The organism is Vibrio pomeroyi (assembly GCA_041879425.1).
Taxonomy (GTDB): Bacteria; Pseudomonadota; Gammaproteobacteria; order Enterobacterales; family Vibrionaceae; genus Vibrio; species Vibrio pomeroyi_A.
Genome location: CP090854.1, coordinates 3,517,957 through 3,575,627, shown reverse-complemented (window position 1 = coordinate 3,575,627; position 57,671 = coordinate 3,517,957). Strand labels below are relative to the sequence as shown.

Sequence of the window (57,671 nt, the reverse complement as noted above, 5' to 3'; positions counted from 1 at the left end):
AATGGCCTGATTTACCATGAGGTCCGCCTCAATTTCTTGAAGAGTCGCTCGTCTGGCTTTCGCCAATCCGAATAATAAATCAGGATAATGATATGCATGCATATCAAGGCTTAGATTATCACTATCTAACTTATCGATCGACGCCTGAGTGATAAATAGACGATATTAGAGCTAAAATAGTGTGAGCAGTATATTTGAGTTTGAACCTCTTTCAGGCTTAAGATGATGCTTTAAAGGAGGTGCATATGTCGTTCTTAAAGAAAACGTTAGCAAGTTTTGGTATTGGGTCTGCCAAGGTGGATTCTGTATTGCAACAGGAAGTGCTTTATCCAGGGCAAAAGGCGAGCATTATTGTGCATGTGTATGGTGGCGCTCAGCCGCAGGAGATCGACAACATCGATCTCAATCTGTGCTGTCGTTATGTCAAAGAAGTCACCATGAATTCGCAGAGACAAGAGGGCGGTCAAAAACGTCGAATGCACCAGACATACTCGCTGGCCAAATGGAGCCTGCCGTATGCCTTTGTTATTCAGCCGGGTGAAACCCGTGATTTCGAGTGCGAATTTGATGTTCCGTTGAATACCCCAGTGACGATCGGCGATTCAAAAGTATGGCTTGAAACCGGATTAGACATTGCGATGGCGATTGACCCATCGGATAAGGATATTTTAACGGTTCGCCCAGACGCACTTCTCGATGGCATTTTTAATGAACTAGAAGCTCAAGGTCTACGCATTCGCCAAGTTGAGTGCGAAGCGGTAGAGGGCTTTGAACTGCCATTTGTTCAAGAGTTTGAGTTTGTTCCTACCACTGGTCCATATCATGGTCGCTGGCGTGAGCTGGAAGTGGTGGCTCATCGTGATGAAACCGAGCTCAAGTTGTGGTTTGAGATAGATCGCAATCGCGATGGTGCAAAAGGTATGTTGGCGAGCTTATTAGGCATTGGTCAGCTGCAGCGTCAATTGAGTGTGCCATTGGATACGTCACCACAAGATGCAGGCAAGATGGTGCTTGAGTATCTAGATAACGCTTCTTAGTAAGCTCTTTGGTTCTTTAGCTTTAGAGACCTTAGCTTCATCACACAGTTTAGACGTCATCGATGTCATAAAAATTTAAGCTTACACGTGTAAGCTTAATGTGCAATACTAGGCAAATCGAACATTTACTCTAGTAGGATAATCATGTCTGCATCATCGGCGAGCGAATACAGTGACATAGAAGAACGCGCCAATGCGATCACACATGGCTTGGGTGTTGTGCTTGGCGTGGTTGGTTTAATCCTGCTACTGATTCGTGCGTTTGACCATCAAGCCGATATGCTGACTATTGCGAGCATGGCGGTGTATGGCAGCAGTATTATCCTACTCTTTCTCGCTTCCACGCTTTATCACTCGATCACCACAGAAAAGACTAAGCGCCTACTGAAAACCCTCGATCACTGTGCGATCTACTTACTGATCGCGGGTAGCTACACGCCATTTTTATTGGTGAGTTTAAGAACACCATTAGCGATGGGCTTGATGGCGGTGATTTGGGGAATCGCGTTGGTGGGCATCATTATGAAGATTGCCTTCGTCTACCGATTTAAGCGGTTGTCACTGGTGACTTACTTGGCGATGGGGTGGTTGTCATTGATTGTGGTGTATCAACTGGCGATGAATATCGAGATGGGCGGTTTGGTGTTATTAGCTCTCGGTGGTGTGATTTACTCGCTGGGTGTGATTTTCTATGTGGCAAAACGCATCCCATACAATCATGCCATCTGGCACTTGTTTGTGTTGGCGGGCTGCGCTTGCCATTTCTTCGCTATCTATCTGTACGTGACTCCGGTTTAGCGAGTCAGTACTTCAACGATTTCAGCTTTGATTTGGTACTCAGGGTGCTGTTCAACCACTAGTTTGATGGAAGTACCTTCGGCATCTGTTTTTGGTCGAAGGTAGGTATCTGCCATACGCTTAATTGATTTCCAAACGGCTACGGTTTTCTCTTCTAACAATTCACCGCTCGCTGAATACAGACCGAGTTTTACCGACACTAAGATCACGGCTTGTGTGCTTTGGTTGGTAATCGCGGTTGGGATAATCAGCTCACCACCTTCATAGTGACTCGCGCCTAGCACTACATCTACCCCTGATTGAGATAGCTGTAAGCTCGGCTTCTTGCTATCAACGACAATCGTCGTACCACGCACGTTGGTCGCCACTGGGACTGCCACAACAGGTGCTGCTGCGACAGGCGCGGCGATCTCTGATGTTGTCACTACTTCTTCCGTTTGCTTCTGTGCTACGTACTGCCAAGTAAAGTCATCTTTCAGCAGTATTTGTTTTCCATCTTGAAGAGTGACCATTTGGTCGGCGAAGGCTGAACTGCTCAGCAGTGCGCTTGCGATAAGTAGGTATGATTTCATGTCAGTTTCCTTAAATATTCGTGCAATTAGCGTCGCCAGAAGGCTGGGAAGAATAGAACGATCAGCGTCAGTATCTCAAGCCTTCCCATCAACATACCAAGGCTTAATAACCACTTAGCGGCGTCTGGTAGTGGAGCAAAGTTACCCGTTGGGCCAATCACGCTGCCCATACCCGGGCCAACGTTAGCTACCGCAGTAATGGCACCTGAGATACTGGTGATTGGGTCTAACCCCATCGCACTTAAGCCACCAGCGATTAAGATGATCGTAATAAAGAACATTAAACCAAACGCCACCAATGAACGTACGATGTCGTCGCTGACAGGACGTTGGTTATATCGTTGAACAAACACGCCTGATGGGTGAATCAGCTTCATCATCTGTTTGTGAAGCATAGTCATCGCTATCTGGAAGCGGAAGATTTTGATACCACCAGAAGTTGAACCAGAACAAGCACCCGCCATCATCAGGAAGGCAAACAAGGTGGTTGGCAGTGCCCCCCACGCTGTGAAGTCTTCTAAGCCAAAACCAGTAGTTGTCACAACCGATACGATGTTGAACATCGAGACTCGTAATGCATCCAATACTGTGTAGCCATCTCTGACCACTAGCCATGTGGAGATCACAGCACTGGTGACTAAGAAAAGGTAAGCGAAGCCTCTCACTTGGGCATCTTTGTAGAGGATAGAGAGCTTTCTACCGCGCAGCGCACTGACAAAGAGTAGGAATGGTAGACCACCTAAGAACATGAACACGGTGCCCACCCAGTGAGCGCTGTTCGAGAAGTGGTTCATAGAGCCGTCTGAGGTTGAGTAACCGCCTGTAGAAAGCGTGGTGAATGAGTGGTTGATGGCATCAAACACACTCATGCCCGCAAACAGATAGCTCACCAAGCACAAGCCAGTTAATACCAGATAAACCGCTACGATGTTCTTGGCGACAGTTTTTGCTCTCGGGCTGCTTTTATCGGACCAATCAGAAGATTCAGTTTGGAACAGGCGCATACCACCGACGTTGAGCATTGGCAGTACCGCTACCGCCATTACGATGAAGCCAATACCACCAAGCCACTGCAGTATAGAGCGCCATAATAGAATACTTGGTGCCATGCTATCTAAGCCGCTCAGTACCGTTGAACCTGTTGTGGTAATACCTGACATGGTTTCAAAGTAGGCGTCAGTGAAGCTGATATGGTTGATGAACACAAACGGCAGCGCGGCGAAGGCACTGGCAATCGTCCACACTAGAGATGTAATAAGGAACATGTCCCGAACCCCAAGTCGGAACTTAGCTGAACGGCCTAAACTCAAGCATATGAACGCGACGATGTGCGTGATCACTACCGATTGACCAAACTCGAGGAAGCCACCGGTGCCAGTAAAGAAGGCAACCAATGTGGGGATGTACATGAAAAGGGCGAGTTTTGATAACACTAACCCTATCACTAATAATATCGGACGAAAGTTGACCATAGCTTAATAGACCATCGCTTTGTGCCGGAGCATCGTTCTCACAAGAAGGTTATGAGAAGAAGCTTACGAAACAAGGCTATAAGAAGAACGGGCTCGGTTGGAATAGAGACTCAACATCAGGTACGTATTTCTTGTCCACTAGGAACATCACTACGTGGTCATCTTGTTCGATTACGGTTCTATCGTGCGCGATAAGTACCTCTTCTCCGCGAACAATCGCACCAATAGTGGTGCCCGGTGGTAGCTTGATATCGCCAATCGCTCGACCAACGACTTTAGATGTGGTTTCGTCACCGTGAGCAATCGCTTCGATCGCCTCTGCAGCGCCGCGACGTAGTGAAGATACGTTTACAATATCAGCACGACGAACGTGAGTAAGCAGCGCAGAAATGGTCGCTTGTTGTGGAGAGATAGCAATATCAATCACACCACCCTGAACAAGGTCGACGTAAGCACCACGCTGAATCAGTACCATTACTTTCTTGGCACCCATTCGCTTGGCCAGCATTGCTGACATGATGTTGGTTTCATCTTCATTGGTTAGGGCAATGAACACATCAACTTGATCGATGTTCTCTTCAGTTAGCAGCTCTTGGTCTGCTGCGTCACCACAGAATACGATGGTGTTTTCTAACTCTTCAGACAGCTTCTCTGCACGAGTGTAGCTGCGCTCAATAAGCTTGATGCTGTAGCTCTGCTCAAGGCGTTTCGCCAAGCTTGCACCAATGTTACCACCACCGACAATCATGATGCGGCGGTATGGTTTCTCTAGACGTTGCAGCTCACTCATCACTGAGCGGATATGGTTACTTGCTGCGACGAAGAATACTTCATCATCGGCTTCAATGATGGTGGTGCCTTGTGGGCGAATAGGGCGACCTTGACGGAAGATAGCCGCAACACGAGTATCGATGTGTGGCATGTGCTCACGTAAAGCAGACAGTGCATTACCAACCAGTGGACCACCGTAGTAGGCTTTTACCGCTACTAGGCTCACTTTCTGTTCTGCAAAGCTCACCACTTGTAGTGCGCCTGGGTATTGGATCAAACGTTCGATGTAGCTGGTGACGAGTTCTTCCGGTGCGATCAGGTGATCAACAGGGATAGCCCCAGATTTGAACAGCGCTTCTTTCTCTTCCAGATATTCTGGAGAACGAATACGGGCAATTCGGTTTGGCGTGTTGAAAAGAGAGAAGGCAACCTGACATGCGGCCATGTTGGTTTCATCCATGTTGGTTACGGCAACCAACATGTCGGCATCTTGTGCACCCGCTTCACGTAGTGTGTTCGGGTGGCTGGCATAGCCGTTTACAACCCTAAGGTCGTATTTGTCTTGAAGTTCACGCAGTCGATCGGCATTACGGTCGACGATCGTGATGTCATTGTTTTCACCTACTAGGTTTTCAGCAAGGGTACCGCCTACTTGTCCAGCACCTAGGATAATGATCTTCATAGCCTTTCTCTTATTTTTGCCTTTGTAATTCTAGTGCGCGCATTTTGCTTCGATAATGCACTAGAAAGAAACAGCGGCTAAGAATTAAATTCTTAGCCGCTGTTAGTTGTTATGCCTGTTTTACTAGAACTGCGTAGTAGAAGCCATCCATATCTTCTTCACCAGGCAGTATTTGACGACCCGGATTTTCGATATCAGACCCAACCAGCGTTGCGTTCTCGGTACGCTCTAGGAAAGCTTTCACTTGCAGAACGTTCTCTTGCGGTGTGATTGAGCATGTCGCGTAAACCATGGTGCCGCCTTCTTTCAACTGACGCCACATTGCGTCCATGATCTCACTTTGTAGCTCAGCGAGTGCATCAATATCAGATGCACGGCGTAGCCACTTGATGTCAGGGTGACGGCGGATTACACCGGTCGCTGAACAAGGCGCGTCAAGTAGGATACGGTCGAACTTATCACTCATCCACCACTCTTCAGGGTAGCGAGCATCGCCACAAATTACATCGGCACGCAGTTGTAGACGTTCAAGGTTATCGTAAACACGGTCTAGGCGTTTAATATCACAGTCAATAGCAACCACTTCAGTGTCGTTAGTGTGCTCAAGAATGTGTGCGGTTTTACCGCCAGGGGCTGCACAACAGTCTAGGATTAGCTCACCATCTTTTGGTGTTAGGTAATCTACAGAAAGCTGAGCCGCTGCGTCTTGTACTGATACCCAACCTCTATCGAAGCCCGGTAGTAAAGTCACATCACAAGGTGCGGCCAATTTTATGGCATCCGCCGCTTCTGGGTGCAGTGTGTATTCAATGTTTTCGTTTTTAAGCAGTTCAACGTACTCGTCACGCGTGTGGTGTTGGCGGTTTACACGCAACCACATTGGTGCCTTGCTGTTGTTTGCCTCAACCAGTTGCTCCCATTGATCTGGGTAGCTCTCTTGAAGCATTTTTAGAATCCAGCTTGGGTGGCCGTATTTGCCCGCATTGTGGCTAACCGCTTTTTCATCCAGCTCTTCTTGGTCACGTAGGTAGCTACGTAATACCGCGTTGATCAAACCACTTAGGCTTGGACCACGCAGTGTTTTGGTGCCCTCAACGGTTTCCGCAACGGCAGCGTGCGAAGGGATACGCATGAAGCTCAATTGGTAAATGCCCACCAAAATCAGGTGGTGGAATACACGCTTTTTACCTTTAAGCGGGTTTTCCATCAGTTCGTTAGCGATTGACTCTAAACGAGGCAGGTAACGAAGTGCGCCGTAGCAAATCTCTTGCAGTAGAGCGTGGTCTCGCGGGCGGATCGTTTTTTGAGCCGCAGGGAGAGCGTGTGAAAGAGAGTGGCCTTTATCGACAACTTGGAATAGGACATTTGCAGCAGCAGCGCGAACATTCATGAGGGGTACCGAATATTTATTTGAATACATGAGGGCATCTCTGCCCTCGTAAAGGTTTTCTAAGCTGCGCTTCTGGCAGCTTTAAAAGCGGTTAAGAAAGTTGAGTTCCAACTTCAAACCAGCTTGCACGAGAGTTCAAGATATCCTGAACTGACATGGCTTTTTTACCAGGCACTTGCAGCTGTTCAAGAACAAGTACACCTTGTCCTGTTGCTACGTAGATACCCGTTTTATCAGCTTGCAGAATAGTACCTGCAGGCTTATCAGAGGTTTGCTCTGCCACACGGCTTTGCCATACTTTGATGCTGTTTTGCGCAGCTTCAAAGTGGCTCATTGGCCATGGGTTGAAAGCACGAACGCAGCGCTCAATATGAGCCGCGTCATCACTCCAGTTGATACGTGCTTCTTCTTTACTTAGCTTCTTCGCGTAGTTAGCAAGCTCGTCGTCTTGCTTTTCAGCCACCGCTTTACCAGAAGCGATGTCAGACAAACACTCAACAAGCGCATCAGGGCCTAGGCCAGCAAGCTTTTCATACATTGAAGCACTGGTATCTGTCGCTTCAATTGGTAGCGTTGCAATGCTTAGCATGTCACCCGTATCTAGGCCGATATCCATTTGCATGATCGTTACGCCTGTCTCTTTATCACCCGCCCAAATAGAACGTTGGATAGGAGCAGCACCACGCCAGCGCGGCAGGATAGAGCCATGCACGTTGATACAACCTAAGCGAGGTGTATCTAAAACCACTTGTGGAAGCAATAAGCCGTAAGCTACAACAACCATGATGTCAGCATTCAAATCCGCTAGCTCTTGCTTAGCTTCATCTGACTTGAAGTTTTCTGGTTGGTAAACCGGAATATTATTTTCAAGTGCGATGTTTTTTACTGGGCTCGCAGTCAGTTTTTTACCGCGGCCTGCTGGACGATCTGGCTGTGTGTAAACAGCGATAACTTCATGCTCCGAAGACAACAACGCCGCCAAGTGACGGGCGGCGAAATCCGGAGTACCTGCGAAGACAATTCTTAAAGACTGACTCAAGGTAGGCTTCCTTCTAATTTAGTAATAGCAGCGGTGATTAACCCTGTTTCTCGTTGAAACGTTTAATTTTCGCTAGCTTATCTTGGATACGTTTACGCTTTAGTGGCGATAGGTAATCAACAAACAACTTGCCTTCTAGGTGGTCAAGTTCGTGCTGAACACAGATAGCCAGAAGGTCATCAGCGTCGAATGTAAATTCGTTGCCGTCACGGTCTAATGCTTTAACCGTTACTTCTGCAGCGCGAGGTACTAGAGCTCGAGCGCCTGGTACAGATAGGCAGCCTTCTTCGATACCATCTTCGCCGCGTTTTTCGGTGATTTCAGGGTTGATCAGAACCATAGGCTCATCACGCGTCTCTGAAATATCGATAACAACGATGCGTTGGTGGAAATCTACTTGCGTTGCCGCAAGGCCGATACCTTCTTCGTCGTACATGGTTTCAATCATGTCATCAACGAACTTTTGAATCTCCGGGGTAACTTCTTTTACCGGTTTCGCCACGGTACGTAGACGATCATCTGGTAATGTTAATACTTGTAATACAGACATATACACTCGAAATATTGAACTGTGCCGAAACAGCTTAAACCTTGTTGGCTCAATTCTAGACATTTTAGAGGTCAAATGACAGCATCCTGAAGGTAATTCTCCAATCAGATGTCATATATTCAGACCAAGGAACCTAGGTCATGCGTCATTTATTCCCTGCTTTAACTCTTATTTGTGCTTCGATTTCGTTCGCCGTTACGGCTGAAAATAGTGAGCAACCTTTAACCATTAAACAGGGTGCACCCGACGCGTATGTGGTGGTTAAGGGCGATACCTTGTGGGATATATCTGCGATGTATCTCGATAGCCCATGGTTGTGGCCAAGGTTATGGCAGGTGAATCCAGAGATAGAAAATCCTCACCTCATTTATCCCGGAGATAAACTGTCTTTGGTTTGGATTAATGGCGAGCCTGTATTGAGCCTCAAGCCTGTTATCAAGCTTAGCCCTAAGATTCGTGTCTCTGAGAAGAAAGCAGTACCTACCGTCAACGAGGGGCTGGTTCTGCCTTATTTACAGTCTGATCGCTTGGTAGATCAGCAAGATATCGAATCGGCACAACGAGTATTAGGAACCAGTGATGGTAAACGTTTCTTATCGGGTGCAGACCGATTATTCATATCAGGTAACCAACAGCATCAAAAGTGGGGGATCTACCGCGCCGTTGAAACCTACCAACGGCAGCAACCTCAAGCGAGTATTACCTCTTTGCGACTGGTCGCCACTGCGCGCTTAAAAGAGGTGGATGCTAAGTTCAGTAGTTTACAGATAGACACTCAACTGCAAGAGGTACTGCTGAACGACCTTGTGTTACCAGAACTTGGTGTTGATCAGGTGAAGCTCTCTACCACGTTTTATCCTGCACCTAGTGCGGCGGGTCAGTTTGCTAACATCTTGGGTTCATTAGATGGCAGCCAATACAGCGCGAAGAATCAAGTGGTAGTGATAAACAAAGGTTCACAGGATAACCTTCGTCAGGGGTCTATGTTTACCCTCAGCGAAAGCGGTGCGGTGGTGTTTGGTAAGCAAGGTGAATACAGTTATAAAGAGTCGGCGGCGAGCGATAAGGTGCAATTGCCAAGTACCTCACTGGGTAGCTTGATGGTCATTCGCCCTTATGAGTATTTTAGCCTCGCGTTGATTACTCAGAGCTCTAAACCTGTTAGCAATGATATTCTGGCTGTATCGCCTTTGGATCTGGCTTTGACTGAAGAGGTTAAGGATACCGAGTGAATGAGCAACAACTGAGTGCTTGGCTAACTCTAAGTTTTGTTCCGCAATTGGGTGGCAAACGCCTTTCTCGCCTGCTGAGTATCGATTCCCCTTCGAACATTGTTGGCTACTCAAGTCAGCAACTGCAAGCGTTCGGTTTGTCATCCAAGCAAATATCCTATCTAAGAGAGCAAGCCCCAAGAGAAGTGGAGGCTTGCTTATCATGGCAAGCGAAACAGCCTAACCATCACATCATTACTCCTAATTGCCCACATTATCCCAAACTGCTCAATGAGATTGCCTCTGCGCCCAGTGTTCTTTTCGTTAAAGGACACGTTGAGAAGCTGATTGAACCTCAAATCGCGATGGTCGGCAGCCGTAATGCCAGTCTCGAAGGGCTGCAAACCGCGAAGTCCTTCGCCAAAGAGTTCGTCCAAAACGGTTTGATTGTCACCAGTGGCTTAGCGCTCGGTATTGATGGCTATGCTCATGATGGTGCTCTGGATAAAGGAGGAGAAACTTTTGCAGTGTTAGGTTCTGGTTTGGACTCCATTTACCCTGCGCGGCACCGAAACCTAGCCGATAGAATCTGTGAAAATGGCGCGCTGATTTCAGAGTTTCGCCCAAGTGCTAAACCGAGACCTGAACATTTCCCCCGTCGTAACCGTATTATAAGTGGCTTGTCTTTGGGAACTCTCGTTGTTGAAGCGGCAGAAAAGAGTGGTTCTTTGATTACGGCTCGTTATGCGATGGAGCAAGGTCGAGAAGTGTTTGCGCTGCCCGGTTCTATTCATAGCCCAACCAGCCGCGGAGGTAACAGTCTGATCAAAGCTGGAGCATGTTTAGTGCAAAATGCTCAAGATGTTCTGATTGAAATAAAGAGTCTGTTAAACTGGTCTATAGATCAGCAGCCCAGCTTATTCGAACCTACGCAGAATGAGGGTGAAAATGAACAATTGCCATTTCCACTGCTGTTAGCTAACGTAGGATTAGAGGCGACACCCGTTGATATTTTGGCACAGAGAACCCATATACCTGTGCATGAAGTCATGATGCAGCTTTTAGAGCTTGAGCTCTCAGGGCATGTTGTTGCAGTTTCCGGTGGCTATATTCGAAAGGGGAGAGGCTAAGCTATGATGATGGACATACTGATGTACTTGTTTGAAACCTACATCCATAGCGATTCTGAATTGCAGGTGGATCAAGACGAACTTGAAGATGAGCTTCTTCGAGCAGGGTTTCACCAAGACGATATTTATAAGGCCCTCCATTGGTTAGAAGATCTTGCTGCACTGCAAGATACTGACAACCAAGCGGCGATTACTATGTGCTCCAATACCTCGATGCGTGTTTACACCAGTCGAGAGGTATCGCGTATTAATATGGAGTGTCGAGGTTTCTTACTGTTCCTAGAGCAGATCAACGTGCTCACGACAGAGATTCGTGAAATGGTGATCGATCGTGTGATGGGGCTTGAGACCAACGAATTTGAATTGGATGATCTGAAATGGATTATCTTAATGGTGCTATTTAATGTGCCGGGTAATGAAAGTGCTTACACGCAAATGGAAGAGCTGTTGTACACCAAAGAGCAAGGTATCTTGCATTAATACAGGCTTGTCATGAGTAGTAAGATTGATAATCAGCTTTTTTCAGCACATGAACATGCGTTAGAGCATGAACCATGTCCACAGTGTGGCGGGGAGCTTCAGCTTCGCCATGGTAAGCACGGCCCATTTTTAGGCTGTAAGCAGTATCCGAGCTGTGATTACATCAAGCCTTTGCATCAAAACGATGGCCATGTAGTGAAAGAACTGGGTGTACCGTGTCCTAAATGCCAAAACGAATTGGTATTAAGGCAAGGTCGCTTCGGGATGTTCATTGGTTGTAGCAACTATCCAGAATGTAATCACATCGAATCTTTGGACCAACCAAAAGAACAACCTGAAGAGCAGCCGCTGGTTGCATGCCCAGAGTGTGGTAGAGGCCATTTGGTTGAGCGCAAATCTCGCTATGGCAAAACCTTCTATGCGTGTGATAACTACCCTAAGTGTAAGTTTGCCGTTAATCAGCCACCTGTTATTGGTCGCTGTGAAGAGTGCCAGTTCCCGTTGTTACTTGAGAAGAAAACAGCCAGTGGTACCAAGAAGCAATGTGCTGATCGCAAGTGTCATCACATTCAATCTCAGTAGCTTTAGATTATAGAAATAAAAACGGCGCTCACTGAGCGCCGTTTTTGTATTTAAAACTAACATAAGCCCATGCTGGCTTATTTCATCTGCTCAGCAAACTCATGCACAGCCGGGTAGGCTTGCTTATCAAGAATATCAGCCAATGAGCACAACGCTCTTTGCAGCTCTGCGTTGTAGTCAGCGCTCACGTTAATGTGGCCCATCTTACGACCTGCACGCTTTTCTTTGCCATACCAATGAACATGACAGCCGCCTTGAGCCAGAATAGCCTCAGGTAGAGTATCTTCACCAAGAATGTTGATCATTGCGGTTGGACGAATCAGCTTAGTGCTGCCTAGTGGCATGCCACATACAGCACGCAGATGGTTCTCAAACTGACAAGTTTCAGCGCCTTGTTGCGTCCAGTGGCCAGAGTTATGAACACGTGGTGCAATCTCGTTAACCAGCAGTGAACCTTGAACATCAAAGAATTCAAGTGCTAGTACGCCAACGTAATCCAAGCGTTCTGCAATTGCGGTGAACATGGTTTTTGCTTGATCTTGCAGTTCCATGTCGTCAATTGCGGTTGATAAGCTCAACACGCCATCGGTGTGAACATTCTCAGCCAGTGGGTACACTTGAATCTCGCCATTGGTACCGCGAGCACCAACCAGTGATACTTCTCGGTCGAATGGAACGAACTCTTCAGCCACAATGGCTTGATTGTCTGTCGCTGCAATGCACTCGGCCATTTCTGTCCAAGTCGCGTCAACATTGTCTAATGTCTTTAAGCGCCACTGGCCCTTACCATCGTAGCCACCAAGTGTGCTCTTCAGTACCATTGGTAAGCCAACGTGAGCGATCGCAGCATCAAAGTCTTCGCGAGAGTTAATCACATAGTACTTAGCGTTTTTCACGTTCGCTTCGTCTAACAGCGCTTTTTCAAGGCGACGGTCACCGCCGGCTTTGATTGCTTCTGTGGTCGGTAAGAACTTACCGCTGCGCTCACATACCTCAAGTACATCGTGAGGGATATGTTCAAACTCAGCAGTAATGACGTCCGCGCGCTCTATCGCATTTTCTAAGCCGTTGCCTAGAATCGCTTGCGTTAATGGATGAACAATATTTTTGCTGCCAACATCAAAAGCAGAAATTTCAATATTCAGCGGTGCCCCAGCTAGGGACATCATGCGAGCAAGTTGGCCCGCGCCTAACACAAGAACATGCATGGGAATTAGTCCTCTGCAGGGTTTGGATTAGCAAGTACCGTTTCTGTTTGCTCAGAGCGGAACGCTTCTACTTTTGCCATCACATCTTCATTGTGTGTACCAATGATTTGTGCCGCTAGGATGCCAGCGTTCGCTGCACCAGCTTCACCGATAGCTAGAGTACCTACCGCGATGCCTTTTGGCATTTGCACGATAGAAAGTAGAGAGTCCATGCCTTTCAGTGCTTTAGATTGAACTGGAACACCAAGAACAGGTACGCTTGTGAAGGCAGCCGCCATACCTGGTAGGTGAGCTGCGCCGCCAGCGCCAGCAATAATCACTTTAATACCGCGCTCTTTCGCACTGGTTGCGTAGTCTGCTAGCAACTGAGGTGTGCGGTGAGCAGAAACCACTTTTGTTTCGTACGCCACGCCAAACTGATCCAACATTTCTGCAGCTAGCTTCATTGTTGGCCAATCAGATTTAGAACCCATGATAATACCGACAGTCATCTCAAACTCCTTCAGGTACGATTTAATTAGTGATTAGATATTTTGCGCGCATTATACGGGTAAAATCGCTTAAGGAAAACGTTTGCGTCAGTCTAAGTTGTTAATTGATACATTTTATAAACAAATAGCTTTAGTCACAGTGAGTGATAATTTGTACACTTAGTGAGTTAGATAACTGAATTAATGAGGTACCCGTGGATAACTTTCAACATACATTGCAGGCATTACAACAAGGTGAAGTCATTGCTTACCCGACCGAAGGCGTTTTTGGGGTCGGTTGTGATCCAGATAATCCACAAGCCATCCAGAAATTACTCGAGTTAAAACAGCGCCCGGTTGAAAAGGGCTTGATCTTAATTGCGGCAAGTTACGAGCAGTTGCTTCCTTATATAGACGAGAGCCAACTAACCGATGAGCAATTGGCGACGGTTAAAGCGACATGGCCGGGCCCAGTCACTTGGATTATGCCGACCAGCAGCAAAGTAACAGACTGGGTCAGTGGTCAATTTGATTCGATCGCGGTACGCGTGACTGATCACCCTTTGGTTCAAAGAATGTGTAATGAATTCGGTAAGCCGTTAACCTCTACCAGTGCCAACCTTACGGGCGAACCACCTTGTATGACGACTGAAGAAGTACAACAGCAGCTTGGCCAACACTTGGTCGCGATTCTTGAAGGTCAAACGGGTGGCCGCGAGAAGCCTAGCGAAATTAGAGATGCAAAAACGTCGAAAATATTAAGACAGGGTTAAACCCTGCAAAGGAAAGTAAAATGTCAGCAATTGATAAAGAAGCAGTAAAGCAGTTTTTACTGAGCCTACAAGATTCGATTTGCCAGCAGCTTGAGCAAGCTGATCGTAGCGCGTTGTTTGAAGAAGACGCATGGGAGCGCGAGCCTGGCGAACGCCTCGGTGGTGGCGGTCGTACTCGTGTGATGACTAACGGTGCGGTCTTTGAGCAAGGTGGTGTTAACTTTTCTCACGTTGCAGGTAAGGCAATGCCCGCTTCAGCAACCGCTCATCGTCCTGAATTAGCCGGACGTAAGTTTGAGGCGATGGGGGTATCGTTAGTGATCCACCCAAAAAACCCTTATATCCCAACTTCACACGCCAACGTACGATTCTTTATTGCCGAAAAGGAAGGGGAAGACCCTATCTGGTGGTTTGGTGGTGGTTTTGACTTAACACCATTCTATCCAGTAGATGAAGATTGCCAGTCTTGGCATCAAACCGCTAAAGATCTGTGCGCACCATTTGGTGATGATGTTTACCAAGAACACAAAGAGTGGTGTGATAAGTATTTCTACTTGCCTCACCGTGATGAAACGCGCGGTGTTGGTGGTCTGTTCTTTGATGATTTAAATGAGTGGGGTTTCGCTAAGAGCTTTGCTTATATGCAAGCGGTCGGTGAAGGTTTTGCTGCGGCGTACTTGCCTATTGTCGAGCGTCGCAAAGAGACACCTTATGGCGAACGTGAGCGTGACTTCCAACTATACCGTCGTGGCCGCTATGTTGAATTTAACCTAGTGTATGACCGTGGCACCCTATTTGGTCTACAAAGCGGTGGTCGCACAGAGTCTATCTTGATGTCTATGCCGCCATTGGCTCGTTGGGAATACCGTTACGAACCACAAGCCGGGTCACCAGAAGCTCTGCTTTATAGTGACTACCTAAAACCGCGAGTTTGGTAATTCTTCCTTCCTTATAGGGATAGTGATAGGGTCATCTATATAGATGACCCTTTTTATTATTTCTGTTAGGTAAGGATATGACACAGCAAGTAGATCGTTATGCCGTTTTCGGTAACCCTATTGGGCAAAGCAAATCGCCATTCATTCACACGTTATTTGCTCGCCAAACCAATCAACAACTTACCTATACAGCACTGCAGCCAGAACACGGTCAGTTCACTACCGCGGCTAAAGCTTTTTTTAGCGAAGGTGGTAGAGGGTGTAATGTCACTGCACCATTTAAAGAAGACGCTTATCAGTTTGCTAATCGCCTAACGGAAAGGGCTCAATTAGCTGGTGCCGTTAATACATTGAAGAAATTAGATGACGGAGAGATCATCGGTGATAACACTGATGGTGAGGGGCTTGTTCAAGACTTGCTTCAGCATCAAGTGGTATTAGAGGGAGCTCGAGTCCTCTTGCTAGGTGCTGGTGGCGCAGCAAGAGGTGTAATTCAGCCTCTTTTTGATCAAAAACCACAACAATTGGTGGTTGCTAACCGAACCAGTTCAAAGGCTGAACTTCTAGCTGAGATGTTTTCTTCACATGGCAATATCAAAGGAATGGGACTAAGTGATGTGAATGAAGGCTTTGATGTCATTATTAACTCCACGTCATCAGGCTTAAGTGGCCAGCTCCCTGAAGTTTCCGATGTGATCTTTAATACAAACAGCACCGTCTATGACATGGTCTACGGATCTGGAACAACTGTATTTAATCAGTGGGCATTAGATAATGGTGTTCATGCTGCTTATGATGGTTTAGGTATGTTGGTGGGTCAGGCTGCAGAGAGCTTCATGCTATGGCGTGGCCTTCGCCCAGGAATTAAGCAGATCTTAAGAGAATTGCGTAGAAATCTAGAGATGTAACAAGGTACCTATAAAAATGAATCAATCAATCCTATTCCCTGACATCCAAGATTGGGATGAAGAGAGTCAGTCTATCGTTTTCCCAGCACAGCAGTCTGGTGCGTTGATCGAGTGTGTTGTGTCTATTGAGGAGTTGTCTCGATTGGCTGGTAAAGATATAGAAGAAGGCAAACAAGCATTGGCCATATTTTCTGAGCTTCGTTTTGATATTGAAGAATTAGCAGAAGAGCTAATAGAAGAAGAGGAGTATGACTCCTCTAATCGAATTCAGATCAAAGCGCTTTAAATAGGAAGTACAGAATCTAGATAGTCATTTTTATTCTGAACATAGTTGTCAGCCGACTTTTGCAAGAAAGCACGTTCTTTATCATTTAATGGGCGTGCTTGCTTAACGGGGCTTCCTACATATAGGTAACCGCTCTCAAGTACCTTGTTAGGTGGAACCAAGCTTCCCGCACCAATCATCACTTCTTGTTCGATAACCACACCATCCAGCACAATAGCTCCCATACCTACGAGTACGCGATCCTTAATAGTGCAGCCATGTAGCATGACTTTATGACCGATAGTGACATCATTACCTATTAATAGAGGATAACCCTCAGGGTTTTCTGCATTTTTGTGGGTAACATGAAGAACACTGCCATCTTGGATATTAGTTCTATCGCCTATATGTATGTGGTTCACATCCCCTCGAGCTGCAACCAAAGGCCATACACTAGAGTCATCACCGATTTTGATATCACCAACCAGTACCGAACTTGTATCTATATAGACACCTTGCCCGATCTGAGGTGATATACCTTTGTAACTGCGTATTGAACTCATAAATCCTCCTTTATATAGCCACCTTAAGGCCCTAATTAAGGGGAATACTAGTGAAAATAGCGTGTTTTGAACAAAAAACGCTCGAACAATCAAAAAAGTAAGAAAAACTTAAAAAAGGGCTTGCCAGTGTGATCGAAATCTCTATAATGCCACCTCGCTGACACGGGATGGCTTCTTAGGAAACCAAAACGAATCAGCAAGCCAAATTAGCCAAGCTAAGCGCTTGAAAAAAGTTTTGAAAATAGTGGTTGACACTAAAACTTAAATCGCTAAAATGGCCGTCCGATTTGAGCGAAGCTCAAAAAGGAAAAGCTCTTTAACAATTTAAACCTATCAATCTGTGTGGGCACTCGTTGATGAATATCAAAACGTTTTATCGTTAGATAAAACAGATTCTTCGGAATCAAAATTGATTTCAATGAACTGAGTGACCAATACGTTTAACTACTTGTAGTTATTCGGCACAGTCAATTCATTACCATTCTGTTGGAATGGTAATAGCTTTAGAATTACATGTTTACTTCGGTAAATATTAGTTTTGAAGTCAGTATTCGTTGAGTCACAAAATCTTAAATTGAAGAGTTTGATCATGGCTCAGATTGAACGCTGGCGGCAGGCCTAACACATGCAAGTCGAGCGGAAACGACACTAACAATCCTTCGGGTGCGTTAATGGGCGTCGAGCGGCGGACGGGTGAGTAATACCTAGGAAATTGCCTTGATGTGGGGGATAACCATTGGAAACGATGGCTAATACCGCATAATGCCTACGGGCCAAAGAGGGGGACCTTCGGGCCTCTCGCGTCAAGATATGCCTAGGTGGGATTAGCTAGTTGGTGAGGTAATGGCTCACCAAGGCGACGATCCCTAGCTGGTCTGAGAGGATGATCAGCCACACTGGAACTGAGACACGGTCCAGACTCCTACGGGAGGCAGCAGTGGGGAATATTGCACAATGGGCGAAAGCCTGATGCAGCCATGCCGCGTGTATGAAGAAGGCCTTCGGGTTGTAAAGTACTTTCAGTTGTGAGGAAGGGGGTGTAGTTAATAGCTGCATCTCTTGACGTTAGCAACAGAAGAAGCACCGGCTAACTCCGTGCCAGCAGCCGCGGTAATACGGAGGGTGCGAGCGTTAATCGGAATTACTGGGCGTAAAGCGCATGCAGGTGGTTCATTAAGTCAGATGTGAAAGCCCGGGGCTCAACCTCGGAACTGCATTTGAAACTGGTGAACTAGAGTACTGTAGAGGGGGGTAGAATTTCAGGTGTAGCGGTGAAATGCGTAGAGATCTGAAGGAATACCAGTGGCGAAGGCGGCCCCCTGGACAGATACTGACACTCAGATGCGAAAGCGTGGGGAGCAAACAGGATTAGATACCCTGGTAGTCCACGCCGTAAACGATGTCTACTTGGAGGTTGTGGCCTTGAGCCGTGGCTTTCGGAGCTAACGCGTTAAGTAGACCGCCTGGGGAGTACGGTCGCAAGATTAAAACTCAAATGAATTGACGGGGGCCCGCACAAGCGGTGGAGCATGTGGTTTAATTCGATGCAACGCGAAGAACCTTACCTACTCTTGACATCCAGAGAAGCCAGCGGAGACGCAGGTGTGCCTTCGGGAGCTCTGAGACAGGTGCTGCATGGCTGTCGTCAGCTCGTGTTGTGAAATGTTGGGTTAAGTCCCGCAACGAGCGCAACCCTTATCCTTGTTTGCCAGCGAGTAATGTCGGGAACTCCAGGGAGACTGCCGGTGATAAACCGGAGGAAGGTGGGGACGACGTCAAGTCATCATGGCCCTTACGAGTAGGGCTACACACGTGCTACAATGGCGCATACAGAGGGCAGCAAGCCAGCGATGGTAAGCGAATCCCAAAAAGTGCGTCGTAGTCCGGATTGGAGTCTGCAACTCGACTCCATGAAGTCGGAATCGCTAGTAATCGTAGATCAGAATGCTACGGTGAATACGTTCCCGGGCCTTGTACACACCGCCCGTCACACCATGGGAGTGGGCTGCAAAAGAAGTGGGTAGTTTAACCTTTCGGGGAGGACGCTCACCACTTTGTGGTTCATGACTGGGGTGAAGTCGTAACAAGGTAGCCCTAGGGGAACCTGGGGCTGGATCACCTCCTTATACGAAGATATTCACGATAAGTGTCCACACAGATTGATTAGGTTTAGAAAGTAAAAGAGACGAAGAACTCCCAAGTTCTTCAATCCAGTGTCCCGTTCGTCTAGAGGCCTAGGACACCGCCCTTTCACGGCGGTAACAGGGGTTCGACTCCCCTACGGGATACCATTGGGTCGTTAGCTCAGTTGGTAGAGCAGTTGACTTTTAATCAATTGGTCGCAGGTTCGAATCCTGCACGACCCACCATTTCCTCCCAAGGAAATAAAATATGGGGCTATAGCTCAGCTGGGAGAGCGCCTGCCTTGCACGCAGGAGGTCTGCGGTTCGATCCCGCATAGCTCCACCATTCCTTCCATAAGGAATTAAAACTTTTATGGGCGATTAGCTCAGTTGGGAGAGCACCTGCCTTACAAGCAGGGGGTCACTGGTTCGAGCCCGGTATCGCCCACCATCTTTAAGCATTCTCCTCGGAGAGTTTTTAAAAATGGGTTAAAAGTTTAATACTTTGAAACTCTTGCTCTTTAACAATTTGGAAAGCTGACTGATTGATTATTTACGAGTAATTCAATCAAATTTAAAAGTTCTCAATGTTTACCTTTTAGGTAAACACAACAAACACATTCAAGTGTCTTGTATTCGATTCAAACTTGTTTGAATCACAATTGAGTCCGGCAAACAGTCATTGAGAATTAACCCTTCTTAATGACAACCAAAAACCTTGGTTAGTTGCCATACGCTAAGACCCTTTCGGGTTGTATGGTTAAGTGACTAAGCGTACACGGTGGATGCCTTGGCAGTCAGAGGCGATGAAAGGCGTAATAACTTGCGATAAGCCCAGATTAGGTAGTAATAACCTTTAAGTCTGGGATTCCTGAATGGGGAAACCCACTTACATAAGTAAGTATCCTGTTGTGAATACATAGCAACAGGAGGCAAACCGGGGGAACTGAAACATCTAAGTACCCCGAGGAAGAGAAATCAACCGAGATTCCGAAAGTAGCGGCGAGCGAAATTGGATTAGCCCTTAAGCTTTTAATGAGACAGATGAAGGCTCTGGAAAGTGCCGCAATAAAGGGTGATAGCCCCGTAATCGACATCTCATCATCAGTGAAAACGAGTAGGGCGGGACACGTGATATCCTGTCTGAATATGGGGGGACCATCCTCCAAGGCTAAATACTACTGACTGACCGATAGTGAACCAGTACCGTGAGGGAAAGGCGAAAAGAACCCCTGTGAGGGGAGTGAAATAGAACCTGAAACCGTGTACGTACAAGCAGTAGGAGCACCTTCGTGGTGTGACTGCGTACCTTTTGTATAATGGGTCAGCGACTTAATTTTAGTAGCAAGGTTAACCGTTTAGGGGAGCCGTAGGGAAACCGAGTCTTAACTGGGCGTACAGTTGCTAGGATTAGACCCGAAACCAGGTGATCTAGCCATGGGCAGGTTGAAGGTTGAGTAACATCAACTGGAGGACCGAACCGACTAATGTTGAAAAATTAGCGGATGACTTGTGGCTAGGGGTGAAAGGCCAATCAAACCTGGAGATAGCTGGTTCTCCCCGAAAGCTATTTAGGTAGCGCCTCGGACGAATACTACTGGGGGTAGAGCACTGTTAAGGCTAGGGGGTCATCCCGACTTACCAACCCTTTGCAAACTCCGAATACCAGTAAGTACTATCCGGGAGACACACGGCGGGTGCTAACGTCCGTCGTGGAGAGGGAAACAACCCAGACCGCCAGCTAAGGTCCCAAAGTATAGCTAAGTGGGAAACGATGTGGGAAGGCTCAGACAGCCAGGATGTTGGCTTAGAAGCAGCCATCATTTAAAGAAAGCGTAATAGCTCACTGGTCGAGTCGGCCTGCGCGGAAGATGTAACGGGGCTAAGCTATACACCGAAGCTGCGGCTACGTACCTTAGGGTGCGTGGGGTAGGGGAGCGTTCTGTAAGCCGTTGAAGGTGGTCTGTAAGGGCTGCTGGAGGTATCAGAAGTGCGAATGCTGACATGAGTAACGATAAAGGGAGTGAAAAACTCCCTCGCCGGAAGACCAAGGGTTCCTGTCCAACGTTAATCGGGGCAGGGTAAGTCGACTCCTAAGGCGAGGCCGAAAGGCGTAGTCGATGGGAAACGGGTTAATATTCCCGTACTTCTTACAATTGCGATGGGGGGACGGAGAAGGCTAGGTGGGCCTGGCGACGGTTGTCCAGGTTCAAGTATGTAGGCGGAAAGTTTAGGTAAATCCGGACTTTCTTAACGCTGAGATACGATGTCGAGCTACTACGGTAGTGAAGTCATTGATGCCATGCTTCCAGGAAAAGCCTCTAAGCTTCAGATTGTAAGGAATCGTACCCCAAACCGACACAGGTGGTCGGGTAGAGAATACCAAGGCGCTTGAGAGAACTCGGGTGAAGGAACTAGGCAAAATGGTACCGTAACTTCGGGAGAAGGTACGCTCTTATCAGTGAAGTCCCTTGCGGATGGAGCAGACGAGAGTCGCAGATACCAGGTGGCTGCAACTGTTTATTAAAAACACAGCACTGTGCAAAATCGTAAGATGACGTATACGGTGTGACGCCTGCCCGGTGCCGGAAGGTTAATTGATGGGGTTAGACTTCGGTCGAAGCTCTTGATCGAAGCCCCGGTAAACGGCGGCCGTAACTATAACGGTCCTAAGGTAGCGAAATTCCTTGTCGGGTAAGTTCCGACCTGCACGAATGGCGTAATGATGGCCACGCTGTCTCCACCCGAGACTCAGTGAAATTGAAATCGCTGTGAAGATGCAGTGTACCCGCGGCTAGACGGAAAGACCCCGTGAACCTTTACTACAGCTTGGCACTGAACATTGAACCTACATGTGTAGGATAGGTGGGAGACTATGAAACCGCGTCGCTAGATGTGGTGGAGTCGTCCTTGAAATACCACCCTTGTAGTTTTGATGTTCTAACGTTGGTCCCTGAATCGGGATTACGGACAGTGCCTGGTGGGTAGTTTGACTGGGGCGGTCTCCTCCCAAAGAGTAACGGAGGAGCACGAAGGTGGGCTAAACACGGTTGGACATCGTGTGGTTAGTGCAATGGCATAAGCCCGCTTGACTGCGAGAATGACAATTCGAGCAGGTGCGAAAGCAGGTCATAGTGATCCGGTGGTTCTGAATGGAAGGGCCATCGCTCAACGGATAAAAGGTACTCCGGGGATAACAGGCTGATACCGCCCAAGAGTTCATATCGACGGCGGTGTTTGGCACCTCGATGTCGGCTCATCACATCCTGGGGCTGAAGTCGGTCCCAAGGGTATGGCTGTTCGCCATTTAAAGTGGTACGCGAGCTGGGTTTAGAACGTCGTGAGACAGTTCGGTCCCTATCTGCCGTGGGCGTTGGAAAATTGAAGGGGGCTGCTCCTAGTACGAGAGGACCGGAGTGGACGAACCTCTGGTGTTCGGGTTGTCATGCCAATGGCATTGCCCGGTAGCTAAGTTCGGAATCGATAACCGCTGAAAGCATCTAAGCGGGAAGCGAGCCCTGAGATGAGTTTTCCCTGACGCTTTAAGCGTCCTTAAGGGTTGTTCAAGACTAGAACGTTGATAGGCAGGGTGTGTAAGTGCTGCGAGGCATTGAGCTAACCTGTACTAATTGCCCGTGAGGCTTAACCATACAACACCCAAGGGGTTTTGATGGACTCAAAGAGAGACCTTGAATGAGTTTGAAGAGAGACTTTTAAATTACAGTTTTCCGAATTTTAAAATTTGCTTGGCGACCATAGCATTGTGGACCCACCTGATTCCATGCCGAACTCAGAAGTGAAACACAATAGCGCCGATGGTAGTGTGGGGCTTCCCCATGTGAGAGTAGGACATCGCCAGGCTTTAAATTATGAACGACTTGTCAGCGACGACAAGTAGTCCACTGCGGAGTGGTAGTTCAGTTGGTTAGAATACCGGCCTGTCACGCCGGGGGTCGCGGGTTCGAGTCCCGTCCACTCCGCCACTTATTCGATAACCTCGCCTAGTGCGAGGTTTTTTCGAATCTGAAGTAAGATAAAGTTTTAGGGGTGTAGCTCCAATTGGCAGAGCAGCGGATTCCAAATCCGCGTGTTGGGAGTTCGAATCTCTCCACCCCTGCCATATTTAAGGCTCTAGCAGAAATGCTGGAGCCTTTTTGCTTTTTGAATCTAATACATTTTCAGAGTAGCGGGTCCCCCGATTTACTAAAATAGCGCGTGTTGGGAGTCTAAACTTCCATCCCTGCCATATCTAAAGCCTCAGCAGAAATGCTGGGGATTTTTACGTCTGTTGGTTCGATTTTTTAATCGATATTCCCTATCTTTAACAGAACCTAGCCTTAATAGTGTAAGTACTTACTTATCCCCGCGTCTTTTATAAACAATTTACAGCACAAACCGCACTTCTTTATGAGAATTATTCTCAATATTTTGTTACATTTTGGTCGTTATTACTAAAAGGCAACAAATATGGATATTTCCCGTCGTAAGTTTATTCAATCATCTCTCGCTATATCTGCATTAACCGTCCTACCTGCTTGCTCGATGAAGCGGTCTGTTGATGATCAAGGAAAGTTCGTTTATGACTTAACTGCTGAGCCTTCAACCGCTGAATTGGTGAAGGGATTTAGTACTAACGTTTTAGCCTTTAATGGACAGATTCCAGCGCCGATTATTCGCTGTCGACAAGGCGAAAAGGTAACGATTCGATTTACAAACAAGCTATCAGAACCGACCACAATTCATTGGCATGGCCTGAGAATTCCGATCGAAATGGACGGAGTTCCTTTCTTAAGTCAGCCTCCGATTATGCCCGGTGAAACGTTTGTCTATGAGTTTACGCCACCAGATGCGGGTACTTTCTGGTATCACCCACACATGAACAGCGTTAAACAACTGGGTATGGGCTTAGTCGGCCTTATTATTGTTGAAGAGAGCGCGCCAGTTCAGTTCGATGAAGAGCATGCTCTGATGCTTAAACATTGGCATATCGACAAACAAGGTCAGTGGAAAGACTTAATGATTCCCCGCCTCAGCGCTCGTATGGGCACGCCAGGAGAGTGGAGTAGCGTTAATGGAGTACATGAACCTATTTATCAATTGAAGCAGCATGCAACGACTAGGCTCCGTATCGCTAATGTTGATAACACGATTACCTATCCGATTGCTATTGAAGGGGCAGAAGCATGGGTCATTGCCATTGATGGTAACCCTGTAAAGACACCTTATAAGCTGACTCAACATAAAATTGGTCCAGGTATGCGTGTCGACCTTGGGCTGATTGCTCCCAAGGTGGGCGAGCAAGTGAATGTCCTTCAAATGAAGGGGCGTTTTCCGTTCTCCTTGTGTGAGTTTGAGGTTGTAGATTCCACGCTAATAGAAGGCCAAACACTTCCTTCATTGCCTCTCAATCCCGTGCCTAACTTAGATCTCTCCAACGCAGAAGAAATCGATTTTGTGTTTGAGTGGGAAGGGGCGGTATCACCGGTATCTAAAGACGGGAAGTCCATGCCTAAGTTTTGGCTTACTAACAAGCGAGCATGGGAGGGAATGAGCAAAGACAATATTCCAGAACCGTTGGCGACTTTAGAGTTAGGTAAGACTTACATATTCGATCTAAAGAACGTCACTCAATATCATCACCCGATTCATATTCATGGTCATACATTTACTGTATTGGAACTTGATGGTAAAAAAATAGAAGAACCCTTCCATACCGACACTGTGTTACTTGGGAAAAATGGTCGAGCGAAAGCTGCGTTTGTTGCAGACAACCCTGGACTTTGGATGTACCACTGTCATGTCATTGAGCACATGAAAACGGGACTAATGGGATATATTGAAGTTAAGTGACACCTGTAACGTTTAATTTTTGCGCATGCATTCTTAGTTTCTACCCTCGCTTTTATCGGCGGTAAAGCTAGAATATAGGGACTGTTATTTGGGAGGATTCATGGGTCAGCTATCTATTTTAGGTTTTATTGCCATTGGTGGTGCATTTGGTGCTTGTTCGCGCTATTTGATTTCAGAGTTATGTGTAGTGATGTTAGGGCGTGGTTTTCCTTACGGTACGCTAACTGTTAACGTAATCGGCTCCTTCATTATGGGTTTGCTCATCGCCGCATTTGAAAATGAGATGGTTGCGACTGAGCCATGGAGACAGATCATCGGCCTTGGTTTCCTTGGAGCCCTGACTACGTTTTCTACATTTTCGATGGATAACGTACTTCTTATGCAGCAGGGCGCTTTCTTTAAGATGGGGCTCAATGTGCTGCTCAACGTGGTTCTCAGTATCTCGGCTGCATGGATCGGCTTCCAACTTTTGATAAAGTCTTAAAACTTTCTTACGATTTGTTAACAACTCGGCTTGGCTTATCCAAGCCGTTTTTATATACTCGATCGAACTTGTCGGAGTGCCATATGGCTGAGACCGTTAACTCGGGATCCGTTGAACCTGATCAGGCTAATACCTGCGAAGGGAACAAGAGTAGATATCTAACTAGAATCCTTCTAGAGATCTATCTCCAGATCACAACTGTATTTCTTACCGTGATCCCTCTTGTAGCATCTAATCCGTCAAGCATTTTTATCCCTATAAATAATGGCTAAAAGCCAAGGAAAAATGCTATGTCGAGTCGTAAACAAGCAAGACTGGAAGCGAAGAATTTCATCGATTCTTTATCCGTACAACCTTATCCAAATTCAAAAAAAGCTTACATCCAAGGATCTCGAGAGGACATTCAAGTCCCTGTACGAGAAATATCACTCGCAGATAGCCTTGTCGGTGGTACCAAAAAAGAGCCTGTATTCGAACCTAATGAGCCGATTCACGTCTACGATACCTCAGGTGTTTATACCGATCCTACGCATGAAATAGACCTTTATAGCGGCCTTCCTAAGTTGCGAGAGCAATGGATTGAAGAGCGTGGCGATACGGAACTGCTCGATGATGTAAGCTCAGTTTACACCAAAGAACGTTTAGAAGATGAAACCCTAGACGACCTTCGTTACGGAAACCTGCCTAGAATTCGTCGTGCTACTGGTGACCAATGTGTAACTCAACTGCATTATGCTCGTCAGGGAATTATCACTCCTGAGATGGAGTATATTGCGATACGTGAGAACATGGGGCGTCAGAAGTTCGCTGATGAACAGCTTAATCACCAACACCCTGGCCATAACTTTGGCGCAAACCTGCCAAAAGAAATTACCCCTGAGTTCGTGCGTAAAGAGGTCGCTGAAGGCCGAGCTATCATCCCTTCAAACATCAACCACCCAGAATCAGAACCTATGATTATTGGCCGAAACTTCTTAGTGAAAGTGAACGCCAATATCGGTAACTCTTCTGTAAGCTCTTCGATTGAAGAAGAAGTTGAGAAGCTAGTATGGTCGACTCGCTGGGGCGGCGATACCGTAATGGACCTTTCTACTGGCCGTAATATCCACGAGACTCGTGAATGGATCCTACGTAATAGCCCAGTGCCGATTGGTACGGTTCCTATGTATCAGGCGCTTGAGAAAGTGAATGGCGTAGCCGAAGACCTTAACTGGGAAGTGATGCGCGATACCTTGATTGAACAAGCGGAGCAGGGCGTTGATTACTTCACTATCCATGCCGGTTTGCTTCTTCGTTATGTTCCTATGACGGCTAAGCGTGTGACTGGCATTGTCTCTCGTGGTGGCTCTATTATCGCGAAATGGTGTCTTGCTCATCACCAAGAAAGTTTCCTATACACACACTTCCGCGAGATCTGTGAGATCTGTGCGAAGTACGATGTGGCTTTGTCACTAGGTGACGGCTTGCGTCCTGGCTCTATTGCAGATGCCAATGATGAGGCTCAGTTCTCGGAGTTACGTACTCTAGGTGAGCTGACTAAAGTGGCTTGGGAATACGACGTTCAGGTGATCATTGAAGGTCCTGGACATGTACCTATGCACCTTATTAAAGAGAACATGGACGAGCAGTTAGAGCACTGCCATGAAGCACCTTTCTATACATTAGGCCCACTGACTACAGATATCGCACCTGGTTATGACCACATTACCTCTGGTATTGGCGCGGCAATGATTGGTTGGTACGGCTGTGCGATGCTTTGTTATGTAACGCCTAAAGAGCATTTGGGCTTACCAAATAAAGAAGATGTGAAGACTGGCTTGATTACTTACAAGCTGGCAGCACATGCAGCAGACTTGGCTAAAGGGCATCCGGGCGCACAAATCCGAGATAATGCCTTGTCTAAAGCTCGTTTTGAATTCCGTTGGGAGGACCAATTTAATCTAGCTTTAGATCCGGAAACAGCACGTTCTTTCCACGATGAAACTCTGCCACAAGAGTCGGGCAAGGTTGCTCACTTCTGCTCTATGTGTGGACCTAAGTTCTGCTCGATGAAGATTTCTCAAGAAGTTCGTGAGTATGCGAAAGACACAGAACAAGTAGCCGCTGATCAGGCTGTTGAGATTAAGATGTTAGATAACCCGTTGGAGGGAATGCGTCAAAAATCACAAGAGTTCCGTGATACTGGCTCTGAACTTTATCACCCAGCTGTAGGCGAAAAAGAAGCTCAATTAGAGGAATAGTGACAGTGAAGATTCTCATCCCATCTCAATACATCGAGTTAACGGGGGAGGTTCAAAACTGTCTATTGGTTGCTAAACGACAAGGTTTAGCAACTGATGCAGTTGAGTTGGGTGTAAGCCCAACTCGATACTTCTCTATCGTTGATGCTCAACAGGTACTATCTATTGGCTTTGCTCATGATGTTGATTCATTGGCGGAGTGTCAGTTAGCGCAACTGAGCCATGTTGTTGATTACAGTAATTCAGTTGCGTTGACCGATGTGTGTGCTGCTTTGACCCAAGCTTCGAACACCGTCTATGTCGGAGTCTCTGATGATTCAGCTGTGTTAGATATCTGGTCACACTTAAATGCTAATCGTGTTATCAAGAGTGACACTACAACTCATCAAGAGTTAGATAGTAATGGCCACTTTACTTGGTTACTTACTTTATTAGCGTTGGAATTTCCATTGGAAGACGCGCTGGTTTTAGCTCGCGCTGCATCAAATGTTTCACGTGGAACATGGCCAGCACACTATCAAAATTTTCCTATCCCTGTTCTAGAAGATGAACGACTGGATATCAGTGTTGGTTGGGCCAACCAAGGTACATCACTTTCCTTCCCTGAGTTGAGCAAAAATAGCCTCGGTTTATACCCGGTGGTTGATGATGTTGAGTGGATAGAAAGATTACTTAAGCTTGGGATTAACACCGTCCAATTGCGTATTAAGAACCCTCAACAAGCCGACTTAGAGCAACAAGTCGCACGATCTATCGAACTTGGTCGAGAACATAACGCTCAGGTTTTTATTAATGATTACTGGCAGCTTGCACTTAAGCATGGTGCTTTTGGTGTGCACCTGGGACAAGAGGATATTGAAGAATCAAACCTTTCCCAACTGAGCCAAGCAGGTATTAAGATCGGTCTATCGACTCATGGTTATTATGAGTTGCTCCGCATCGTCCAAATTAATCCAAGCTACATTGCACTAGGCCATATATTTCCGACTACGACGAAACAGATGCCATCAAAGCCTCAAGGCTTGGTGCGTTTATCTCTGTACCAACAGCTAATTGATACCATCCCATATACAGAAGAACTTACTGGTTATCCGACGGTTGCTATTGGCGGTATTGACCAATCGACAGCTGCGCAGATTTGGGGTTGTGGTGTATCTAGCTTGGCGGTTGTACGTGCGATTACATTAGCGGAAGACCCACAAAAAGTGATCGAATTCTTCGATAAGCTGATGGCTCCTAACTCTTCAATGACTAGTAAAGAGGTTATGCGGGAGCCTAGCTATGTTGAGTGACTTTGAGTTCATCCGTTACCAACGACAAATTGCATTACCTGAGGTTGGTGAGCAAGGGCAACGAAACCTGTTAAACAGCCATGTGTTGGTGATTGGTTGTGGTGGCTTAGGTAATGCCGCTGCTCTCTATCTCGCAGCTTCTGGCGTTGGAAGAATCGTGTTGGTCGATGACGATTGTGTGGATTCGTCCAACCTGCAGAGACAGGTAGCGTTCAAGGAGAGCCAACTAGGTTCATCTAAGGTCGAAGCACTTAAACAACAACTGAAAGAGCTCAATGGTCGAAGCCAAGTAAGAACCATCAATCTGCGAATGAGTGAAAGCCAACTTGAATTAGAAGTCATGTTGGCTGATCTCGTGTTGGATTGTACTGACAACTTCGCGTCACGCCAGCAGGTTAACCGAGCTTGTTTTAAAGCTAATACACCTTTGATATCGGGTTCCGCAATCGGCTGGAAAGGTCAATTTATTGTCTTTGATTATCAGAACCAGAAAGGGTGTTACCACTGTCTTTTCCCGTTTGAGCACCATCCACAAACAACGCGTTGTAGTGATAGCGGCATCATTGGTCCAGTGGTCGGCACTATAGGTAACCTCCAAGCTCTTGCTGCTATTCAGCGTATTAGTGGTGGTGAGTTTAAAGTCGCAACGCATCAGCTAAAGCTGTTTGATGGCCAGACCATGAACTGGCAAAACCTAATGGTTACTCAAGATAGCGAATGTCCGGTTTGCAACACAACTGCGATCCAACATCTAGAAGAAGAAGCACAATGAGCCACATAACTATTTCTATAAACGAGCAACCAGAGCTGGTCGCGCAATCGTCGTCTCTTTTAGACATCATCCAAGCACTATCGCTACCTGATTTAGGGTGTGTATTTGCTATCAATAATGCGGTTGTACCACGCAGCCAGTGGCAACAAACCATCGTCAATGAAGGCGATTCCATCTCTCTTTTCCAAGCTATTGCAGGGGGCTAACCATGTTAACCATCGCAGATAAAACGTTTCAATCACGTCTGTTCACTGGAACCGGCAAGTTCGCAAATAAGCATTTGATGGCGAGTGCCATCGAAGCGTCAGGTTCTCAACTGGCAACCATGGCACTAAAGAGAGTTGATATTCGTTCTGAGCAAGATGATATTTTACAGCCAATAATTGATGCTGGCGTTAATCTACTCCCGAATACTTCTGGTGCGAAGAACGCGAAGGATGCGATTTTTGCCGCGCACCTGGCACGTGAAGCTCTAGGTACTAACTGGCTAAAGCTTGAGATTCACCCAGATCCAAAGTACTTGATGCCAGACCCAATCGAGACACTTAACGCTGCTGAGCAACTAGTGAAAGATGGCTTTGTTGTGTTGCCTTATTGCCACGCCGACCCTGTTTTGTGTAAGCGCTTAGAAGAAGTAGGTTGTGCTGCTGTGATGCCCCTCGGTGCACCTATTGGTTCGAATAAGGGAATCGCTTCAGCGGACTTCTTAGAGATCATTATCGACCAAGCGAACGTTCCTGTGATTGTTGATGCTGGCATTGGTGCTCCATCACATGCTGCACGTGCAATGGAAATGGGTGCAGATGCTGTGTTAGTGAATACGGCGATTGCAGCCTCACAACAGCCAGTTGAAATGGCGATTGCTTTTAAGTTAGCAGTTGAAGCCGGTCGTATGGCTTACCTTGCTGGGTTAGCTGGTCAAGTGTCTCATGCGGTTGCTTCCAGTCCGCTAACTTCATTCCTAGACGAGTAGTATTGCTATGACGTTTGTTGATCGATTTAAACAGCTCAACTGGGATGACATTGGTATGTCCATCTTCAGTAAAACGGCGGCGGATGTTGAACGTGCTTTGAGTAAACCTAAGCGTGATTTAGAAGATTTTAAGGCTTTGATCTCTCCAGCGGCAGAACCTTACTTAGAACAGATGGCCCAACAATCGTTGGCGCTAACGCGTAAGCGGTTCGGTAATACGATGTCGCTTTATATTCCTTTGTACCTATCGAACTTGTGCGCGAATGCGTGTACCTACTGTGGCTTCTCAATGGAGAACCGTATCAAGCGTCGTACATTAACTTTGGATGAAATTGATGCCGAGAGCGCGGCCATCAAAAACATGAAATTTGATAGTGTATTGTTGGTGACCGGTGAGCACGAAACTAAAGTTGGGATGAAATACTTCCGTGAGGTACTACCGAATATCAAAGCACAATTTAACTACCTCGCGATGGAAGTGCAGCCGCTTGATCAAGACGACTACGCGGAACTTAAAACCCTTGGCTTAGATGCTGTGATGGTTTACCAAGAAACATATAGCCCAAGTACCTATGCTGAACATCACTTACGTGGCAATAAAATGGATTTTGAATACCGGCTTGAAACGCCTGATCGTCTGGCAAAAGCGGGTATTGATAAGATAGGGATTGGCGCTTTGATTGGCTTGGAAGACTGGCGAACAGACTGTTTCTTCGTGGCCGCTCACTTGGATTACTTAGAGCGAACTTACTGGCAAACGCGTTACTCGATTTCATTCCCACGTCTTCGTCCATGCGAGGGTGGTTTGCAACCTAAGTCGATTATGAGTGATAAGCAGTTGGTACAACTTATCTGTGCCTATCGACTGTTAAACCCTGAGGTTGAATTGTCTCTTTCTACTCGTGAATCTGCAACGTTCCGCGATAACGTGTTGCCGTTAGGTATCACTAGCATGTCTGCCGCGTCAAAAACTCAACCTGGTGGCTATGCTTCGGATGAGGAAGAGCTTGAGCAGTTTGAGATAAGTGATGAGAGAAGTGCAGCTGATGTTGAGGCTATGATTCGTCAACGCGGCTTCGACCCGGTGTGGCGAGATTGGCATAGCGCTTACTCAGGCTAACTAATACCAATCTAAATAAGTATCTGGACATTCTTGCTAGTTAAAATCGCTGATAGCATCGTTATAGATTTTGTAGGTAGGCCAACTAGCTAGCTGCAATCTATGCCTTGCTCTAAGCGATTTTTCCTGCGCAATTATCTGATCACCTACTTATCCAGATTGGTATAACATCTTGGCTGATGTTCCACGTGAAACATCAATGATGTGAAATCGGCAAACAAAAACGGCTACCAGAGGGTAGCCGTTTTAATATCTAACTGAGGCAACTAGTTTTGGTTCAGTTACCTACCTAGTAATTTATTAAGCGTGAGTCAGTGGTGTTGTTGATTGGCGTAACCATTCCAACGTATCACCTTCAACTAATGGACTAACATCGTTCCATACTTTTTGGTGGTAATCGTTCAGCCAAGCAAGTTCAGGTCGCGTCAGTAGATCGACGTTGATGTTGCGCTTATCGATAGGGCAACGTGTTAGCGATTCAAACGTTAATACTGAGAAGTCACCTTGAGTTGGCAGTTCAACTACTAATTCTAGGTTCTCGATACGAATACCAAACTCATCAGCACGGTAGTAACCCGGCTCGTTTGATAACACCATACCTTCAACAAGAGGTACGTCGATAAGTTTCTTCGAGATGCTTTGCGGACCTTCATGAACACTTAGGAAGTGACCAACTCCGTGACCAGTACCATGATCGTAATCGAAGCCTTCTGCCCATAAGTGCTGACGCGCTAGGATATCAAGTTGGAAACCACGAGTACCTTGTGGGAAACGCGCACGTGCAATGCCGATGTGACCTTTAAGCGCTAACGTGAACTGCTGGATCATTTCGTCGCTCGGTTGGCCAATCGCGATAGTACGAGTGATGTCGGTTGTACCATCTAAGTACTGACCGCCTGAATCGACTAGGTACAGAGTATTCAGTTCTAGCTGACCTGGTTCAGGTTGGTTCTCATGGTTGTAGTGACACATAGCTGCGTTGCCGCCTGCTGCTGAAATCGTGTCAAAACTTAGGTCCATCAGCGTTGGGTCTTGCTCGCGGAACGATTGTACTTTGTCAGCCAGTACCGCTTCGTTGTGTAGGTTACCTTGCGCGACTTCAGCATCAATCCAAGATAAGAACTTGGCCATCGCAACACCATCACGAATGTGACACGCTTTCATGCCCGCAATTTCAGTTTCGTTCTTAGCGGCTTTTGGCATTAGGCATGGGTCGGCTGCTTCAATGATATGAGCGCCTGCGTTTTGTAGAACAAGCGTGTACCAAGCGTTGCTTGTACCTGAATCGACTGACACATTCTTACCTTCTAAAGATTGAAGACGTGCTTCAAGCTCCGATGGATGAGAAACACGAATACCATTACCAACGAGCGCTTCAAAGCCTGCAGGGATACGAGCTGGGTCTAAGAAGAAATCGACACTTTCATCGGCGTGAATGATGGCATTAGATAAAACAACTGGCAGGCGAGACACGTCCAATCCACGAACGTTGAGTAACCAGCAAATAGAATCTAGTTCAGTAAGGATTGCGGCATCCGCACCTTTGGCTTTTAGTAGGCCTGCAATTTCAGCGCGTTTGCTTTCACTTGATTGACCAACTGCGTCGGTCGCCATTAGACGAACATCAGATACAACAGGCTCAGGACGATCAGACCAAAGCTCATCAATCGGGTTTGCTGTTAATGTCGTGAGTTCGACTTTATCAGTCAGTTTCGCTTGTGCGCCTTTCAGCCAAGCTGCTGTGTGCATGCGTGGGTCGAATGCAACCTTGCTGCCTTGTTCTAGTGAATTGATGATCCAATCTAAAGCCGGCTCTTCAATAAGGTGGCGATACTCAAATAACTCTGCTGGTACCTGCTTGCGAACCTGAACGGTATAGCGACCATCAACAAAAATAGCAGCGTTTTCACGAGTGATAACCGCTGCACCTGCAGAGCCAGTGAAACCAGTTAACCAGTGAAGTCGCTCGCTATGAGCTGGAACGTATTCGCCTAGGTACTCATCTTCGTGTGGGATGATAACGGCATCTAGTTGGTTTGCTTCAAGCCAAGCTCGAACCGCAGTAACGCGTTCCGCAGTGATATTGTGCATCTGTGTTTATCCTTATTGTTAGGGTCCTTGTTAACACTCACAGTAGATATACATGTGAGGGGACTTATTAGGTCAATAAGCTAGCGCTTTTGTTCGTTTGCTGCAAACGCTGTACGCCATTTTTATCTAAGGTGCAGAGTTTTTTCTTTGATGATATCTCGCAACCAAGTTAGTGCTGGGTCATTTTCTCTATCTCGGTGCCAAAACAGAGTGTATGCCATCGGTGGAAATTCCATTGGCAGAGGGACAACAACTAAGTCGAGTTGCTTGGCGACAAGGTAGGTGAAGTGACTTGGCGCCGTAAACACGAAGTCAGTGTAAGTGCACAGGCTCGCCGCACTGTTGAAGTCAGGAACAGAAATAGCGATATCACGTTGGTGACCAAGGTCAGCAAGCTTGTAGTCGAGTAACCAGCGATCGTTACCATCACATCTTACCTGTACATGACGCTGTGCAAGGTAGGTTTCCAGATCCCATTTGCCGCTCAGAGCAGGATGGTTGCGTCTTAACACACACATTTGTGCATCGCGATAGATCTCTTGTTCGCAAATATCATCTGGCGGCAGCATGGTTAAACGCGCGTCGTTGATGTCGATGTCTTTACCCGTAAGTCCGATATCGAGTTCACCAAGCTGTAATTTCTTGAAGGTTTGCTCCGTCCAAGCGTGGGTGTTGATATTCACCTTAGGGGCTTGTCGAAATATCGCAGGCAAGAAGTGAGGAAGAATAAGTGGGTAAACACTCTCAACTGCCGCAATGTGAAAACTGTGGTCACTGTTATTGGGAATGAACGTCTCTGGTTGGGTGAGCACATCAAGTTGGTTGATCAACGTTTCTAATCTAGGTTTGAGAAAGACTGCCTTTGGTGTTGGTCGCAGGCCATGAGCACTTCGCGTGAAAAGGGGATCATTAAATTGTTCACGAAGTTTGGCTAATGACTTACTCACGGCTGACTGGCTTAGGCACAATCGATGCGCAGTGCGAGTAACACTCAGTTCTTCCATTAGCACCTGTAAGCAAACTAATAGATTGAGGTCGAGGCGCGATAGTTTCTCGATATTCATGTGAGTTTCCTATTTGGAATAATGCTAATGAGTATATGCCATTTTTGTTCATATCTTTAGTTGGTTATTATGCACCTAAATTAACTCATCCGGAGAATCTTGTGCCTTCTAACGCGCTTCCAACCCCTAGTAAACTGCAGGTTGCTTTATTGGCAATGTTGGTTCTATTTAGCCCTTTGGCTATTGATATCTACCTACCAGCTCTGCCACAAATTTCGACAGCGTTTCACGTGGAACATGCACTAGCACAAGATACGATTACTTGGTTTTTATTTGCCATGGGTGTCGGCCAACTGTTTGCTGGCCCTTTGGCGGATAAGTTAGGACGTCGAACCGTTGCATTGGGAGGTGTTAGTATCTATGCATTGAGTGCTTGCTTGGCGTGGGCAGCTCAATCGATTGATATGATGCTAATAGCTCGGCTGCTACAAGGCTTAGGAGCTTGTGCGACTTCTGTAGCTGCCTTTGCAACGGTTCGCGATCTATTTGGCCCGGAGAAAAGTGGCCGAATGATCAGCTACCTCAATGGTGCGATTTGTTTCATTCCTGCATTGGCACCAATTCTTGGCGCTTGGTTAACCCATCAATTTGGCTGGCGCTCGAACTTCAGTTTTATGGCTGGTTTCGCGGTAGTCGTTGGTAGCATCTTATTCTTCCAAATGAAAGAGTCTAACCCGGCGACAGAGAAGGTCGCGGTGTTCAAGCTGGAGCGTTACTGGTCAGTACTGAAAACACCATCATTCCTTTTCCATGCAACCTTGTGTTTGATGGCGATGGCGGTAATTCTTGCTTATGTTACTTCTGCACCGGTTGTGTTGATGGAGAACCTAGGTTTGACGATGAACGAGTTTACCTTCTGGTTTGGTATTAACGCCGCTATCAACATCACTGCTGCATTTACGGCGCCGAAGTTTATGGACCGTTTTGGTACTTACAAGGCATTGGTTGTTGGTATCTCGACGCTGGGCTTAGCAGGTGTGATTATGTTGGTGCTTGCTGAGCACGCGACTCCAATCGCGTTCATGCTACCGATCTTCTTATCGTCGGTTGGCTTTGCTTGGATTCTTGGTGCTGCGGCAGGTAAAGCGTTGGAACCATTTGGTGACCGTGCAGGTACAGCAGCTGCGCTGCTTGGCTTGTTCCAAATGAGTGGTTCAGGACTTCTTGTGGGTACCATGCAACGTCTTGATTTAACGTCGCAAGTGATGATCGCTCTGCAAATGTTCCTGATTGTTCCTGCGTTATTAGTGCTTGCGAGCAAAGCGGGTAAGTCATGGCACACGACGTTTGCTAAGGCATAAGTTACAAGGGTGACAAAATATACAAATGGCGGTTTTCGAAACGTTAAAACATGGTATATTTGTCACTCATTGAAACGTTAGTCCCCAACGGAAAATACTGTAATGTCATTAACAACCTACGAAATGGCGCGCGTCTTAGAACAAATGGAAGATGCACCTGAAAAGGTCATGTTTGGTAAACTGCTTAAAGAGCTAGGCAACCAAAGTGAAGAGCGTATTCGCAGTGCGGCAAAACAAGTTCCAATCGATACTTTGCGAGATATCATTTACCAATTTCAGCGTGTGGTAGAGTCTCGTAAGGGAGAGCAGGTTCAGCTATTGGCAAAAGAACTTGCAGAGCAAGGCATCTCTGCTGAAGAGCTACAAGCTTTTCTAAATAAGTAAGCTTATCCCAGTTAAAAAAGAAACCACTCAATTGAGTGGTTTTTTGCGTTTGGGCTGTAGCCATTTAGCTTTAGCAGTTCAAAAGAGGTGACAACTCATTTTAATTCCTGAACTGCGCTTTCAAAACTCTATCAAGTGAGAATGGTCCTGCGCCCCACACGACAACGATAAGAATCATTAATCCCCAAAGCTGATGATCGTAGAAGCCTTGATCCCACAATACCGGGTAAGACACGACAGCAATGATATTGAAAACGAACAATACCGCAGCCATAGGTCGTGTTAATAAACCGAGCGCTAAGAACACCGGCAGAATTAACTCAGCGGCAGTCCCCATGTAAGCCGCCAATTCCCAAGGTAACAGTGGTACTTGGTATTCCAACTCAAACAAGTAAAGCGTGCTATCCCAAGTTGCTATCTTAGTGAGCCCAGAATTAAAGAATACCCACGCCACCCAAAGGCGACAAAATAGTAGAAGTACTGGAACAAAAAGTGCCTGTGATTTCTCAATCAAACTGTCGTATTGAGCCATCATGTTCGTGACTGTGTTGTTATCCATGTTATGTCTCCAATTCGGCATTGATTGAAAAACCTGAGATGACGTTTAGCGCCATAACAGTATTCAGATGTTGTAGTAATAAAGGATCGATTGCTGAGAGTGTTCGACCTGATTGCAATTCAGTGAGGAGTTGGTGGCTCTCTTCACTCAAACTATGGCTCTCAACCTGTGAATCTTCAGCTCGGATTAACACCCCAAATTCACCTTTATTGATGTCTAGCCCATCAAGTTGTTGCTGATAGATAGCTTGTTCAAGCGCGATAATCGTGTAACTAGAATGAATCAGTGTTATTGAATCTTTGAGATGAAAGACCAAAGCGCCTTGTTGCTCTTGTGGTACATCTGCAAGGCAAGAAAGAGGTCTCTGGTCGACATCTGCTTGTGACGTAAACCTTACCAAGCTGTCTTTCTGCCATTCATACAAAGCCACTTCACCGAGATAAGGTGCAGCCTCAATAACAGCAGGAAAGGCTTGGATAGTCTGTTCAAAGTGTTCACCGTAACCACTGACATCACCAGAGGTCGATGGATAACTTAAGACATGTTGACGAGCCATCTGTTGGAAGCACTCTTCACCAACCAACATTTTCGTAAGTGGGTAGGTTGCTGCCAGAACTTCGCTCAAGCTGATCACAAAGTTATTACGGTAAATCTGGATTCGCTGTTCATCGGTAAAATGGTCGCTTACAATGTCGCAGCGCTCACCATTGTTTTGATAGCGTAGGGCGCTAGCAAACTCCAATTGAACATCTGCTAGGGAGTGGCTCATGAGGCGCGACTCCTTTGGTTGAACTTGTCGTGTTGATGCAAGATGTCACTGGCTTTGGTTGCTTCAGCCAATAAAACTTGTGGCTCTGGAATATCTAGATCCCATTCAATTAAGGTATGGCGCAAACCATGTTGTGCTACCCAGTCAGTATAGAGTTGCCACACTTCGTCACAGACAGGTTTACTGTGTGTGTCTATCCAGATCTCACCTTGTTCAAGCTTCTTTTTGGTAAAACCTGCCAAGTGAATCTCTTCCACTTTGTCTGCAGGTATTCCGTTTAGGTACTCTTCACAACTAAAGCCATGATTAAAAGATGAGACGAAAATATTATTGAAATCGAGTAACAGTCGGCACTCTGTGCGCTTTTGTACCTCAGCCAAAAATTCCCACTCAGGAATAGTAGAATGCTTGAAGGCTAGGTAACTCGATGGATTCTCAATCAACATCGGGCGTTGCAAGCTGTCTTGAACCTCGATGACATTGCGACAGAAGACTTCTAACGCTTCTTCTGTGTAAGGCAGCGGTAGTAAGTCATTGAAGTAATGCCCGCCAGTCTGACTCCAGCTGAGGTGGTCAGAAACCAAGAAAGGTTCGATATCATCAATCAGATCTTTTAACTGCACCAGATGGTGTTGATTGATACGCTCAACAGAACCAAGAGACAACCCAACACCGTGGCAACTTATGTTGTGTGCGTTACGAATTTCTCTGAGTTGTTGGCGTTGCGATGATTGAGCTAAAAAGTAGTTCTCGCTGTGAACCTCCAACCAACTCACTAGAGATGGATTTTGGCTAAAGAAGTCCAAGTGCGGTGTTCTAAGGCCAACCCCTGCGTTGGGGTGAAGAGTTTGATTCACAACGGTTCTCCTAATCGGAAGTGGAGGTGAGCTGAATATCAGCCCACCATACTAAGCAGCTCAATTATGATGATTGAGTGTTACCACCAGTTAATTTGCCACATAGTCCTTTAGGAACGACTACGAATGCATCGGATTGGTTGTCTTCTTTTGCTGTACCTGCACATGAGCTTGTTTTGGTTGCACAGTCATTTTGGCCAGCTTTTGCCACGCCGTAGCATTTTTCTTTCGCTGCTGCTTCCGCAGGTGCTGATGTAAGAACTGCACCGCCAAACGCTAGTACACTTGTGATTGCAGCTGTAACAGCAAGATTAGAATTTTTCATAGTCATTCCCTCTAGGACTTAATAGTATTTTTACATCGCAGGTTAATGAATTGTTAACTTGCTTACTAAAAAGGATAGGAAGAACTAGGAAATAATTTCATGGCATTATAAAAAATATCAATATTAATGATAATTCATGGTTTAAGTTACTGATTTTATGATGTTAATTTTTGATTGTTTTTTCTTCTTATTATCCTAAACGCAGCCTAGTGTTTAGGTTATAATCAACTTTTATGTATAAATACCCAGTAGTGAGCATATCCAATGATAGATCCTTCGCTTTTACTCGATGGCCTAAACGACAAACAACGTGAGGCGGTCGCGGCACCTTTAGAAAACCTACTTATTCTGGCAGGTGCTGGTAGTGGTAAAACGCGAGTGTTGGTGCATCGTATTGCTTGGCTGCAAAGCGTAGAGCAAGCATCACCGTTCTCTATTATGTCGGTTACCTTCACCAACAAAGCGGCAGCAGAGATGCGTGGTCGTATTGAAGAGTTGATGATGGGTAGCTCGTCAGGCATGTGGAACGGTACCTTCCACGGCATCTGTCACCGTATCCTTCGCGCTCACTACCTAGATGCAAAACTGCCAGAAGATTTCCAGATCATCGATTCAGATGATCAGATTCGTTTGCTGCGTCGCTTAATCAAGGCGCAAAACCTCGATGAAAAACAGTGGCCTGCCAAGCAAGCTTCTTGGTGGATCAACGGCAAGAAAGATGAAGGTCTACGCCCAAGTCACATTGATGCCTACCATGATCCAGTAACTCAAACATGGCTTAAGATCTACTCTGCTTACCAAGAGGCATGTGACCGTGCAGGCTTGGTCGATTTTGCGGAGATCTTGCTAAGAGCACACGAACTGCTGCGTGATAAGAAGCATATCCGAGAGCACTACCAAGCTCGCTTCAAGCACATTCTTGTCGACGAATTTCAAGATACCAACAACATCCAATATGCTTGGCTACGCATGATGGCGGGGCCTGATTGTCGTGTGATGATCGTGGGCGATGATGACCAATCTATCTATGGCTGGCGTGGTGCTAAGATCGAAAATATTCAGAAGTTCTTGGATGAATTCCCGGGCGCTTCAACGGTTCGACTAGAACAAAACTACCGTTCAACCAAAACCATTCTGCAGGCGTCGAACGAGCTTATCTCGAACAATACCGAGCGTATGGGTAAAGAGTTGTGGACAGACGGCAACGATGGCGAGCCAATCTCAGTGTACTCGGCTTACAACGAGCTCGATGAAGCGCGTTTCACGGTTAGCAAGATCAAAGAGTGGCAGGAGAAAGGCGGTGCGCTAGAAGATACCGCAATGCTTTATCGTAATAACGCCCAGTCTCGTGTTCTTGAAGAAGCGTTAATTCAAGGTGGTTTGCCTTACCGAATCTACGGCGGCATGCGATTCTTCGAGCGTCAGGAAATCCGAGATGCCTTGAGCTACATGCGCTTAATGGGTAACCGTAACGATGATGCTGCTTTTGAGCGTGTGGTAAACACACCAACGCGTGGTTTGGGTGATAAAACTCTAGAGACGATTCGTTTCGCAGCACGTGACCGTGGTGCAACGATGTGGCAAGCAAGTCTTGCTCTGATAGAAGAGCAAGTACTGCCAGGCCGTGCAGCAGGTGCATTGAGCCGTTTCATCGAGCTAATTAATGCGCTAGAAGACGACACGCTAGAGCTTAGCCTGCATGAACAAACTGACCACGTGATCAAATCGTCGGGTCTGTTTGCGATGTACGAGCAAGAGAAGGGCGAGAAGTCGAAGGCACGTATTGAGAACTTGGAAGAATTGGTTACGGCAACTCGCCAGTTTGAAAAGCCGGAAGAAGCGGATGAGATGAGTATGCTGACGGCGTTCTTAACTCACGCGGCTTTGGAAGCGGGTGAAGGTCAGGCCGATGAGTTCGATGATGCGGTTCAGTTGATGACGCTGCACAGTGCTAAAGGCCTAGAGTTCCCAATGGTATTCATGGTGGGTGTCGAAGAAGGCATGTTCCCAAGCCAGATGTCTGCCGAAGAAGCGGGGCGTTTAGAAGAAGAGCGTCGCCTGTGTTATGTAGGCATGACCCGTGCGATGGAGAAGCTTTACATCACTTACGCAGAAATGCGTCGTCTGTACGGTCAGGATAAGTACCATAAGCCATCACGCTTTATTCGTGAGCTGCCAGAGACCTGTCTGGATGAAGTGCGTATGAAAGCGCAAGTCAGCCGCCCTGCAAGCAGTGGTCGCTTTAGCCAAACCGCTGTGAAAGAGAACTTCAATGAAACAGGCTTTAGCTTGGGTTCTCGCGTGAAGCATCCTAAGTTTGGTGAAGGCACTATCATCAACTTCGAAGGAAGTGGCCCACAAAGCCGAGTTCAGGTGGCGTTTAACGGTGAAGGGATTAAGTGGTTAGTAACGGCTTACGCGCGTTTAGAGCAGCTTTAATCTAATACTTTAGCATCTAATAACCGTTCACTATTGAAAACAAAAAGAGCAGCTAATGGCTGCTCTTTTTTATTGCGTACCGCTTTAAGCGATCACAATGCATGACTGACTAGAAGGGATCTTACAGTGCTGCAAGTGCCGCTTCGTAGTTTGGTTCTTCAGTGATCTCTGCAACCAATTCACTGTGTGTTACCACACCTTTTTCATCAACAACGACAACTGCACGTGTTGTTAGGCTTGCTAGTGGACCTTCAGCAATCGCTACGCCGTAGTCTGATGCGAATGTAGGAGAACGGAAAGTTGAAGCGTGTTGAACGCCTTCAATGCCTTCTAGTTCGCAGAAGCGACCTGCAGCAAATGGTAGGTCAGCAGAAATACAAACAACCACCGTGTTCTCAAGTTCTGCCGCTTTTGCGTTGAACGTACGTACGCTCGTTGCACAAGTTGCTGTGTCGATGCTTGGGAAGATGTTTAGAACCACTTTCTTGCCTGCAAGAGAAGCAAGAGTCAGTTCAGAAAGATCGCCTGCAGTTAGTGCAAAGCTTGGTGCTTGTTCGCCAGTTTGTGGGAATGTGCCAGTTAGCGGTACAGCAGCGCCTTTGAAGGTAACGTGTGACATGAATTTGTCCTTAATTTAATTATGGTTATGAAACTAGTTGAGCCTAGTAAGACTTACGTTACTCGGAAGTGATTAAGAAGTGAATGGTTTAAATGTCAGAATTGTAATCAAAGGTCTTTGATTTATTTGTTTTAGGGGAAGAAAAGTGGGACTACAGATAAAGAAAAACCCCGAGAGTTTACGCTCATCGGGGTCTATAGTCTTACTCGCAGCAATCCGGCTACTAAGTGTGCTCCATGCATCAAATCCATGATAGTGTGCTGTTATCCTTCAGCGTATTCCTTTCGTCGCCTTCCTAGCGGTGTCCTTGATCTTATCCTGATCTGCCAACAATCCTCGTTAGCGCGCGTCACTTGTTCCTTGAGCGGTGTCCTTTACATCATCCTGATGTTCAGTCCTTTCCTCGTCCAGAGGTGTCCATTGTCTTTCCTTAGTAGCAACCATCCTAGTTACTATTGCGTCCATTCAATGTCCATTTCGCTATCCGTGCCGATTATTCATCCTGAGTAATCGAATCTTCATCCTGAAGATAACCAAGTCCTTGGCGTTTCCTGTTCCGTGTCAGCATCCTTCCGACACCATTCATATTACCGACTCCTTATTTATCAGCAATGGTGCATAAGCGAATTTCTATATAATTATTTGAATGATAAATGTACGTATTGTTTAATTTCAATTGGTTACAATATTTAGGTGCTTAATTTCGCAGTTAAATATCGATATTTACTCACTGCCTTGTGAGAGATCTCGCACAAGGCAGGGAGTAAAAAGGGAGTATTTTCCCTTATTGGCCGATAGCGGCACCTTCACGACGAGGGTCTGCAGCACCTTCTAGACCATCTTTTGTGATGCGAATGGCGTGTAAACCCGAGTTAAGATCGCGAACGTTGACCTCAAATCCCATCTTTTCTAGCTCAGGTTTGAAGTTTTCCGCCGATGTTCCTTTTTCCAAATCTAAGGTTCCGAAACGGTTTAGGAAGTGAGGTTGGTTGATCGCTTGTTGGATATCCATGTCCCACTGGGTATGGGCAATAATGGCTTGCGCGACATAACCTATGATGCGGCTGCCGCCCGGAGAACCGATCGCCATGTAAGGCTTATCGTCTTGCATGATGATGGTCGGTGCCATTGAGGAACGTGGACGTTTACCCGGTTCAAGTCGGTTGGCGATAGGCTTGCCATCGTTATGCGTCTTGAATGAGAAGTCGGTCAGTTCGTTGTTGAGTAGGAAGCCTCTCACCATCAAGCGTGAACCAAATGCGTTCTCAATGGTGGTGGTCATCGATACTACATTGCCATCGCTGTCGACAATATTGAAGTGGCTGGTGGATGGCAGTTCAATAGACACATCTTGGCTTCGTAACATGACATGATCCCACGGTGGGGTACCTGATGGTGCACTCTCTAATGCCTTTCCTGCGGTAATTAGCTGGGCACGTTCCTGCAAATAGTCAGTATTCACTAACCCTTGGGTTGGCATTGGCACGTAATCTTGGTCTGCCATGTACATACCACGGTCTGCAAAGGCTAAACGAGAAGCGTCCGCTAACACTTGCCAAGATTTCGCGTCGTTTGGCCCCCATGATTTCAGATCAAACTGCTCGGTCATCGCCAAGATCTGCCCAACCGTTAAGGCGCCTGAACTTGGTGGTCCCATACCACAGATATCGTAACTCTCATAAGCAGAACAAACCGGTTCACGTTGCTTAATTGAATACGCATCGAAGTCTTTCTGTGCCAATACGCCCGGGTTACCTTTGGCCGTTTGTACTGTGTTGATGATGTCAGCAGAAATCTCGCCTTGATAGAAAGCCTTAGCACCATCCTTTGAGATAGCGTTTAGGGTTGCGGCGTATTCAGGGTTCTTAAGTAGCGTACCTGCGGTTTTCGGGCTGCCATCGGCGTTAAAGAAGTAAGCCTTGGTGGTGGCAAAACGGCTTAGTCGTTCTTGGTCATTTTCAATCAAGGTCGCTAGACGAGGGCTGATGGTAAAACCTTTTTCAGCCAGTTGAGCGATAGGTTTGATCAGCGATGCCCATTCTAACTTGCCGTATTTTTGGTGAGTGTCCCACAGCAGTTGGACTGTGCCCGGTGTCGCCACTGAGCGACCACCAACCACAGCATCGTAAAACTTAAGTGGTTGGCCGTTTTCGTCTTGGAATAGACGTGGTGTTGCATCAAGTGGTGCGGTTTCACGACCATCGTAGGTTTTGAGTTGCTTGTCCTTGCCATCAAAGTAAACAAGGAATGCGCCACCGCCAATACCTGATGATTGCGGCTCCACTAAGCCAAGCATCAGCTGCACGGCAACCATGGCATCAATGGCATTACCACCACGAGCAAGTACATCGGCACCCGCTTGGGTCGCCAGTGGGTTGGCCGCAGTGACCATCCAGTCGTTGGCTTTTACGAGTTGTTTGGTTTCTAAACCACTACTTTGTTCTGGAGCGACGGAATCGGCAGCTTGATTTGCCCAACTGACGTGAGAGGCAAAAAGTAGGGTAGAAGTGGCGAGGGTTGTTAGTTTTGTTTTCCACTGCATGATCTTCTCCTTTTAATATGCAGAGCTAGGTTGGCAGTGGAAAGATAAGATAGCCAGTGCGTTGTTAACGAATTGTAATCTTGATTCGAATTTAAGCGATTAAACCAGACAGCGACTGCCAAAGAATACTTAGGCCAATCAGGCTGAATAGCACGCCACACAAGCCATCAATGTAGACTGTTGCTTCGCTAAGCTTCTTTTGTAGGGTTTTAGTCGAAAGCATCCACGCCAGTAGCGAGAACCAGAATAGCGAAAGGCCGAATAGGATGATCAAAGCAAGGCCTTTGCCCGACAGCGACATGTCTGCAGGAACCAAGCTCGACATCAAACTGATGAAAAACACTAAGGCTTTTGGATTCAAGATGTTCGTTGCAAACCCTTTCGAAAAGGCCTGACGTTTATTGGTGAGGATCAGATCCTTTGAATCGACAGGATTGGTCTCATCTTCGTGATGAGTAATGATCTGCCAAGTTGCCTTTAGTGCACCAACACCGAGATACAGCAAGTAACTACCGCCAGCTAACTGTATGGTGGCGAAAAGAGTGGGGTGCTGATGAACCAGATAACTGATACCCGTCAGGCTCAACAATGAATGCAGCAAGATCCCGCAAGATAAACCTAGAGCAATGTATAAGCCAGTTTGTCGTCCGTGGCGTGTTGCGTTTTGTACCACAAGGGCAAAGTCAGGGCCTGGGCTCATCAAGGCAATAAAGTGGATAGAGGCGAGGGTGACTAATATGGTGACTTCATTCATATCTGTTCCAATAACTGGGTTGTTCTGTTGAGAGTTGTTGAACGCAGCTTACCGTGATTTCGAATCTCTCAATTGTAAATTATCAACACTTAGTTAATTTTCGACGGGGAAACACCAAATGCGGTCTTAAATGCCTTTGAGAAATGGGCTTGATCGTAAAATCCAACTTGATGAGCGACCTCGGTTCCGCCTACACCTGACTTAATCAGTCGCATGCCTTGTTCCATACGTAAACGGCTTAGCCAAGCATAAGGGGTAATGCCCATTTTTTTCTTAAAGTGGCGTTGAAACTGTGTGGTGGTGAGATCGCACAGTTCAGACAGCTGCTCTAGGCGCACTGGTTGGTCGAGGTTTGCCATCAAATAGTCTTTTAGCGTGTTAACCGACTGAGTACCAAGTTGCACCTGAGTTTTCGATCCGAACTGCGCGTAACGATCAACTATTATCGAGAATCCTTCAAACGGTAGGCAATCTTGAGCGAGTTGGCTGATGTTTGGATTGATAAGTAGTCCATGAAGGTTGCACAATTGTAAAAAAGTCGCTTGATCGGAGAGGATCAACTCCGAAAAGCTTAAAGCATGACCATTTTCTCTGTGATCGGCAAGATCGCCTAGCCATTGCGGCGAGACAGCAAACACACTCACTTGGTAGCCAGATTCTAGCTTTGAATGGCCATCGTGCAGTTCATCTGGTGGCATCATCACCACTTGTCCAGCACCAGCGTGGTAGCTTGTCCCTTTATAGACAAACTTTTGCTGACCCTGAGTGATTAGGCCGATGTGAAAGTCCAAATGATAGTGGCGCTGAAAGGCAAACTCTTGGTATTGAGCTTGGATCAGGCTGATATCTTGGCTAGGTGTTGAGTAGTAGTGGACTTTATCCATGGCATAAAAAAGCTTGGTTAAATTATCATCAATTCAACCAAGCTTATCTCTGTATTTATAGATTGTCTTGTAAAAAACGATCAGTGCTACTGTTTCGCGCGCTTGTTCTTTTTGCTGTGGCGCAGACCATCAAAGCTAAAGATAACCAGAGCGCCCCAGATAAAGGCGAAGGTGATCGCTTTGTCACTGGTAAAGGCTTCACCATAGATAAGAACCGCCAACAAGAACATCAGGCTAGGGCCTATGTACTGGAAGAAGCCGAGTGTCGATAGCTTCAAGCGGGTTGCTGCACCAGTAAAACAAAGCAACGGAACCGTGGTGATAACACCTGCTGCAATTAGTAATAGATTGAGTTGCATCGGGTTCATCGAAAAATCTGAGGTTGGGCTGTCTGCGATAAACAACAAGTACGTTGCGGCGATCGGCAGCATCACTAATGTTTCAATAAACAAGCCCGTTTGCGCTTCTAAGCTGACTTTTTTACGCAGTAGGCCATAGAAACCAAAGCTGAAGGCTAGGGCAATGGCAACGACTGGCACTGAGCCAAATGCGATCAATTGAATGATCACGCCAATTGCAGCAAGGGCGACCGCAAACCATTGAAGCTTACGTAAGCGTTCGCCAAGGAAGAACATCCCGAGCAACACGTTAATCAGTGGGTTGATGTAATACCCCAAACTGGCATCTAGCATGTGATTGGAGTTTACTGCCCAGATAAAGATCAGCCAGTTAGCACCCACCAAGATAGAGGTCGCCACCAAATAGAGCATTTTTGGCTTTGAGGTGAGGGTGTCGCGTACTTTACGCCAACTGCGGCTAACGTGTAGTAAAAAAGCGAGTAGGAAAAAAGACCATACTACACGGTGGCTGAGAATCTCAAATGGGGAAACTTCACTTAAGGATTTGAAATATATAGGGGCGATACCCCACATCGTGTAGGCACCAACTGCAAGCAAAATTCCTTGGCGCGTACGTTGTTGTTGTTCTTGTGTCATGCATCTTTCTCTAGCACTGAGTGCTTATTAATAAGATTTATAAGAGAGTTGGTCAGTATAGGAGCGTTAACCCTTTTCACCTAACAATTTGCGGTTTAATTCGCCAGCGTTCCCCTCTACAATGTGCGACTTGCTTGCGAATGATGCTTGCTGATTTCATACCTCGATTAGGAACCATAATGACCGCCACTCTGATTGCTGAGCAAATACCGACTCCCGCGAATGATGCGCAAAACATCCTCCAAGATGTGTTTGGCTATCAAAGCTTTCGCGATGGTCAGCAAGAGGTCATTGATCTGGCCGTTGAAGGCAGAGACAGCTTGGTGATTATGCCTACCGGTGGTGGTAAATCACTGTGTTACCAGATTCCAGCTTTGGTTCGTGAGGGGCTCACTCTGGTTATCTCACCGCTGATCTCGCTGATGAAAGACCAAGTCGATCAATTGAAGGCGAACGGTGTTGCGGCTGAGTGCATTAACTCTTCAATGCCACGTGACCAACTGATGAGTGTGTTTAATCGCATGAACTCAGGCCAATTGAAGATGGTTTATGTGTCGCCAGAGCGTGTGTTGATGCGCGACTTTATCGAACGTCTTCAAGGTTTACCGCTTTCGATGATTGCGGTGGATGAGGCGCACTGTATCTCTCAATGGGGACATGACTTCCGCCCGGAATACGCATCATTAGGCCAACTTAAACAATATTTCCCGCACGTGCCTTATATGGCGCTGACGGCAACCGCCGACGATGCAACGCGCAAAGACATTATCTCGCGTCTGCAGCTGGTGGATCCACATACCTACTTGGGCAGCTTCGACCGTCCTAACATTCGCTACAATCTCGTCGAGAAGCATAAGCCTGTGTCACAGGTGGTTCGTTACCTAGAAACACAGAAGGGTAATTGCGGCATCATCTACTGTGGTAGCCGTAAGAAAGTCGAGATGGTAACCGAGAAGTTGTGCAATAACGGTATTCGCGCCGCGGGTTATCACGCTGGCATGGACACTGATGAGCGCGCTTACGTTCAAGAAGCCTTCCAACGTGATGATATTCAGATCGTTGTCGCGACCGTGGCGTTTGGTATGGGGATCAACAAACCCAATGTTCGTTTTGTGGTGCACTTTGATATTCCACGCAATATCGAGTCTTACTATCAAGAGACTGGCCGTGCTGGTCGTGATGGCTTACCTGCTGAAGCTATGATGTTGTTTGACCCGGCTGATATGGGTTGGCTGCGTCGTATGCTGGATGAAAAAGAAGAAGGCCCACAGAAACAGGTTGAGATGCATAAGCTAAACGCGATGAGTGCCTTTGCTGAAGCGCAGACTTGTCGTCGTCAGGTTCTGCTCAACTATTTTGGCGAATATCGCGAGAAGCAATGTGGCAACTGCGATATCTGCCTAGATCCACCCAAGCATTTTGATGCGACTCAAGAGGCGCAGAAGGCGTTGTCTTGTGTGTACCGTGTGAATCAGTCGTTTGGTATGGGTTATGTGGTGGAAGTGATGCGTGGCATGCAGAACATCCGAGTGCGCGATAATGGTCACGATAAGCTCTCAACTTACGGCATTGGCCGCGATCACAGCCACGACTACTGGATCAGTATCTTCCGTCAGCTGATTCACAAAGGTTTGCTGTTCCAGAATATCACTCGTAATTCGACTTTGCAGTTAACAGAGGAAGCGCGTCCGCTACTGCGTGGTGAGATGTCTTTGGAATTGGCTGTGCCTCGTTTGGATACGGCGGTGCGTAATGCTAAGTCCGATAAACTCAGCAGCAAGAACTACGATAAGAAGCTGTTTGCCAAACTGCGTAAGCTACGTAAATCAATTGCTGATGAAGATGGTTTGCCACCTTATGTGGTATTCAGTGACGCTACTCTGATTGATATGGCTGAAGTATTGCCTACCTCATACGGTGAGATGCTGGCGGTTAACGGTGTTGGTCAACGTAAACTTGATAAGTACGCAGACCCATTCTTAGATTTGATTCAAGAACACATCACGACACACGGCTAGTTTGCAAAATCGTTTAGCTTCTAAAAACGATGAGATCATAGAAAAATAATAAGGTTGATAGGGACATGACAACACAAACAGAATTTGGCTTAAGAGAGTATTTGGCTGAGGAAGGACGTTTATTGATTACGTCTCCAAGTTTTGATTTTGATTCTTACGAAGTGTTAGGTGAAAAGCTGGTGGCATTGTTGTCCGCTTCTATAGTTGAAAAGCAATGGGATGCCGACATGCACTCTTGGTTGATCGATTTTGAAGATTGTAAGATGTTTTTAAAGTCTGAACATTACAGTGAATCAATCTGGTTTGAGTCGTTGAACGCGGAAGAGAGCCGAGAAGAGTTTGATTATCTCGCGACGCTTTTCAAGCGCGGTTTTTAACTTTTAGCACCGCTTCTAAACGTAGCTTTTAAGCCTGGCTTTTAAACTTGGTTTCTAACGCCATTTACCAATAAAAGTGAGAATAAACGTTTGCGTTTGTTCTCACCATTGCAGCCAATATTGATTAATGTATAATCGCCCGCCGCTCGATAGAGCAAATTATAGATACATTTTTAATTCACATTATTGGTAAGAGCTTTCTTAGTTTATTCGAAGAAATGACTCGATTTGGGTTCCCTCACCCCCAAACCAAACTAAAAAGGTACAGCATGAGTAACTTTACCCCTGCGCAACAGCGCAAAGCCTTAGCACTATTAGTTTTGTTCCATTTGGTCATTATTGCGTCAAGCAACTATCTGGTTCAGCTACCTTTTACCGTTTTCGGTATGCACACCACTTGGGGTGCTTTCACTTTCCCGTTTATCTTCCTAGCGACTGATCTGACTGTACGCATTTTTGGTGCGCAGCTTGCTCGTAAAATCATTTTCTTAGTGATGTTACCTGCACTGGCCGTTTCTTACTTTTTGTCAGTGGTGTTCTTTGAAGGCTCATTCCAAGGCTTTAGCCAATTAGGCGAGTTCAACCTGTTTGTTGCACGTATCGCAGCGGCAAGCTTCATGGCTTACTTACTTGGCCAGATCTTAGATGTTCACGTTTTCAACCGCTTACGTCAGCTTAAACAATGGTGGGTTGCCCCAACGTGTTCAACGTTATTCGGTAATGCCATTGATACCATCGCTTTCTTTGCGATTGCTTTCTACCAAAGCCCAGATCCATTTATGGCTGAACACTGGACTGAGATTGCTTTAGTCGACTACGGCTTCAAATTGATCATCAGCTTAGGCTTGTTCGTTCCTATGTACGGCGTGCTTCTGAACTACATTGTTAAGAAGCTGACTGCGGTCAACCCTGACTTTAAAGCGACAGGTGTTAACGCTTAGTTGCTATCGAAATGCGCGGTTATTCCCTTACTGTTAGGGATAACCGCGTTTCAACTCTCTTTCATTTTCTGCTTTCTTGCTTACACTTCACGCCTTCTCGTTTGTATTTCACACCTTAGCTTCAATCACACTCTCTATATCCATACCTTTGTCTTTGATTGCTCTCTTGGGCGTCGATGCCGCATATTTCAAATTCTTACCGGTCACCTTAGTCACGCTTTTCTGTAGTAGAAGAGAGTTTGGATAAGTAATGATGTTTCCTTCTGGGTGTCGAATAAGGGTATGAAACATCTTTATGTCTAATATCTTGCCTTCAATGCCGCCTCCATCCGCTACGACGATTGAATCCCCAATGCGGTAGGGAAACACAAAGAAGATAAGAAAGCTGGCGGTGATGTTGCTTAAAATTGACCACTGAGCAATAAAACCTACGCCTATGACGGTGAACACCGAAGAGATAAAAATCGAAAAGTTACCGTAACCGATACCACTGACAATCAAATACGTCGCGAACAAGAAACCGAAGTAAATGATACTAAAGCAGCGGTTGATAAAAGCGGTGCGTGTAGCGTCGACGGTTTTCTTTTGGGCGAGGGTGATGATGGCTTTCTCTGTCGAGCGTTTAAGTAGCCAGTAGATAAAGATGAACAGCATAGCGAGCAGCAAATCGTACTCTTTTAGCGTCATAAAAATGGTTTCGATGTAGCTTTGCATGGTGACCTCTGAATTGTTGAGGCTGCATTATTATGGCGCGCTGCTTTCAATACATCATTAAACCATTATCGTTTTATTCTCCTGCCCACTTCTCCAGTCTCTGATTGCCCAAACAGTACCTTACCTGCCAGTTAATGACTTTAACTTACTGATATAAATAACTTTATATTATTGTTATATCGTCTTTATCTATAGGTGACGCTTTGATGATGAAGCTATTTGACCAGTTCGTAGAATGTCCGGCCATTCACTACTGAGTTAGATTTCTGATGATACTGATTACTTTAAAACTGGCTGTATTCTGCTTTATGAAGCTAAGAAAGCAGGGCTATTTAGACGGCATTTTAGGTGCGCGCAATAACGTGGAGCCGTCATAACCATGATGACTTTATTTATTGTCCAATTAATGATGCTGTGGCTAATGGTTGAACCTTTAGCTTCTTTGGCTTGGTTGAAAATAACTCGAAGAAGAGGCCGTTATGTACGTTGATTATCTCGCGTCATTTAGCATGCTCTTGCTGCTCGAAGTTATTCTCGGTGTCGACAACATTATCTTTATCTCCATCTTGGTCGAGAAGCTGCCTGTCAGGCTCAGAAGTCGTATTCGTAATCTTGGTATTGGATTAGCGGTGTTAACCCGCATTGGTTTGGTGTTTTCTGTCACTTGGCTAATGTCGCTCACTGAACCTTTTGTCACGGTGTTTGACCGAGGATTATCGGGCAAGGACTTAATCTTGATTGTTGGGGGAGCCTTCCTTCTAGTTAAGAGCTTTAAGGAGCTGTTGGGTTGGTTGCTGGCGAAAGAGAAGAAAGAGAAAAGCGCGCTTGAGAATAGTGTCACTATGATCGTGTTGCAGATTATTGCGATTGATGCGGTGTTCTCGTTTGACTCAGTGATTACTGCGGTTGCACTGGTACACAATGTCGAAATCATTATCGCTGCGATCGTTATCTCTGCAATCATCATGTTGGCGGTGGCAGAGAAGATTCAGATAACCATTACCGCTTACCCAGGCTTGAAGTTGTTAGCGCTGTTATTCCTGATTTTGCTAGGGGGATTATTGGTTGTAGAAGGGTATGGGTTCCATGTGGACAAAAGCTATTTGTACGTTGCATTGGCGTTTGGACTGACACTCGAAATCTGCCATATTCTGTTAGATAGGCAGCTAACGAAAGACAAACAGTCTTCTGAACATGAACAAGCACCCGACAGCCAACTGAAAAACAGCAACGCACTATCTGGTGATGTGTTCCAATGATGTTCTGCTGCTAAATATTAAGCTTAACCTTGTTTAACGATAGTTATCACTCTAACTCTTTAAGCAGAGGTTCGAGATTACTGTCGAAAAACAGTGGGGAGGCAAGCTGGATTGCTTTGAGTGAAGAGTTCCCTTGCGTCGCTTTGATGTAGAGCTCTTTCGCTGCACCCGCATTACCGCGTGACTCCTCTGCTTTCGCAAGTAGTAGGTAGGTCAATATCGACTGATTCTGCGGTGGCATCGACAGCAAAATCTTCATCGCTTTTTCTGGCTCATCCTCAGAAAGGGCGATGATGGCGTTGGCATCATAGGCGCGGGCCAACATCCCTTTAGCCAATAATCGCTCTAGCCTTGGCTTCGCATCTTGGTTGAGTTGGGCAATCGCCTGCTTTTTACTGCCTGATGAGGCGTAAAAGGTATTCATTATCTTGCCGATGTAGTTCGCCACGAACACAAAGTCATTGCTCGGATCTAATTCCTGCGCTTTTTCAAAGTAATCCATCACCATTGGCAGTTCTGCACGGTTATACAAAACACCTAAACCACTGAGTGTGTACTTGAGCGCTTCGTCTTCTGTAGGTAGTTGGCTAATACTCTCTGTGAGCTCTTCTTTGGGTACTTTTATGTACAGAGAATCTAAGACGTCATCGACCATGCGATACAGCGTGTGATGAAGTTCTGGTAGCTCTGTTGGGTAACGACGGTTGAGGTGCGATCGATCAGATATGTTGTTGTGATAACGCATCGTGAGTCGCGTGTGTTTGCCGTCTCGACTTGGACTGGTACCAAAGGTGAGCTTGATAGCCGCAATTTTCTTTAATGGCTCACTGTGTACGATACGAATACCGCTGTAGGCACTCACGTATTCAATAAACTTGGTGACGGTACCGTAGAGAACCGGATCGGCTCTGACATCATCACTGATATCAAGCACCACATAACGAAATTCATAGTGTCTAAGCTGTGTTGTTGGTGCTGCCTCTTTGTTGTTAGTACTGCTGGTGGCTGAGTAGAGGATATAACCGGACTCTAAAACGACAATCGCACCAAGCAACAAACCAATCAGGAGGTTCTTTTTGCTAGGCTTGGTATCTTTCGTTGGTTCTTCGGGAGTTGTTGCAGCCACTGATGGTGAGGGCTGCGTGGTGTTTTCTATCGCTACAGGTTCTGGCTCTGCCGTTTGTTCGGTTTCGATCTTGCTTTGGATAACATCGGCTTCGAACTTATAACCACGCTTGGGTACAGTGATGATGTAGCTACTGTGTTGTTCAGAGTTCTGCTTGAGGACTTTACGCAGCTCAAAGACGGCTTGGGTTACCACTTGGTCGGTGAGGATCATACCGCTCCACACGTGGTCGATGAGCTCGTCACGAGTGTGGGTCTGCCCTGGGTTAAGGCACAGAAATTCCAAGAGCTTGGTTAAGCGCTTATCAATCGTCACTGTTTTGTTGGCAAAGAGAATCTGTCCTTCATTGGGTATGAACAGCCACTCATCCACACTAAAACACGAATTTTTCTCCAACATCCCTTTCTCCTGCATCCAAACAGAGTCCTTGTCATTCCGATCTACAATATTAACTCTATTACATAATGTAATGAATTTGTTGTAATTATCTAGTGGATTATCAGATGTGTGTGATGGGTTGAGGGTTTGATGTGAAAGATACAGCGGATTGTGGTTTTCGATAGGCCTAAAAAAGCTCTCAATACAGAGAGCTTTTCGGTATTACTTTGACGACTTTAACTTAGCAACGAGTGGCTTTATCTGTGTGCTATAGCTCGGCAATAACAAGAGGCCAACCGATGTCGGTTTGTCTGTTCGACTCGATCTCTAGCTCTGCAGCGGTCAGCGGGTTGTCTGCTAGCCATTGCTTCGAAAGCGTTAAGGTCAGGTTGTTGCCATCTGTCGTCAGCTTGAACTCAGGTTCTAGCGCTGGGTTACGGCGGTGAGTTAGCAAAATAGCCAAACGCAGAATGCGTAAAATACGCTTACTGCTGGTGCCTGAGATGGCGTGTTGCTCTGGCAATGAGGTTAACTGCTCGCGGTAACGACGTGTTAATTCACCCAAGTAGTATTTCTGTGCTCGGGTAAAACCTGGCAAATCTAAATTCTGTAGTAGGTAAGCGCTGTGCGCGCCGCCTTTTTTGAAATCGATGGTTAAACCAATTTCGTGAAGCTGGGCTGCGGTTTGTAATAGCACGCCAGCTTGTGGTTCTGAAACCCATGTTTCGGCGCCTGCTTGGTCTAGCAGCGTTTGTGCGACTACAGCAACTTGCTCACCGTAACTTACGTCCATCTGGTAGCGTGATTGAACGCTCTTGATGGTACGTGCACGGATATCGTCTTGGCGTAGCTCATCAACCATCTCGTAGGCCAGGCCTTCGCGGAGTGCTCCGCCTGCGAGTGTCATTGAATCGATTTCAAGTAGCTCAAAAATCGCAATAAGAATAGAAAGGCCACTTGGGAACACTAATGCGCGTTCAAGGGTCAGTCCTTCTATTTCTAGCTCTTCCAAGCGCTCAGTGATCATCGCTTGTTTCTGTAGGCGTTTAAGTTTGGCATGAGTAATAACTTCATCCATGCCTTGCGCTAACATGATTTCTTGCAATGCCTGAACGGTACCGCTGGCACCAACACACACATCCCATCCGATATCAGTGTAGCTATTTAGGATAGGAGCCAACGTCGACTTCGCCGCTTCAATGGCGTTGTTAAAGTTGGTTGCGGTTAATTGGCGATCTTTAAAGTGGCGTTCAAGCCAAGTCACACAGCCCATTTTTAAGCTGGTTAGTGCTTTCGCTGAGAAGCCTTCACCGATTATCATTTCGGTACTTGCGCCACCAATATCCACTACCAGTCGGCGGCCGCTGCCACCAGAAGTATGTGCCACGCCTTTATAGATAGTCGCAGCTTCTTCTTCACCAGAGATAACATTGATGTCGTAACCAAGAATCTGGTTCGCTTTCTCTAGAAAGATATCCACATTGATAGCAGTACGTAGGGTCGCTGTACCTACAATGCGGATATTTTCTTTCGGAATATCTTGCAGTCGCTCTGCAAAGAGACTCAAACAGTCCCAACCGCGCTGCATGGCTTCAGTACTAAGCACATTATTTTCATCTAAGCCTGCAGCTAAACGCACTTTGCGCTTAATTTTAGCCATGGTTTGTACGCTGCCATCGATATGACGCACAACGAGCATATGAAAACTGTTCGACCCGAGGTCGATTGCAGCGTAAAGCGGGGGTGACACTGTTTGGCTCATAAGCGACTAAGCTTCCTTGTTATGACGCGGTTGGCGTGGGCGACGGTTCTGGTTGGGTTTACGGTTACCGTTACGTGGACCATTGTTGTTTGAGCGACGTTGTTGCGGGTTACGTGTACGTAAACGCAATGGTGCCGGTAGATCTTCTAGTAGTGCAGAAGCATCGTAGTCAGACATTGGAATAGCGTGCTCAATGTATTCTTCGATTGGTGGCAAGTTGATTGCGTAATCTTCACAAGCAAAGCTGATCGAGTGCCCGCTTTCACCAGCACGACCTGTACGACCGATACGGTGAACGTAATCTTCACAATCGTCAGGTAGGTCAAAGTTGAATACGTGTGTTACTTGAGGGATGTGTAGGCCACGTGCTGCAACATCCGTTGCGACAAGCAGGTCAACATCGCCTTTAGTGAATTGCTCAAGAATCTTTTCACGTTTCTTCTGAGGAACATCACCTGTTAGCAAACCAACACGGTGACCATCGGCAGCCAAGTGGCCCCAAACTGATTCACATTTGTGCTTAGTGTTAGCGAAGATGATTGCGCGATCTGGCCACTCTTCTTCGATTAACGTTTGTAGAAGAGCCATTTTGTGTTCGTTAGAAGGGTAGAAAAGCTCTTCTTGAATACGATGACCAGTTTTACGCTCAGGTTCAACAACGACGTGCTCTGGGTTGTGCATGTGTTCGAACGCTAGCTCTTGTACGCGGTAAGAAAGCGTCGCAGAGAACAGCATGTTCAGGCGATCTTTTGGCTCAGGCATACGGCGGAACAAGAAGCGGATGTCTTTGATGAAACCAAGATCGAACATGCGATCAGCTTCGTCAAGAACAACAGCTTGAATATGGTTAAGGTTAAATACCTTCTGCTTGTAGAAATCGATGATACGGCCAGTTGTACCAATTAAGATATCTGCGCCTTCTTCGATCTTACCTAGTTGCTTGTCGTAGCTTTCGCCACCGTAAGCAAGTGCTGCTTTGATACCTGTGCTTTCAACCAGAGAGTCAGCATCGTTGTAGATCTGAATCGCGAGTTCACGTGTTGGTGCCATAATAATCGCACGTGGCTGGTTAGGCTTGCGCCCTTCATGCTCAGGTGTTTTTAGCAGGTGATTAAAAGTAGCAGTAAGAAACGCAAGCGTTTTACCAGTACCCGTTTGGGCCTGGCCTGCAATGTCTTGGCCGGTGAGCAGTACCGGGAGCGCCAAGGCTTGGATAGGGGTACAGTAATCGAACCCTTTTTTCTCCAATCCTTCAATGACTTGCGGGAGTAAATCCAAGTCGGCGAACTTTTGCTCTGTGATATGCGTCTTTTTCATTGCTATAGAATATCAGCTTAAGCTTGCAATACGAAAGTAAATACATTCCAATAGGGCATCTATTTACTGGTTATCATCCAACCAGTTCTAAAAAATACATTGGAGTGGAAGATGAGTGATAAGATTTTGCAGCTAACTGATGACGGTTTTGATAACGATGTGATCAATGCTGCAGGCCCGGTTCTTGTTGATTTTTGGGCTGAATGGTGTGGTCCTTGTAAGATGATTGCTCCGATTCTTGATGAAATCGCAGACGAGTACGAAGGCAAGCTCACTATCGGTAAATTAAATATCGACCAAAACGCAGGAACTCCACCAAAATTTGGTATTCGCGGTATTCCAACGCTACTTCTTTTCAAAGATGGTGGCGTAGCAGCAACTAAAGTTGGTGCATTGTCTAAAACTCAACTTAAAGAGTTCCTAGACGCTAACCTTTAATTAGGTGAGCATTTGAAAAGAAACCGCGCAGTTAACAAATGCGCGGTTTTGTTTTTTCTAAGCTA

General features: G+C 46.4%; 50 protein-coding genes, 6 tRNA genes, 3 rRNA genes and 1 riboswitch. Of the genes, 35 read left to right on the top strand and 24 right to left on the bottom strand.

Annotation, left to right across the window (positions count from 1 at the left end):
- The first annotated feature begins 245 nt into the window (after positions 1–245).
- Both L0992_15920 and L0992_15915 read left to right on the top strand, forming a co-directional pair.
- A complete protein-coding gene (locus L0992_15920) occupies positions 246–1,037 on the top strand; it encodes a sporulation protein (GenBank protein XGB67128.1) in 792 nt (263 codons plus the stop codon).
- A 144-nt stretch (positions 1,038–1,181) separates the two neighbouring features.
- On the top strand, positions 1,182–1,835 hold the full coding sequence (locus L0992_15915; GenBank protein ID XGB67127.1) for a hemolysin III family protein: 654 nt from the start codon (positions 1,182–1,184) through the stop codon (positions 1,833–1,835).
- Here the strand turns inward: L0992_15915 and L0992_15910 are convergent.
- From L0992_15910 to def, 6 genes are all read right to left on the bottom strand, one after another.
- Positions 1,832–2,407: a DUF3157 family protein gene (locus L0992_15910; GenBank protein XGB67126.1), complete on the bottom strand. Its 576-nt coding sequence runs from the start codon at positions 2,405–2,407 to the stop codon at positions 1,832–1,834. The two genes, L0992_15915 and L0992_15910, sit on opposite strands and share 4 nt — an antisense overlap.
- Before the next feature lie 26 nt (positions 2,408–2,433).
- Positions 2,434–3,879: a TrkH family potassium uptake protein gene (locus L0992_15905; protein XGB67125.1), complete on the bottom strand. Its 1,446-nt coding sequence runs from the start codon at positions 3,877–3,879 to the stop codon at positions 2,434–2,436.
- Between the two features lie 76 nt (positions 3,880–3,955).
- Positions 3,956–5,332, bottom strand: coding sequence for a Trk system potassium transporter TrkA (gene trkA, locus L0992_15900; GenBank protein ID XGB67124.1), 1,377 nt, complete (start codon positions 5,330–5,332; stop codon positions 3,956–3,958).
- Positions 5,333–5,441: 109 nt separating this feature from the next.
- On the bottom strand, positions 5,442–6,722 hold the full coding sequence (gene rsmB, locus L0992_15895) for a 16S rRNA (cytosine(967)-C(5))-methyltransferase RsmB (protein ID XGB67123.1): 1,281 nt from the start codon (positions 6,720–6,722) through the stop codon (positions 5,442–5,444).
- 91 nt (positions 6,723–6,813) lie between these two features.
- On the bottom strand, positions 6,814–7,761 hold the full coding sequence (gene fmt / locus L0992_15890) for a methionyl-tRNA formyltransferase (protein ID XGB67122.1): 948 nt from the start codon (positions 7,759–7,761) through the stop codon (positions 6,814–6,816).
- Positions 7,762–7,798: 37 nt separating this feature from the next.
- Positions 7,799–8,311 (bottom strand): peptide deformylase, encoded by a 513-nt coding sequence (gene def, locus L0992_15885; GenBank protein XGB67121.1) that lies wholly within the window; start codon positions 8,309–8,311, stop codon positions 7,799–7,801.
- 140 nt (positions 8,312–8,451) lie between these two features.
- Here def and L0992_15880 point away from each other — a divergent pair, with 140 nt between their 5' ends.
- From L0992_15880 to L0992_15865, 4 genes are read left to right on the top strand one after another with little or no spacing between them, the layout of a single operon-like run.
- Positions 8,452–9,543, top strand: a complete 1,092-nt coding sequence (locus L0992_15880; protein XGB67120.1) for a LysM peptidoglycan-binding domain-containing protein — start codon at positions 8,452–8,454, stop codon at positions 9,541–9,543.
- Positions 9,540–10,652 (top strand): DNA-processing protein DprA, encoded by a 1,113-nt coding sequence (gene dprA, locus L0992_15875; protein XGB67119.1) that lies wholly within the window; start codon positions 9,540–9,542, stop codon positions 10,650–10,652. Before L0992_15880 ends, dprA begins: the two co-directional genes overlap by 4 nt.
- Positions 10,653–10,655: 3 nt before the next feature.
- Entirely contained in the window at positions 10,656–11,132 is a 477-nt protein-coding gene (locus L0992_15870) for a DUF494 family protein (protein ID XGB67118.1), read from the top strand.
- A gap of 12 nt (positions 11,133–11,144) precedes the next feature.
- Positions 11,145–11,714: a topoisomerase DNA-binding C4 zinc finger domain-containing protein gene (locus L0992_15865; GenBank protein ID XGB67117.1), complete on the top strand. Its 570-nt coding sequence runs from the start codon at positions 11,145–11,147 to the stop codon at positions 11,712–11,714.
- Positions 11,715–11,791: 77 nt separating this feature from the next.
- On the opposite strand, the gene L0992_15860 is transcribed toward L0992_15865, so the two are convergent.
- Positions 11,792–12,922: a 5-(carboxyamino)imidazole ribonucleotide synthase gene (locus L0992_15860; protein XGB67116.1), complete on the bottom strand. Its 1,131-nt coding sequence runs from the start codon at positions 12,920–12,922 to the stop codon at positions 11,792–11,794.
- 5 nt (positions 12,923–12,927) lie between these two features.
- The gene (gene purE, locus L0992_15855) at positions 12,928–13,413 is read right to left on the bottom strand and encodes a 5-(carboxyamino)imidazole ribonucleotide mutase (GenBank protein ID XGB67115.1); all 486 of its coding nucleotides are present in this window, start codon (positions 13,411–13,413) and stop codon (positions 12,928–12,930) included.
- Between the two features lie 194 nt (positions 13,414–13,607).
- Between purE and L0992_15850 the strand changes: the two genes are divergently transcribed.
- The 4 genes from L0992_15850 to L0992_15835 all read left to right on the top strand — a co-directional run bounded on the left by L0992_15850 (position 13,608) and on the right by L0992_15835 (position 16,297).
- Positions 13,608–14,165: a threonylcarbamoyl-AMP synthase gene (locus tag L0992_15850; protein XGB67114.1), complete on the top strand. Its 558-nt coding sequence runs from the start codon at positions 13,608–13,610 to the stop codon at positions 14,163–14,165.
- A gap of 20 nt (positions 14,166–14,185) precedes the next feature.
- Positions 14,186–15,103 (top strand): oxygen-dependent coproporphyrinogen oxidase, encoded by a 918-nt coding sequence (gene hemF / locus L0992_15845; protein XGB67113.1) that lies wholly within the window; start codon positions 14,186–14,188, stop codon positions 15,101–15,103.
- Positions 15,104–15,180: 77 nt separating this feature from the next.
- Positions 15,181–16,011 carry a shikimate dehydrogenase gene (gene aroE / locus L0992_15840; GenBank protein ID XGB67112.1) on the top strand — a complete coding sequence of 277 codons (831 nt, stop codon included), beginning with the start codon at positions 15,181–15,183 and terminating at the stop codon, positions 16,009–16,011.
- A gap of 16 nt (positions 16,012–16,027) precedes the next feature.
- Positions 16,028–16,297 carry a DUF1488 domain-containing protein gene (locus L0992_15835; GenBank protein ID XGB67111.1) on the top strand — a complete coding sequence of 90 codons (270 nt, stop codon included), beginning with the start codon at positions 16,028–16,030 and terminating at the stop codon, positions 16,295–16,297.
- On the opposite strand, the gene L0992_15830 is transcribed toward L0992_15835, so the two are convergent.
- The gene (locus L0992_15830) at positions 16,294–16,839 is read right to left on the bottom strand and encodes a gamma carbonic anhydrase family protein (protein ID XGB67110.1); all 546 of its coding nucleotides are present in this window, start codon (positions 16,837–16,839) and stop codon (positions 16,294–16,296) included. The two genes, L0992_15835 and L0992_15830, sit on opposite strands and share 4 nt — an antisense overlap.
- 571 nt (positions 16,840–17,410) lie before the next feature.
- Between L0992_15830 and L0992_15825 the strand changes: the two genes are divergently transcribed.
- The 17 genes from L0992_15825 (at position 17,411) to thiH (ending at position 31,693) form a co-directional block, all read left to right on the top strand.
- Positions 17,411–18,965: ribosomal RNA gene (locus L0992_15825) — 16S ribosomal RNA — on the top strand.
- A gap of 89 nt (positions 18,966–19,054) precedes the next feature.
- Positions 19,055–19,130: transfer RNA gene (locus L0992_15820), tRNA-Glu, on the top strand.
- A 2-nt stretch (positions 19,131–19,132) separates the two neighbouring features.
- Positions 19,133–19,208 (top strand) — tRNA-Lys (locus L0992_15815).
- A 24-nt stretch (positions 19,209–19,232) separates the two neighbouring features.
- A tRNA-Ala gene (locus L0992_15810) sits at positions 19,233–19,308 on the top strand.
- Between the two features lie 29 nt (positions 19,309–19,337).
- Positions 19,338–19,413, top strand: a tRNA-Val gene (locus tag L0992_15805).
- A gap of 307 nt (positions 19,414–19,720) precedes the next feature.
- Positions 19,721–22,612: ribosomal RNA gene (locus tag L0992_15800) — 23S ribosomal RNA — on the top strand.
- 95 nt (positions 22,613–22,707) lie between these two features.
- A 5S ribosomal RNA gene (gene rrf / locus L0992_15795) occupies positions 22,708–22,823 on the top strand.
- Together the 16S, 23S and 5S rRNA genes with 6 tRNA genes alongside form the textbook arrangement of a ribosomal RNA operon.
- A 45-nt stretch (positions 22,824–22,868) precedes the next feature.
- A tRNA-Asp gene (locus L0992_15790) sits at positions 22,869–22,945 on the top strand.
- 60 nt (positions 22,946–23,005) lie between these two features.
- Positions 23,006–23,082 (top strand) — tRNA-Trp (locus L0992_15785).
- Positions 23,083–23,429: 347 nt separating this feature from the next.
- Positions 23,430–24,812 carry a multicopper oxidase family protein gene (locus tag L0992_15780; GenBank protein XGB67109.1) on the top strand — a complete coding sequence of 461 codons (1,383 nt, stop codon included), beginning with the start codon at positions 23,430–23,432 and terminating at the stop codon, positions 24,810–24,812.
- 100 nt (positions 24,813–24,912) lie between these two features.
- Complete coding sequence (gene crcB, locus L0992_15775) at positions 24,913–25,296, top strand: fluoride efflux transporter CrcB (protein ID XGB67108.1); 384 nt, start codon at positions 24,913–24,915, stop codon at positions 25,294–25,296.
- Between the two features lie 62 nt (positions 25,297–25,358).
- A riboswitch (TPP riboswitch) is annotated at positions 25,359–25,457 on the top strand.
- Between the two features lie 129 nt (positions 25,458–25,586).
- Positions 25,587–27,536, top strand: coding sequence for a phosphomethylpyrimidine synthase ThiC (gene thiC / locus L0992_15770; protein XGB67107.1), 1,950 nt, complete (start codon positions 25,587–25,589; stop codon positions 27,534–27,536).
- The gene (locus L0992_15765) at positions 27,536–28,828 is read left to right on the top strand and encodes a thiamine phosphate synthase (protein ID XGB67106.1); all 1,293 of its coding nucleotides are present in this window, start codon (positions 27,536–27,538) and stop codon (positions 28,826–28,828) included. Before thiC ends, L0992_15765 begins: the two co-directional genes overlap by 1 nt.
- On the top strand, positions 28,818–29,600 hold the full coding sequence (locus L0992_15760; GenBank protein XGB67105.1) for a HesA/MoeB/ThiF family protein: 783 nt from the start codon (positions 28,818–28,820) through the stop codon (positions 29,598–29,600). The genes L0992_15765 and L0992_15760 overlap by 11 nt, the downstream gene beginning before the upstream one ends.
- Positions 29,597–29,806: a sulfur carrier protein ThiS gene (gene thiS / locus L0992_15755; GenBank protein ID XGB67104.1), complete on the top strand. Its 210-nt coding sequence runs from the start codon at positions 29,597–29,599 to the stop codon at positions 29,804–29,806. Before L0992_15760 ends, thiS begins: the two co-directional genes overlap by 4 nt.
- A 2-nt stretch (positions 29,807–29,808) precedes the next feature.
- A complete protein-coding gene (locus L0992_15750; protein ID XGB67103.1) occupies positions 29,809–30,573 on the top strand; it encodes a thiazole synthase in 765 nt (254 codons plus the stop codon).
- A gap of 7 nt (positions 30,574–30,580) precedes the next feature.
- A complete protein-coding gene (thiH, locus tag L0992_15745; GenBank protein ID XGB67102.1) occupies positions 30,581–31,693 on the top strand; it encodes a 2-iminoacetate synthase ThiH in 1,113 nt (370 codons plus the stop codon).
- A gap of 300 nt (positions 31,694–31,993) precedes the next feature.
- On the opposite strand, the gene L0992_15740 is transcribed toward thiH, so the two are convergent.
- Both L0992_15740 and L0992_15735 read right to left on the bottom strand, forming a co-directional pair.
- A complete protein-coding gene (locus L0992_15740) occupies positions 31,994–33,784 on the bottom strand; it encodes an aminopeptidase P family protein (GenBank protein ID XGB67101.1) in 1,791 nt (596 codons plus the stop codon).
- A 122-nt stretch (positions 33,785–33,906) separates the two neighbouring features.
- Positions 33,907–34,848 carry a LysR family transcriptional regulator gene (locus L0992_15735; GenBank protein XGB67100.1) on the bottom strand — a complete coding sequence of 314 codons (942 nt, stop codon included), beginning with the start codon at positions 34,846–34,848 and terminating at the stop codon, positions 33,907–33,909.
- 101 nt (positions 34,849–34,949) lie between these two features.
- On the opposite strand from L0992_15735, the gene L0992_15730 reads away from it, so the two are divergent.
- Both L0992_15730 and L0992_15725 read left to right on the top strand, forming a co-directional pair.
- The gene (locus L0992_15730) at positions 34,950–36,149 is read left to right on the top strand and encodes a multidrug effflux MFS transporter (protein XGB67099.1); all 1,200 of its coding nucleotides are present in this window, start codon (positions 34,950–34,952) and stop codon (positions 36,147–36,149) included.
- 102 nt (positions 36,150–36,251) lie between these two features.
- The gene (locus tag L0992_15725; protein ID XGB67098.1) at positions 36,252–36,533 is read left to right on the top strand and encodes a hypothetical protein; all 282 of its coding nucleotides are present in this window, start codon (positions 36,252–36,254) and stop codon (positions 36,531–36,533) included.
- A gap of 100 nt (positions 36,534–36,633) precedes the next feature.
- Here the strand turns inward: L0992_15725 and L0992_15720 are convergent, their stop codons facing one another.
- The 4 genes from L0992_15720 to L0992_15705 form a co-directional block, all read right to left on the bottom strand.
- Positions 36,634–37,092, bottom strand: coding sequence for a DoxX family protein (locus tag L0992_15720; GenBank protein ID XGB67097.1), 459 nt, complete (start codon positions 37,090–37,092; stop codon positions 36,634–36,636).
- 1 nt (position 37,093) lies between these two features.
- Positions 37,094–37,861, bottom strand: coding sequence for a DNA-binding domain-containing protein (locus tag L0992_15715; protein ID XGB67096.1), 768 nt, complete (start codon positions 37,859–37,861; stop codon positions 37,094–37,096).
- Positions 37,858–38,718 (bottom strand): DUF692 domain-containing protein, encoded by an 861-nt coding sequence (locus L0992_15710; GenBank protein XGB67095.1) that lies wholly within the window; start codon positions 38,716–38,718, stop codon positions 37,858–37,860. The genes L0992_15715 and L0992_15710 overlap by 4 nt, the downstream gene beginning before the upstream one ends.
- 64 nt (positions 38,719–38,782) lie before the next feature.
- Positions 38,783–39,043 carry a DUF2282 domain-containing protein gene (locus tag L0992_15705; GenBank protein XGB67094.1) on the bottom strand — a complete coding sequence of 87 codons (261 nt, stop codon included), beginning with the start codon at positions 39,041–39,043 and terminating at the stop codon, positions 38,783–38,785.
- Positions 39,044–39,307: 264 nt separating this feature from the next.
- Between L0992_15705 and uvrD the strand changes: the two genes are divergently transcribed.
- Positions 39,308–41,482: a DNA helicase II gene (uvrD, locus tag L0992_15700; protein ID XGB67093.1), complete on the top strand. Its 2,175-nt coding sequence runs from the start codon at positions 39,308–39,310 to the stop codon at positions 41,480–41,482.
- Positions 41,483–41,603: 121 nt separating this feature from the next.
- Here uvrD and tpx read toward each other — a convergent pair whose 3' ends face one another.
- The 5 genes from tpx to rarD form a co-directional block, all read right to left on the bottom strand.
- Positions 41,604–42,101, bottom strand: coding sequence for a thiol peroxidase (tpx, locus tag L0992_15695; protein XGB67092.1), 498 nt, complete (start codon positions 42,099–42,101; stop codon positions 41,604–41,606).
- Between the two features lie 784 nt (positions 42,102–42,885).
- The gene (gene ggt / locus L0992_15690) at positions 42,886–44,643 is read right to left on the bottom strand and encodes a gamma-glutamyltransferase (GenBank protein ID XGB67091.1); all 1,758 of its coding nucleotides are present in this window, start codon (positions 44,641–44,643) and stop codon (positions 42,886–42,888) included.
- Positions 44,644–44,734: 91 nt separating this feature from the next.
- Complete coding sequence (locus L0992_15685; protein ID XGB67090.1) at positions 44,735–45,397, bottom strand: LysE family translocator; 663 nt, start codon at positions 45,395–45,397, stop codon at positions 44,735–44,737.
- Between the two features lie 89 nt (positions 45,398–45,486).
- Entirely contained in the window at positions 45,487–46,281 is a 795-nt protein-coding gene (locus L0992_15680) for an AraC family transcriptional regulator (protein XGB67089.1), read from the bottom strand.
- 86 nt (positions 46,282–46,367) lie between these two features.
- Entirely contained in the window at positions 46,368–47,276 is a 909-nt protein-coding gene (gene rarD / locus L0992_15675) for an EamA family transporter RarD (GenBank protein ID XGB67088.1), read from the bottom strand.
- A gap of 179 nt (positions 47,277–47,455) precedes the next feature.
- Between rarD and recQ the strand changes: the two genes are divergently transcribed.
- The 3 genes from recQ (at position 47,456) to L0992_15660 (ending at position 50,612) form a co-directional block, all read left to right on the top strand.
- On the top strand, positions 47,456–49,294 hold the full coding sequence (gene recQ, locus L0992_15670) for an ATP-dependent DNA helicase RecQ (protein ID XGB67087.1): 1,839 nt from the start codon (positions 47,456–47,458) through the stop codon (positions 49,292–49,294).
- A gap of 65 nt (positions 49,295–49,359) precedes the next feature.
- Positions 49,360–49,671 carry a DUF3630 family protein gene (locus L0992_15665; protein ID XGB67086.1) on the top strand — a complete coding sequence of 104 codons (312 nt, stop codon included), beginning with the start codon at positions 49,360–49,362 and terminating at the stop codon, positions 49,669–49,671.
- A 269-nt stretch (positions 49,672–49,940) separates the two neighbouring features.
- On the top strand, positions 49,941–50,612 hold the full coding sequence (locus L0992_15660) for a 7-cyano-7-deazaguanine/7-aminomethyl-7-deazaguanine transporter (protein ID XGB67085.1): 672 nt from the start codon (positions 49,941–49,943) through the stop codon (positions 50,610–50,612).
- Between the two features lie 108 nt (positions 50,613–50,720).
- On the opposite strand, the gene L0992_15655 is transcribed toward L0992_15660, so the two are convergent.
- Positions 50,721–51,326 carry a mechanosensitive ion channel family protein gene (locus L0992_15655; GenBank protein ID XGB67084.1) on the bottom strand — a complete coding sequence of 202 codons (606 nt, stop codon included), beginning with the start codon at positions 51,324–51,326 and terminating at the stop codon, positions 50,721–50,723.
- Between the two features lie 479 nt (positions 51,327–51,805).
- Here L0992_15655 and L0992_15650 point away from each other — a divergent pair, with 479 nt between their 5' ends.
- Positions 51,806–52,585, top strand: coding sequence for a TerC family protein (locus L0992_15650; GenBank protein ID XGB67083.1), 780 nt, complete (start codon positions 51,806–51,808; stop codon positions 52,583–52,585).
- Positions 52,586–52,631: 46 nt separating this feature from the next.
- Here the strand turns inward: L0992_15650 and L0992_15645 are convergent, their stop codons facing one another.
- The 3 genes from L0992_15645 to rhlB form a co-directional block, all read right to left on the bottom strand.
- Positions 52,632–54,110, bottom strand: a complete 1,479-nt coding sequence (locus L0992_15645; protein ID XGB67082.1) for a winged helix-turn-helix domain-containing protein — start codon at positions 54,108–54,110, stop codon at positions 52,632–52,634.
- A gap of 247 nt (positions 54,111–54,357) precedes the next feature.
- Entirely contained in the window at positions 54,358–55,851 is a 1,494-nt protein-coding gene (gene gppA / locus L0992_15640) for a guanosine-5'-triphosphate,3'-diphosphate diphosphatase (GenBank protein XGB67081.1), read from the bottom strand.
- 6 nt (positions 55,852–55,857) lie between these two features.
- Complete coding sequence (gene rhlB, locus L0992_15635) at positions 55,858–57,168, bottom strand: ATP-dependent RNA helicase RhlB (protein ID XGB67080.1); 1,311 nt, start codon at positions 57,166–57,168, stop codon at positions 55,858–55,860.
- Positions 57,169–57,279: 111 nt separating this feature from the next.
- Between rhlB and trxA the strand changes: the two genes are divergently transcribed.
- The gene (gene trxA / locus L0992_15630) at positions 57,280–57,606 is read left to right on the top strand and encodes a thioredoxin TrxA (GenBank protein ID XGB67079.1); all 327 of its coding nucleotides are present in this window, start codon (positions 57,280–57,282) and stop codon (positions 57,604–57,606) included.
- Positions 57,607–57,671 lie beyond the last annotated feature (65 nt).

What these genes read in the sequence shown, in the direction of transcription:
- L0992_15665 (XGB67086.1), top strand. Translation starts at nt 49,360, where the DNA reads ATGACAACACAAACAGAATTTGGCTTAAGAGAGTATTTGGCTGAGGAA.
- purE (XGB67115.1), bottom strand. Translation starts at nt 13,413, where the DNA reads ATGACTGTCGGTATTATCATGGGTTCTAAATCTGATTGGCCAACAATG.
- L0992_15680 (XGB67089.1), bottom strand. Translation starts at nt 46,281, where the DNA reads ATGGATAAAGTCCACTACTACTCAACACCTAGCCAAGATATCAGCCTG.
- aroE (XGB67112.1), top strand. Translation starts at nt 15,181, where the DNA reads ATGACACAGCAAGTAGATCGTTATGCCGTTTTCGGTAACCCTATTGGG.
- L0992_15865 (XGB67117.1), top strand. Translation starts at nt 11,145, where the DNA reads ATGAGTAGTAAGATTGATAATCAGCTTTTTTCAGCACATGAACATGCG.
- L0992_15720 (XGB67097.1), bottom strand. Translation starts at nt 37,092, where the DNA reads ATGGATAACAACACAGTCACGAACATGATGGCTCAATACGACAGTTTG.
- L0992_15760 (XGB67105.1), top strand. Translation starts at nt 28,818, where the DNA reads ATGTTGAGTGACTTTGAGTTCATCCGTTACCAACGACAAATTGCATTA.
- L0992_15735 (XGB67100.1), bottom strand. Translation starts at nt 34,848, where the DNA reads ATGAATATCGAGAAACTATCGCGCCTCGACCTCAATCTATTAGTTTGC.
- L0992_15780 (XGB67109.1), top strand. Translation starts at nt 23,430, where the DNA reads ATGGATATTTCCCGTCGTAAGTTTATTCAATCATCTCTCGCTATATCT.
- L0992_15915 (XGB67127.1), top strand. Translation starts at nt 1,182, where the DNA reads ATGTCTGCATCATCGGCGAGCGAATACAGTGACATAGAAGAACGCGCC.
- L0992_15660 (XGB67085.1), top strand. Translation starts at nt 49,941, where the DNA reads ATGAGTAACTTTACCCCTGCGCAACAGCGCAAAGCCTTAGCACTATTA.
- L0992_15645 (XGB67082.1), bottom strand. Translation starts at nt 54,110, where the DNA reads ATGTTGGAGAAAAATTCGTGTTTTAGTGTGGATGAGTGGCTGTTCATA.
- L0992_15920 (XGB67128.1), top strand. Translation starts at nt 246, where the DNA reads ATGTCGTTCTTAAAGAAAACGTTAGCAAGTTTTGGTATTGGGTCTGCC.
- L0992_15715 (XGB67096.1), bottom strand. Translation starts at nt 37,861, where the DNA reads ATGAGCCACTCCCTAGCAGATGTTCAATTGGAGTTTGCTAGCGCCCTA.
- hemF (XGB67113.1), top strand. Translation starts at nt 14,186, where the DNA reads ATGTCAGCAATTGATAAAGAAGCAGTAAAGCAGTTTTTACTGAGCCTA.
- L0992_15750 (XGB67103.1), top strand. Translation starts at nt 29,809, where the DNA reads ATGTTAACCATCGCAGATAAAACGTTTCAATCACGTCTGTTCACTGGA.
- L0992_15650 (XGB67083.1), top strand. Translation starts at nt 51,806, where the DNA reads ATGTACGTTGATTATCTCGCGTCATTTAGCATGCTCTTGCTGCTCGAA.
- uvrD (XGB67093.1), top strand. Translation starts at nt 39,308, where the DNA reads ATGATAGATCCTTCGCTTTTACTCGATGGCCTAAACGACAAACAACGT.
- L0992_15880 (XGB67120.1), top strand. Translation starts at nt 8,452, where the DNA reads ATGCGTCATTTATTCCCTGCTTTAACTCTTATTTGTGCTTCGATTTCG.
- rsmB (XGB67123.1), bottom strand. Translation starts at nt 6,722, where the DNA reads ATGAATGTTCGCGCTGCTGCTGCAAATGTCCTATTCCAAGTTGTCGAT.
- L0992_15905 (XGB67125.1), bottom strand. Translation starts at nt 3,879, where the DNA reads ATGGTCAACTTTCGTCCGATATTATTAGTGATAGGGTTAGTGTTATCA.
- crcB (XGB67108.1), top strand. Translation starts at nt 24,913, where the DNA reads ATGGGTCAGCTATCTATTTTAGGTTTTATTGCCATTGGTGGTGCATTT.
- thiH (XGB67102.1), top strand. Translation starts at nt 30,581, where the DNA reads ATGACGTTTGTTGATCGATTTAAACAGCTCAACTGGGATGACATTGGT.
- trxA (XGB67079.1), top strand. Translation starts at nt 57,280, where the DNA reads ATGAGTGATAAGATTTTGCAGCTAACTGATGACGGTTTTGATAACGAT.
- L0992_15835 (XGB67111.1), top strand. Translation starts at nt 16,028, where the DNA reads ATGAATCAATCAATCCTATTCCCTGACATCCAAGATTGGGATGAAGAG.
- L0992_15725 (XGB67098.1), top strand. Translation starts at nt 36,252, where the DNA reads ATGTCATTAACAACCTACGAAATGGCGCGCGTCTTAGAACAAATGGAA.
- L0992_15860 (XGB67116.1), bottom strand. Translation starts at nt 12,922, where the DNA reads ATGCATGTTCTTGTGTTAGGCGCGGGCCAACTTGCTCGCATGATGTCC.
- L0992_15830 (XGB67110.1), bottom strand. Translation starts at nt 16,839, where the DNA reads ATGAGTTCAATACGCAGTTACAAAGGTATATCACCTCAGATCGGGCAA.
- L0992_15655 (XGB67084.1), bottom strand. Translation starts at nt 51,326, where the DNA reads ATGCAAAGCTACATCGAAACCATTTTTATGACGCTAAAAGAGTACGAT.
- gppA (XGB67081.1), bottom strand. Translation starts at nt 55,851, where the DNA reads ATGAGCCAAACAGTGTCACCCCCGCTTTACGCTGCAATCGACCTCGGG.
- recQ (XGB67087.1), top strand. Translation starts at nt 47,456, where the DNA reads ATGACCGCCACTCTGATTGCTGAGCAAATACCGACTCCCGCGAATGAT.
- L0992_15705 (XGB67094.1), bottom strand. Translation starts at nt 39,043, where the DNA reads ATGAAAAATTCTAATCTTGCTGTTACAGCTGCAATCACAAGTGTACTA.
- L0992_15685 (XGB67090.1), bottom strand. Translation starts at nt 45,397, where the DNA reads ATGAATGAAGTCACCATATTAGTCACCCTCGCCTCTATCCACTTTATT.
- ggt (XGB67091.1), bottom strand. Translation starts at nt 44,643, where the DNA reads ATGCAGTGGAAAACAAAACTAACAACCCTCGCCACTTCTACCCTACTT.
- trkA (XGB67124.1), bottom strand. Translation starts at nt 5,332, where the DNA reads ATGAAGATCATTATCCTAGGTGCTGGACAAGTAGGCGGTACCCTTGCT.
- L0992_15870 (XGB67118.1), top strand. Translation starts at nt 10,656, where the DNA reads ATGATGATGGACATACTGATGTACTTGTTTGAAACCTACATCCATAGC.
- def (XGB67121.1), bottom strand. Translation starts at nt 8,311, where the DNA reads ATGTCTGTATTACAAGTATTAACATTACCAGATGATCGTCTACGTACC.
- thiS (XGB67104.1), top strand. Translation starts at nt 29,597, where the DNA reads ATGAGCCACATAACTATTTCTATAAACGAGCAACCAGAGCTGGTCGCG.
- L0992_15740 (XGB67101.1), bottom strand. Translation starts at nt 33,784, where the DNA reads ATGCACAATATCACTGCGGAACGCGTTACTGCGGTTCGAGCTTGGCTT.
- thiC (XGB67107.1), top strand. Translation starts at nt 25,587, where the DNA reads ATGTCGAGTCGTAAACAAGCAAGACTGGAAGCGAAGAATTTCATCGAT.
- rhlB (XGB67080.1), bottom strand. Translation starts at nt 57,168, where the DNA reads ATGAAAAAGACGCATATCACAGAGCAAAAGTTCGCCGACTTGGATTTA.
- tpx (XGB67092.1), bottom strand. Translation starts at nt 42,101, where the DNA reads ATGTCACACGTTACCTTCAAAGGCGCTGCTGTACCGCTAACTGGCACA.
- L0992_15910 (XGB67126.1), bottom strand. Translation starts at nt 2,407, where the DNA reads ATGAAATCATACCTACTTATCGCAAGCGCACTGCTGAGCAGTTCAGCC.
- rarD (XGB67088.1), bottom strand. Translation starts at nt 47,276, where the DNA reads ATGACACAAGAACAACAACAACGTACGCGCCAAGGAATTTTGCTTGCA.